Source organism: Microcoleus sp. Pol11C2 (assembly GCF_036701505.1).
Taxonomy (GTDB): domain Bacteria; phylum Cyanobacteriota; class Cyanobacteriia; order Cyanobacteriales; family Microcoleaceae; genus Microcoleus.
This window is the reverse complement of the sequence record NZ_JAUBQX010000018.1, coordinates 1-57,671: the sequence shown is the minus strand read 5'-3', so window position 1 is coordinate 57,671 and position 57,671 is coordinate 1. Positions and strand designations below refer to the sequence as shown.

Sequence of the window (57,671 nt, the reverse complement as noted above, 5' to 3'; positions counted from 1 at the left end):
CAAATCAAATTTTCCATGTCTCCAGACGAGAGCACATTTTCAGTTGTGAAAATTCTGGGCTTCTCGTCGCTCCCCACTTCAAAACCAGCAACGCGCTGGTTTTGGCTCTTGGGGGCGTAGCTTAACAAAGGTAGCGCCACGTTAAAATCTCCGTTATCTCAAATTTCAGAAATAGTTGACACCGTGAGCTGCCAGCAAAACGGATACAACTAACCAACATACAGATTAGGGGATTCCCGCAATCTAAATCTGATTTTCCTGAATTTTTGCAACAATCTGTAACATTTGTTGACTTTGGGGAAGGAAGAGGGGAGAGGGAACTTATGCAGAAAGAAGGCTCGTTCCCCGGAAGCGGGCAGGAACGCCGCTCGGCGAGGCTCTGCCTCGTCAAACAGGAGGCAAACGGCTCCCGCCAAGCATTCCCAGGCAAAGCTGGGAGAACGAGCTTAAGAGCCGGGGAACGAGCTTACAAATTACCAACCCAGGGCCGAATAAAACTCGCTGCCGGCCACTTGAGCTCCTGCTGCTTCTGATGTTGCATCCGAGTCTGGTTGCACCCGAATTTCGGTACAAAAAGTCGATGTGCTGAAACCGCCAAAGCGCTTTACCGTACTCGTCCGCATCCGCACGTTCGGATTAGCGAACCAAAAACGCTCGATCGAACTCATCGTCTCGTATTCCGTAATCAGCAGCAGCCCATCCTCATCATCCATCTCAAAACGGCCAGCCACCGGCACAATTTCCGCATAGCCCCGTTCGCGCAACATCAAGCCCTGCCGGGGATTTTCAGGATCGGGGACGATCGCGAACACCGTAGACCCTTTATGATTCTCATCATCCTTATCCCACGCCATCGAGCCGTGCCAAGTCACAAAAGCGCCCCCAGCAGCCCGGCTCGGATCGACTTCGTGCATCTTGCAAATCTCCGCCACTCGCGCGTCATCTGCACCCAGCGCCGTTACCTGAATATTTGAATCCCCAATCTCCGCTTGGCGGAAAGCGAGGTGGTGAGTGCTGCGCTGCGATCGCCACTCCCCAGCACTGCTTTGAAAAAACTCCATTGCATCCATACAAACTATCTCCTTTGGCTTATGCTTCCCGGTCTTGACGCCTTTTTATGATAGAGCTCCCCCCACTTAGATGTACTTTTGCTACACAAATTAGTCTCAAAATGTGTACTTTGGACATATTGTCAAGTGAATGTTATGATAGTTTACAATGTAGGAGACACAACAAATCCTGCGAAACGTCATTCCGATCAATTTCGCATCAATCTCAGCAAACTGGAGGAGCGATTTATGGATATGCCTACAACCAGCCTCAGCATGGAACAGCAGTTCAAACTTCAAGTGCTGCGCGAAGAAGTCAAAAGGTTAAGCCAAGACCAAGCTCAGGAATACTTGCTCGAAGTTATGCGGCAAAACATGGTAAAAGAAAACCTGTTCAAGCATTGGATGAAGAATATGTGAAATCTTCGAGCATTTCTTCACAAAAATCAGCGGCTTGTATCTGCAAAAAGTACGATCGAGCTTTTAATCATAAAATCCAGAATCCCGCTTTCTCCAAGAAAGCGGGATTCTCAATTCAGAAAAGTTTTACGCGGTTTTTTTTGTTGCTACCAAACTCAGCAAATTAAATGTTTTTACTCTCTTAAAGAGGGACGATAGTTTGTGTAGCGACAGGTTTCAACCTGTCGGGGACTCAACCAAAACGGCCACTCACATAATCTAAAGTAGACTCTTCCTTCGGACTTTGGAAAATTACCTCAGTCTTATCACACTCCACAAGATAGCCAAACCGCTTCCCATCGTCAGAAAGTTTAGCATTGAAAAAAGCAGTCAGGTCAGAAACCCGAGAAGCTTGCTGCATATTGTGAGTAACGATCACAATCGTATACTTCTCCTTGAGTTCCCGCATCAACTCCTCAATCTTAATCGTAGAAATCGGGTCAAGAGAAGCGCAAGGTTCATCCATTAACACTACATCAGGATTAATCGCGATTGCCCTAGCAATACACAAACGCTGCTGCTGGCCACCCGAAAGAGAAAAACCGCTTTGCTTCAACTTATCCTTCACCTCATCCCACAAATAAGCTTGGCTGAGCGATTTTTCCACCAGCTCATCCATATCTCCCTTATAATTGTTTACCCTCGCACCGTAAGCAATATTGTCATAAATCGATTTCGGAAAAGGATTCGGCTTTTGAAACACCATCCCAATCTTGCGGCGCACCGCCACAGCATCAATATCAGAATCGTAAAGATTTTGACCGTGGTAATCAATCCTACCTTCTAAACGAAAACCGCTAACTAAATCGTTGAGGCGGTTAAAACATCGCAGAATTGTACTTTTACCGCAGCCAGACGGCCCAATCAAGGCAGTAATGCGATTTTTAGGAATCTCCATTGAAACATTTTTAACCGCGTGAAAAGCGCCGTAAAAAATATTGATATTTTCTGTCCGTAAAACTGTTTCCGTTTGCTTGTCTAAATCCATCATCATACAGGTAAGTATCCAATCGAATTTTACAAATGACCCATTACAACTCACCAATTACAACTGACAAATGACCAATAAAAACTGTCAACTGTCAACTGTCAACTGTCAACTGATTAATAAACTTTTTGGCGAGTAGCCCAGCGAGAAAGAATACTCGTCAGCAAAACCATAATCACCAAAATCAAAGATGCCGCCCAAGCCAATTCTTTCTGTGCCTTAAAAGGAACCGTTGCAAAGTTGTACACCAAAACCGAAAGACTCGGAGTTGGCTTATCAAATCCTGCCGGCCAAAAAGGCGAATTCAGCGCCGTAAAAATCAAAGGAGCAGTTTCTCCAGCAGCGCGAGCAATTGCCAGCGTCACGCCCGTTAAAATAGCTGGAATGGCGGCAGGCAAAACCACCTGCAACACCGTCTGATAATTAGAAGCACCCACACCAACCGACGCCCATCTAATATCTTGCGGGACGATTTGTAGAGCTTCGTCAGTAGTCCGCACAATCGTGGGCAACATCAGCACAGCCAACGCCGCACCCCCTGCAATTGCCGAAAAACCTCCCATATTTACCACGAACAAACCGTAGGCAAATACCCCGGCAATAATCGAAGGAACGCCGCTGAGGACATTAGTAGCAAAGCGTACCCAGCGAGCTACTTGGCCGCTGCTGAACTCCGACAAATAAACTGCTGCCAATACACCAAAAGGAACAGCAATTAAAGAAGCAATTCCCACCGTCATCAATGTACCGAGAATTGCATTAGCAATACCGCCTCCCGATAGTCCGGGCGGCGGTGGCAGCTTGGTAAACAAGTCTAAATTCAGGCGATTGAAACCTTGTACGGTGACATAGGAAAGAACTGCAAACAAAGGCAGGAGAGTGATGGCCAGACTAGCTCCAGCCAGTACAGTCATCCCCAGACCAAACAGCGCTTGCGGGCTGTTTTTAACCTTCTTTAAACTGCCTGTTTTCGATACCAAAGGATTCTCATCGGAGACGCTATTTGACATAAACTAAAAATATGTAGGAAATGGCGGCAAACTTCTAGTTGTACTTCGCTCTTACTTGAGAGACAATCCACTCTGCCAAAATATTAACAATCAGTGTCATAATAAACAGAATTAGCCCAGTGTACATCAGAGCTGCTACTTGCAACCCGGAGGCTTCCGCAAACTGATTTGCCATCAGAGAAGCAATAGTATTTGCCGGAGCTAGCACAGAAAGACTTAACTGATTGGAATTACCAATTAACAGAGTTGCAGCCATTGTTTCTCCCATGGCGCGACCGAGCCCAAGCATAATTCCGCCGACAATGCCGGAAAAAGCTGCCGGTACGAGCACTCTAAAAATTGTAGTCCAGCGAGTAGCTCCTAAACCTAGAGATGCTTGCCGCAATTCGGGCGGGAGACTTGCCAAAGAGTCGCGGGAGATAGCAGTAATAATGGGCAAAGTCATGATTCCCAAAATTACTCCGGCTGGTAACATTCCCGGCCCAACTGGCGAGGTGCTAAAAATCGGCAGCCATCCGAAAGTGCCGTTGAGAAACTTGCCGAGAGTGGTAATCATGGGAATCAATACAGCAATTCCCCACAAACCGTAGACTACGCTGGGAATGGCGGCTAAAAGTTCTACTAAAAAAACTAAAGCTGTACGCACTGGTAGCGGCAGAAAGTCCTCGCTCAAGAAAATGGCAGTCCCTACTCCTAATGGTACTGCAATTAGGAGCGCGATCGCCGAACTGACGATCGTCCCGTAAATCATCGGCAGCGCACCGTACTCTTCTTTAACCGGATTCCAGCTACTGCCAAACAGAAAGCCCAAACCGTACTGTTGAATCGCCGGTAAAGCCCGATAAGCAACGGTGAGCGCGATTACCAGCAAAATTACACCAACTCCTATGCCCAAAATCCGCGTGAGCCAGATAAAGCCTTGATCTAAGGACTTTTCTGCCCCAGAGCGCGATCGGCTCTGTGATTGAGCGCTGTTATTATCTGAAATCATAGAAAAAAAAACCAAATATATAGTAGCCGAAAATAGCCTGTTTCGGAAAAAGCTAGAACGAAGCAGAAAGAAAGACCATAAATAAAATCAAAGAGGGGCGGGTTTATTAATTCCGTGACTTTTCAACAAGTATTTCTGGTCAAACCCACCCCTACACAGATGCACCGATTGTTACATAGAAGAGGGGCGGATTTATTAATCCCCTGACTTTTTAACAAATATTTCTGGTAAAACCCGCCCCACAGAAATATCTCTCTTCGTTCTTCCTGATTTTTACCCGCACGCGCAATGCCGAAGGGCTTTTTTCCCTCTGACAACGGACCACAGTCAACAGTCAACAATTACTATTTGGCAACCTCAATCTTGTAATCTGGGCTGATGCCGTCCGCGGCCGCTGCTACTTTTTCTTTAACGCTTTGGGGCAGAGGAACGTAGCCCAATTCGGAACTAACTTTTTGACCTTCAGTTAAGCCGTATTCAACCATTGCCTCGATGGTTTTGGCTTTGTTGGGGTCAGTAACTGTTTTGGGGACGAGCATCCAAGTGTAGGTGACTATTGGATAGGATTGAGCGCCTTCGGGGTCTTCGATAAATGCTCGCAGGTTTTCCGGCATCGGCACAGTTGCTAAAGCTTGAGAAGCTGATTCGTCGGTAGGTGCGACAAAGCTGCCTGCTTTGTTTTCCAAAGATGCAAATTTGACATTGTTGTTTTTGGCATAGCCGTATTCTATGTAGCCGAGGCTGCCTACGGTTTGCAGAATTTGGGCTGTGACGCCTTCGTTGCCTTTTGCGCCTACGCCTACGGGCCACTGTACTGTTTTGCCGTCGCCTACTGCACTTTTCCAGTCTGGGTTGATGGCACTCAGGTGTTTGGTGAAGACGGCGGTGGTACCGCTACCGTCGGAACGGTGGACGATGGTGATGGCTTGGTCTGGCAATTTAGCGGTCGGGTTGGCGGCTGCAATTTTGGGATCGTTCCAGTTGGTAATTTTACCGGCGAAGATATCTGCGTAAACATCCCGTGGCAGTTTCAGTGGTTCGGTTAAGTCTGGCAGGTTGTAGCCGATGACGATGCTGCCGGCTGTCATGGGCAGCAAAATCACGCCTTTGTCTGCTGGAACTTTGGCGATTTCGTCGTCTTTCATGCCGGTGTCGCTGGCCCCAAAGTCTACTGTGCCTTTGGTAAATTGTTCGACTCCGGCGCCGCTGCCTACTGATTGATAGTTAATTTGTACTTTGGGGTTGATTTTGTTGAAGTCTTGAAACCAACGCTGGTACAGAGGGGCGGGGAATGAGGCGCCGGCTGCGGTGATGGCTACGTCTGAGGCTAGGGCGAGTTTGGTGTTTTCCGCTGTGCCGGTGGCTGCAACGGGGGATGCGCCGGGAGATGCTGCGGTGTCGCCGGGGCTGGGGCTGCTGCTTGTGTTTGTGCTGGGACTGGTGCAAGCTGCTAAACTGAGGGCGATCGCCATTGCGGAAATTGCAGTAGGCAGACGGTTTGGATTAATCAAGTTGAGACGAAAAAGCATAGGTATAAAAAATCTGCGATCGTTATATGGGTGTCCCGCATCAGCATAGCGCGCAAAAGTAAAGGTTAGGTTAAGAATCTTTACACTTAATCCCAATTTAATATTAATTAATATTATTAATGTTATTAATGATCTTGACAAGTGTGACTTTATAAGATATATGGCATAGAAATAGCTACGGAAACAAGCAGTCGATCGCCTGATCGCGAAAAATTCCCCATTAAATTATCACAAGATCGAGGCTTGAGAACCAGAAAACCATACAATGGTGGTTATTTTGACAGTAGTGCTAGTATTAAGAATTTAAAAGCTGCGGGCATTGAAGCTTGCATCTGACAAATACATCCTGACGAATGCTGTTTGATGATATGGCAACCGCCCTGACGGTTAGGACATTCTTAAGTGCACAAACATAAACGGTCGATTGCAACTTCGGTCTTCCTTCTTTCTTCTGCTATAATGCCTGCTCCTATTGAACTAATCTGGGCTGTTATTGGTTTGCTTCTGACGATAGGAGGCACTTTTTTGCCTGCATCTGTCACAATTCCTATTGGGTTGTGGGACGATCGAGGACTTCAGGCCTACTCTTTAGGTGTTACCTATCAAATTGGAGCCGTTTTGCTAGTAGGCTGCATGGGGGGGAAAAATGCTGCGGCTCTCTCGCAAATTGCTTATTTGGCATTAGGATTAACTTTGTGGCCAGTTTTTTCTCAAGGCGGCGGCATCGGCTATCTCAAAGAAGCGAGTTTTGGGTATTTGCTGGGTTTTGTGCCTGGTGCTTGGGTATGCGGCTGGGTGGCTTTTAAGGTGGCTTCGCGGCTGGAATCTATGGCTTTTAGCTGTTTGTGCGGTTTGTTCACTGTTCACGCGATCGGCTTAACTTATCTAATTTTTACTTACTGGCTGCCTCCGGCAAAAAAAACACCTTTATTCGATGAGATTCTTAAATATTCGGTTTATCCCCTGCCGGGACAATTGGCGGTAGTTTGTGCGATCGCAGTGCTGTCATTTACTTTGCGCCGATTGATGTTTTATTAATTGCGAAGGAAGAAGGAAGAAGGAACAGGTAACTGGTAATGGTGCAAAATAAGGTTATACTATACATTGCCAAACGGGAGATTAATCTCGCTGCGGCTGGGATTGCTTTCCTGCACTGCATTCTGCTCGCAATGACAAGTGAGATTGGAGTAAATTCTCTCATGCCCGATGCCCCATTTTCTATTGCTTAATTCATGCGTTTTAAAAGAAATCCCTGGTTTTGGATTGCTGCTGTTATCAGTTTAGTTTTAGACCACCTGACTAAGTTTTGGGTGGTACAAAATTTTGACTTGACGGTTCCTCCGCAGACGCAGCCGCTGTTACCCGGGGTGTTTCACTTCACTTATGTTGTTAATACAGGTGCCGCTTTTAGTCTGTTCAGCAATGGCGGGGCGATTTGGTTGCGCTGGCTGTCTTTGGGCGTTAGTGTGGGATTGATTGTGCTGGCTTGGTTCGGGCCGCGAATTAACCGCTGGGAACAAGCTGGCTACGGTTTGATTTTGGGGGGAGCACTGGGGAATGGGATCGATCGATTTGTTTCGGGCCATGTTGTAGATTTTATCGATTTTCGGCTCATTCGGTTCCCGGTATTTAATCTGGCGGATGTGTTTATTAATGCTGGGATTATCTGTTTGCTGATTGCAACTTTTCACAGTACACCGCCTACTCCGACTACTCCGAGAACTCAGGACGATCGCAATTCTATTTCAGAGTAACTTTGAAGAAGCAAGAAGGAAGTTCGCCAACAGATTCGCTTTCTTCGGATGTAACGGATGTAACAGCTAACTAACGATAGGGTGCGTCAGGGGGGAGATTCTTAGTCTGTGGTCGCCACATTCAACCCTGACGCACCCTACAATGACTTTGGTAATGGCTTAAAATGAGATAAGAACAGACCTATTGTTAAAACTAAATTTGCCCGTGACTCCTAATCCCTTTGCTCAAGAACGCTTACTATTTGCCCCCGCAACGCCCGATACTGATGCTATCCCCACTATTTTTGCTTTTCCCAACGAATACACCGTGGGTATTACCAGTCTCGGCTATCAGATAGTGTGGGCAACTTTGGCGGTGCGATCGGATATTGAAGTGGGCCGTTTATTTACTGATATCCGGGAACAACTTCCCCGAAATCCAGAATTACTGGGATTTTCGCTTTCTTGGGAACTAGACTATGTAAATATTCTCAATTTATTGGAATCTCTAGAAATTCCGATTTGGGCGTCAAAACGGAGTGAGAATCATCCGATAGTATTCGGCGGGGGCCCGGTTTTTACTGCTAATCCCGAACCTTTTGCCGATTTTTTTGATGTGATTTTGCTGGGAGATGGCGAACATCTCATAGACAATTTTATTGATGCTTGTAAAGAAGTCCGTAAAGCAGACAGATTAACTAAATTGCGGCATTTAGCCCAAGTTCCGGGAGTTTACGTCCCCAGTTTGTACGAAGTAACTTATCTGGAGGCGACTGAGGGGATTAAATCGATTCAGCCTGTCGATTCGGGAATTCCCAGTATGGTTGAAAAACAGACGTATCGCGGCAATACTTTATCTGCTTCCACTGTGGTGACAGAAAAAGCGGCTTGGGAAAATATTTACATGGTGGAAGTGGTTCGGAGTTGTCCAGAAATGTGCCGTTTTTGTTTGGCAAGTTATCTGACTTTGCCGTTTAGAACGGCGAGTTTGGAGGATTCGTTAATTCCGGCGATCGATCGCGGTTTAGCTGTGACTAATCGTTTAGGTTTGTTGGGTGCTTCGGTTACTCAGCACCCGGAATTTGAAGCGTTGCTGGATCATTTGAATCATCCGAAATACGACGGTGTGCGCCTGAGTCTTTCTTCGGTACGGACGAACACGGTGACAGTTAAATTGGCAGAAATATTGACAAACAGAGACAGCAAATCTGTGACAATTGCGGTGGAAAGCGGGAGCGATCGCCTCCGCAAAATCGTTAACAAAAAACTCACAAATGACGAAATTATTCAAGCTGCTATCAATGCTAAAGCTGGTGGATTAAAGGGAATTAAACTTTACGGGATGGCGGGAATTCCCGGCGAAGAGATGGAGGATTTAGAGGAAACGGTGGCGATGATGCGGGCGATTAGAAAAGCTGTTCCCGGTTTGCGGTTGACTCTGGGATGCAGCACTTTTGTCCCGAAATCTCACACTCCTTTTCAGTGGTTTGGAGTGAATAAAGATGCGGAGAAGAGGCTGAAGTTTTTAGATAAAGAATTGCGTAAGTTAGGTTTAGAATTTCGACCGGAAAGCTATAACTGGTCGGTGATTCAGGGTTTGTTGTCAAAGGGCGATCGGCGGTTGTCTCGGCTGTTGGAATTAGTGCGGCATTACGGCGATACTTTGGGCAGTTATCGGCGGGCATTTAAGGAGTTGCGGGGACAGTTGCCTGAGATGGATTTTTATGTTTTTCAAGAGTGGGAATTGGATCAGGTTTTGCCTTGGAGTCATTTAAAAGGGCCGCTACCGGAGGCGACTTTGAAGAAGCATTTGGCTGACGCGACGAGTCATTTTAGGACGAAGGATTTGCAGTTGACGACTTAGGAAATAGGGGGATGCAAAAGATTGAAACTAACGGTTGCTGTTTGTACTGATACAGAGGATAATACTGCAAATGCTGAAACGCGATCGCACTTAACTGTCTAGCCCAACGATACAATGCCTAATTTTAAATACTCGTCGCTGATTAATGCCACCGTTGAAGCCGTCTGGAACTTTCACGAAAGGCCGGACATTCTGCAACTTTTGACTCCGCCTTGGCAACCGGTGAAAATCATTCGCCGCGAAGGGGGACTCGATGTGGGTGCTGTATCGGAATTTCGCCTGTTATTGGGGCCGATTCCTGTAAAATGGGTGGCGACTCACACTGAGTGCGAACAATATCGCTTGTTTGTTGATGAACAAACTGAGGGGCCGATGGCACGTTGGACTCATCGACACGAGTTTACCTCAGAAAATGGCAAGACTAGATTGACAGATGCGATCACCTTTTCGATACCGGGCGGCCCGATTGTCGATTTGCTGTTAGGTTGGTGGGTGGAAATGCGGTTAACAGATATGTTTCGCTACCGCCACGAAGTCACAAAAAGAGAGTGCGAGAAAGATGCAAACAACGGCTGAATATTACTGTGCTTTCTGCGGCGAACCGAGTACAACTTTTGTTGATATCAGCGGTGGTATGGAACAATCTTATATCGAAGATTGTCAGGTTTGCTGTCGCCCGAATGTTCTCTATGTCAGAATAGATGAAGATACCCTGGATATTGAAATAGATACTGACTATCAAGAATAAGTGACTATCAAAATGTATGAATTGCCTGTGATACAGACTTGGTAGAATTCATAAATCTTGAAGCTGCTGCTTCTACGAAAGCCTGAAAAATTCGAGAGTTAAACGAACAGTTGGGCGACATTTCCGGGTGCCATTGAATTGCTATCATCCAAGGGTGAGAGCAGTGTTCCATTGCTTCTACCAAAGTGTCAGGTGCATTGGCTACTATTTGCCAATCGGATGTTACCTTCCGCACTGCTTGATGATGCCAGGAAACAACTGTTGTTGAAGTTTTTCCCATAATTTTTGCTAGCCGACTGGTTGGCTCAATTTCAATGGTATGCTCGATCGCGCGCGGGGGAATTCCCGATCCGTGATTAACCTCGTCTCCGTAAGCATCCGGTACGTGAATCACCAAACTGCCGCCGCTGGCTACGTTCAACATTTGCATTCCCCGGCAAATCCCCAACACAGGTATGTCAGCCTTCAAAGCTAGCTTTGCTAAGTTTAATTCAAAATTGTCGCGTTCTGCATTAACTGAGTAAACTGTGCGATCGACATAACCGCCATAAAGTTCTGGGTTGATATCTCCGCCCCCGGAAAAAATCAAACCATCTACTGCATCCAAAATACTAGCCGGATCTAATTGATTGGGTGGCAGTAAAATCGGAATGCCACCAGCCGCCTGAACTGCATCAATATAAGTTCCATTTAAGCGATATTCGCCGGCTGGACAGCGGTTGTATGTTGTGATGCCAACAATAGGAAATTTTTTCATTTGCTAGAGACTGGGAGATAATTTTTTACATTAATACTCAGATTTGGCACTATTTGTAATCAGTGTTTCATGGGCGGGCTAGGAGCAACGGCCCACAATAAAACTTACTTACTTATTGTGAAACAGGCAAGATGCCTGTTTCTTGTCTGATTAGTTGTGATTGATTCCTACATTAAACTGAAAATTCCCTGCACTGCTGTCTAATTTGTAACAGTTTTAGTATTAGTTTCGGGCAGCGGTTTGCGCGTGCACAGATAAGCCAACGGCCCAAACAGCGGCACTAATGTTACTGCCCAAAATGCTGTAGAGTTCTGCATTCCTCGGCGCGCCATATCGTCTCCTAATAAGGCAGGAAATAACAGGCAAAGCATACAAAAATCTAAACTCATTACATGGATAAAGCGGCTATTATGCCACTGTTCAATAAAATCAGACCAATCGCCTTTTGTCAAGCCAAAGGCAACTAAACCAACCGCAGCTAATGTTAAGAAAATTCCAGTAAAACGGGAGTCTAATATCTTTAAAAAGATATTTTTATGATCGGGAAATCCGGGATTCGCTTCGCGCAGGGCTAAATAAGGCAGCAAGGCAAAGGCGCCGACGCCAAAGGATAAAGTGGCAAATAACCATGCAGGTATTTTCTGCCCCCTGCCGTCAGCAAATAAGACGCAACTGTAGATGAGTGGCCAGACTCCCATGATGTTGAATAAAGCTACAATTAAAGGGTTGATATCTGCTATTTTCCCTGTGGAAAGATCAGTAATTAGTGTGATAGTGTCTGGGCTATTGGGTGGTGCAAATACAAAGGCGTAGGTGCTAAATGCAATCCAAAGCAGCCCAAATCCAATTTTTCTGAACATAGTTAGTTTTTCTTACTTCTGATATTACTATAGCAACGATCAATAATTTTTTAAAGATACTTTTTTTCTTAACCACAGAGGGCGCAGAGGACACAGAGTAAGAGAAGATTAGAGCGGAAGGTATGGTTATTTGGTATCGGCTGTTTTTGGCAGATTGCTAAATTTTTGCATAAACTTGCGATCGATCCAATCTTTCCAGTACCACAGCAGCGCCGATTCCCACATGAAAGATCCGCGAGAGGCGAGCGCCCTTTTATTCCCAGTACCAATTAACCCTAAGTAGTGTTTCTGCGGTGCAAAGGGTTTCAGCGGTTTTTCCAATAAAAACTGCTGCAAATTTTCAAACAGCGGTTTGCCCTGACGCACGGCAAACACGCCTGCTTTGGGACGGGGATAATTAACCATCGCAGCGATATCTCCAGCCGCAAATACGTTGGGGTGAGAGACTGATTGCAGGCAATCGTTGACTTGGATAAAGCCGTTTGAATCGGCTGCTAAACCGGATTCTCTGATCCAATGGGCTGCCGATGCTTGTGTAACCCAAAAAATCCGATCGCACTCTAATTCTAAACCTGATTTACAGGAAATTTGGTAATCGGTAGGGAATTGAAGAGTGGTTTCCCTCTCAATCTTTTTTACAGCACAGACTTTTTCCTTTAAATGCAATTGAATGCCGCGACTGATGAGAATTTCTTGAAGGCGGCGACGCACCCGCTGATTGTGTCCCTGCATCAATTCAGCACCGCTGTGAAACAAATGTATTTCTGATGATAAGTTTTCTAAATTTTCTTCCCTCTTCCTTCTTCCCTCTTCCTTCTTCCCTCTTCCTTCTTCCTTCTTCCCTCTTCCTTCTTCCTTCTCCAATCGAGATTGCATATTTAATGCTAATTCTACGCCGCCTGCACCGCCACCTACAATCGCTATCCGCAGCGGTTTTTGGGGATAGTTTTGCCTTTCGGAAATTAACTGATTCCAGCTAGCTAAAAACTCCGGTACGGGTTTAGCTGCAATTGCATATTCTGCGGCACCCGGTACAGATAAACTCGCAGGAGTGCTGCCGATATCCACAGAAAGCACATCAAAATTAACCGGAGGGCGAGTTTGACAAATAACTAAATTTTTGTTAAGGTCGATCGCGATCGCCCGATCGATTAATATTTGACACCCGGCAAATTCAGCGAGCGATCGCAAATCGATGTGACATTCATCATAATTGTAAAACCCGGCAACGTGCCCCGGCAGCATCCCCGAATAAGGCGCGTGCAGCACGTCGCTAATCAGAGTTAAACGCACTCCCGGCAGCGGTTTGATGCCGAACATTTTTAATACAATAGCATGACTGTGACCGCCACCAATTAAGACTAAATCTTTCACAATTACAGATGTTCGATCGAAATGTTCCAGCACCGATATTGTACAGCACTCGCACTCCGGCAGGCCGCACTATCCGGTAAGGATAGCTGGCAGTGCGTAATCAATGATTTCCCAGCAGTTAGACAGAATGCTGTCACTTACCCTCTGTCTCAGAGATTATACTTAGCTCAGTTGCGATCGCATAACATCAATCCACCCATTTCGCTTAACCTATTCCACATTCAGTGCAAATGGCTGTAGACTGTAGAGCGAGCAAATTTTATCACCAAATTATGCCGGGGTGTGTTTCAATAGCTAACTCACCATTCAAAACTATGACATTACGCATCATTCCGCGCAGTTGGCAGCGATCGATTAAAACTCTTTTCCCGCTTCTGTTTGCCCTCTCATTCATTATAGTATTGCTGGCGAACAACTTGATTCCGGCGATCGCCCAGCAACCCCGCCAGGAAATTCGCGGCGTTTGGATGACGACAAACGACAAAGACATCCTCAGAGATCGTCGCAAACTAGGAGATGCGGTCAGCCAATTAAAGCGGTTAAATTTCAACACTATTTATCCTGTAGCCTGGAATTCTGGCTATGCAATGTATCCCAGCTATGTAGCGCAGCAAAGAGACATTCAACCCTTTGTTTACAGAGGGTTAGACGGACAAGATATGCTCGCCGATTTAATCGAGCAAGCTCACCGCCAAGGCCTGTTAGTGATTCCTTGGTTTGAGTTTGGTTTCATGGCTCCTCCCACATCAGAATTAGCCACACTTCATCCCGAGTGGCTGACACAAAAACAGGACGGCAGCCAAACATCAAACGACGCCGGCGGCGAAGTAGTTTGGCTCAATCCCTTTCATCCAGAAGTCCAGCAATTCATTACCGAACTCGTACTAGAAATCACCACTCAATATAACGCAGACGGCATACAATTTGACGATCACATGAGTTTGCCTGCCGAATTTGGCTACGATGACTACACAGTTGCTTTGTATACCAAAGAAACAAAAAAAGCTCCGCCCAAAGATTTTCAAAATCCAGCATGGGTGCAGTGGCGAGCAAATAAAATTACCGCTTTTATGTCGCAGCTAAATCACGCCGTCAAAGCCGTCAAACCCAATGCAATTTTCTCAATTTCTCCCAATTACTACGATTTTGCTTACAAACATCACCTGCAAGATTGGCTGGCTTGGGTGCGTTTGGATATTGCCGACGAGCTAATCGTGCAAGTCTACCGTCCCAATCTAGAATCATTTGTGGACAAGATTAACCGTCCAGAAATGCAAGAAGCACAGCAAAAAATTCCCACCGGAGTTGGGATTATGACAGGTTTGAGAAATAACCCAGTACCGATTCAGCAAATTAAATCTCAGGTGCAAGCAGTCCAAGGATACGGCTTAGGCGTCGCTTTCTTCTACTACGAAAGCTTGTGGGAATATGCGCCAGAACCCATCGCCGCTCGACTTTCTCAATTTAGTGCTTTCTTCCCGTCTTCTGCATTCCGAACAGCACTACAAATACCCAGACGCGCGGCTATTTTCCCTCCCTCGCCACCACCAAAACCAGACCCGAAAGCTAAGCCAGAGCAACCTATTAAAAACACCGCACCTTCACCCTCGCCCACCACGTAAAAGAATTAAAGAGTCATCAGTCATTGGTAATTTTGTAGGGCGTGCAATTAGTCCGACAGTCCAACAGGGGTTTAAACCCCTGTCTCATAGCTGAAGTCGTCTTTAGACGACTTTAGCAATTCTATTAAAGCTGTTTTTGTATAGAGTTAGCGCAGAATATATGTGTAACTCTAATTTTAAAAATGGAGATTACTATTTGAGTCGGTTTTAACCGACTTATGCTATTAGACAGGGACTTGAGTCCCTGGCGGCCCGTGGCAGAATGAAACAGCTCTGCTGGGGACTAGGGGATACCGAGTTATGTTCCTATAAAATATCCGTATTACCAACAAATACCATCAAAAAAATGCCAACTAACCAAAAAATTTTACTTCCAAAAATGGGCTGTGGCACTTGGGCTTGGGGCAACAGATTTCTCTGGGGCTACAATGAAAGTATGGACGAGGAATTGCAAGCCGTTTTCAATCTTTGTGTTAGTAACGCCGTCACTTTATTCGATACCGGCGACTCTTACGGCACAGGGAAATTAAACGGACGCAGCGAACACCTTTTGGGGCAGTTTTCTCAACAATATCAAGGTGCAAACAAAGACAGTATTTGTATTGCGACCAAACTGGCTGCTTATCCTTGGAGACTGACGCGACAATCAATGATATCGGCTTGCAAAGCCTCTGCTGGGCGCCTCGGAAAAAATGTAGATTTGGTACAAATGCACTGGTCTACAGCCAATTACGCCCCTTGGCAAGAGGGGGCTCTTTTAGACGGTTTGGCTGACCTTTACGAGCAAGGATTGGTCAAAGGAGTGGGCTTGTCTAATTACGGACCGAAACGGCTGAAATGGGTGCATCGGAAATTTAGCGATCGCCAAATTCCTATTGTTACTTTACAAGTGCAATATTCGCTACTTTCTACCTATCCGGTGACAGAACTCGGATTGAAAGATGTTTGCGATGAATTGGGGATAAAATTGATTGCTTACAGTCCTCTAGCCTTGGGTTTGCTGACGGGTAAATACTCGGAAAATGGCTCTCTTCCTAAAGGTATCCGAGGTTTGGCGTGCAAGCAGCTACTTCCGGGAATGCGATCGCTTTTGGAATGTTTGCGAGAAATAGCGGCATTGAGAAACAAGACTGTTTCGCAGGTAGCAATCAACTGGTGTATCTGCAAAGAAACTATTCCGATTCCGGGGGCTAAATCTGTGGAACAGGCGAGGGATAATATTGGTGCTTTGGGCTGGGAGTTAGACTCCGGGGAGATTGCCGAATTGGATAAGGCAGCGGCGAGTGTAGATAAGAAAATGGTGCAGAATATCTTTCAAACTCGGTAATATCTGAGATGTTGTACCCTTCTCATGAACAGGCAAGATGCCTGTTTCACAAGACATGAATTTGCTTGTTCCACAAAAACTAAATTTTCTTGTGGGGTAGGCTTCTAGCCCGCCCCTTAAAGCCTGATTTACATCGCACAAAAATTTTCGACACACCGCACAAACATTTCTACACCCATCCCCAGCGCAGTTTCATCAAAATCAAAACGCGGGTGATGGTGCGGGTAAGCCAAGTTTTTCTCTGGATTTGCTGAACCTAAAAAGAAATAACAACCGGGGACTTCTTGCAAAAAGAACGACATATCCTCGCCGCCCATTGTTTGGCATTCGGGAACGATTCCTGCAGGAGTTTCGACAACTGATTCTGCCACGCCGCGCACCAATTCAGCTATTCTCGAATCATTAATAACTGGCGGATAAAGCGAACAATAATCTAATTGGTAATTTGCCCCGTGACTATGACAAATTCCGGCAATTACTTGCTCGATTCGCTTTACAAAATAACCTTGATATGCAGGATTAAAATAGCGCACCGTGCCACCGATTTGAGCGGTATCGGCAATGACGTTGTGGGTGTGGCCTGCGTGGAATTTGCCGACAGTTACTACCGCTGAGTCGATCGGGTCAATGTTCCGCGCGACGATTGCCTGCAAAGCGCTGACAATTTGGGCTGTAACTACGATCGAGTCCACAGTCTGATGTGGCATTGCGCCGTGTCCACCTTTGCCAAAAATCGTGCAGTCAAAAACTTCGACAGCCGCCATCAAAGCGCCGCTGCGGACGCCTACAGTGCCCAAAGGCAGATTGTTCCACAAATGCAAGCCGACGATCGCATCAACATCAGGATTCTTCAAAACTCCCGCTTCAATCATCGGTTTTGCGCCCCCTGGCCCTTCTTCAGCGGGCTGAAAGATAAATTTTACCTTACCCGAAAAGCTGTGTTTGTGCTTGGCAAGATAACAGACAGTACCAAGGGCGATCGCAGTGTGGCCGTCGTGGCCGCAAGCGTGCATAATTCCATCATGCTGTGATCGGTAATCCACCTCATTTTCTTCTTGAATGGGCAAAGCATCCATATCCGCCCGAATTGCCAAAACCCGCCCTGGTTTGCCGCTGTCTAGAGTTGCGACAATACCAGTTTTAGCAATATTAGTTTCATGCTCTATGCCCCATTCCTGCAACTTTTGCGAGACAAACTGCGCCGTTAAATTTTCATCAAAACTCAACTCCGGCTTTTGGTGCAAAAGGCGACGCCATTCGACTAGCTGAGGCTGCAAATTTCTAATCTCCAGCCGCAATTGAGATAAATCGACAGACGTTAAATTCGGTAAAGTAGAAACCATGTTTTATTCTCCTTTTTTTTGATTAGGTTTTAGATTTAATCACTTAATAAATGGTAATCACTAATTATAGCAGCCCAGAATAAGTTGTGAAACTCTCTCTTCTCTTTCTCTGCGCTCTCTGCGGTCTCTGCGGTTAAAATAAAATCTTCTTCAATCCTATCCCAGTTGTGCAGGAGATTTTTTTTAAATGAACCGCAGAGGGCGCAGAGTACGCAGAGGAAGAGAAGAATGAGAAAGAGAGGTGTTTAGAATAGGGTTATTTAGAAGTCTGAGCAACTAAATTAACCCCTGGCAGTAACCGCTCTAAATCTAAATCTGAAGCAATTTTAGCTAATTTAGCAAGGTCAGTCGGGTCATCTAAATGCGGCAAAATACCCAACACAGGTATTTGAGTCAGCGACTGGATCAAATCAACGGGCGCTAGATCGGCAATTTCTTCTTCCGAATAAGCTTTAACGCAATTGAGCACAATTCCTCTCAGCTTAAAACCAGTGTGTCTGGCGAGAGCAACATTCGCTACAGCTTGCCCGATCGCCCCCAACCTCACAGGTACTACCAAAACCCCCCTCAGCCGCCAATCCCTGGCAATATCGGCCACCGTCAGTTCCCACGTTACAGGCGATCCCAGCCCTCCCAAAGATTCCACCAACACAAAATCCTTGCGCTCGGAGAGGCTTTGCCAAGCCGTCCAGACCTTTTCGAGTTCGATACGTCTCCCCTCCCGTTGCGCAGCAATCGGCGGTGCTAGAGGCGCATCAAAGTGCAGCGGATTGAGTTCTTCGGGGGATTGGTCGAGGGAAAACAAACGGGTGTAGAGTTCGCGATCGCCCGTTCCTGTTTGCAACAGCTTCATAATTCCCAAACTGCGATCGGGAAAATACATTTGCCAATAAGCAGCCAGAGCGCTGGTCAAAACAGTTTTGCCCGCGTCGGTATCAGTTCCAGCAATTAGCAGCGAGTTCATTGGCAAAAAGCTAACAAATAATTGGCCTCAACCTCAGTCTAGGGGAATTTTGCCAGAAGTTTAGAGTTCCGGCGATGGTGCGGGTGTTGGTGCTGGTTCCGGTGACGGCGCGGGTTCCGGTTCCGGTTCCGGCGACGGTGCAGGAGTTGGGGCCGGTTCCGGTGACGGTGCGGGTGTTGGGGCCGGTTCCGGCGATGGTGCGGGTGTTGGGGCAGGTTCCGGCGACGGTGCAGGAGTTGGCGCGGGTGTTGGTGCTGGTGCTGGCGACGGCGCGGGCGTCGGTTTGGGTGCGGGAGTTGGTGCGGGCGTCGGTTTGGGCGTCGGTTTGGGCGCGGGAGTCGGCGCGGGTGTCGGTTTTGGTGTCGGAGTTGGCGCTGGGCTTGGTTCTGGGCTCGGTTCCGGCAAAGGTTCTGGGCTTGGTTCCGGCAAAGGTTCTGGGTCCGGTTCCGGCAAAGGTTCTGGGCTCGGTTCCGGCAAAGGTTCTGGGCTCGGTTCCGGCAAAGGTTCTGGGCTTGGTTCCGGCAAAGGTTGCGGGGTTGGGGTTGGCAAAGGTTGCGGGGTTGGGGTTGGCAAAGGTAGCGGGTTTGGTATCGGAGTTAGTGTCGGCGTCGGACTTGTAAGTGCTGGCGGTGTCGGAGTGGGTTTGGGGCGCGAATTGTTGAGAAATGAGCCTACTAAAGCCCAGGAACCGAAGCCCGTCAAGATTACTAAGCCCGCCAGCAGACCGATCGCAGCGATGGGATTGTCCCAAAAAGTGTCGCCAGCAGGTTCACTTAACGGGTCTGGCTGGTTTGGCGGGGGGGAACTCGGGGCGGCTGGCTCGGGCGGTCTGCCCACGGCCACCGTTGCTATTAGCGAAGGGTTTGTCGGCACCACTGCTGGCGGTGCGGGCGGTGCGGGCGGTACAGTTGGCTGGCTAGGCTTAGGATTAGTTTGGGCGTCGAGTGCTTGGGCAACTTCGCTGACAGATTGATATCGATCGCCTGGAGACCGGCTCAACATCCGATTCAGCACCAAAGCCAAACCCGTGCTCACCTGCGCTTGCTGCTGCCAATTCCACTGCAGCGTTGTTTGATCGAGCAATTCCTGCGGTTCTTTGCCTGTCAGCAGGACGATCGCCGTTACAGCTAAAGCGTAGAGGTCGCTGCTGGCAGTTGCCCGCCCGCTGTGCAACTGTTCCATCGGCGCGTAGCCGATTTTACCGACAGTTGTCGCGTGGGCTGTTCCTTCGGGAGACTGGACTTTGGTGGCGAGTTCCTTCACCACTCCAAAGTCAATCAGCACCGGCATTTGGTCGTTTTCCCTGCGGATGATATTTTCTGGGGAGATGTCGCGGTGGATGATGCCGCGGGCGTGGATGTGAGCCAGTACCGGTAGCATTTGCCGGATAAATACCAAGACTTCGGCTTCCGTGAAGGCGCGACCCTTTGAAGTTCGATCGAGCAGCAGTTCGCGGTAAGTCATCCCTTCCACGTAATCCTGCACTAAAAACAAACGCTGGTTCTCTTCAAATATTGCCCGAAACTGGGGAATTTGCGGGTGCCCAATTTGGTAAAGTATTGCCGCCTCTCTTTGAAACAATTCCTTCGATTTTTCCAAAACGTAAGGCCCGCTTTGCACTGGGATCAATTCCTTGAGGGCGCAGCGTTCTTGAAACCGTCCCAAATCTTCTACTAAATAAGTCCGGCCAAATCCTCCTTGACCTAAAATATTCACCAAGCGGTAGCGGTTTTGTAGGAGAGTTCCAATAGCAATAGGTGGCTGCATAAGTTTAAGTAAAAACTGTTAAAAAATAGACGATCGCTCACAGACTTAGTAATGCTATGTCTTTAATGCTCTTGAGCATACTTCACTATCTGTAGTCCCCAGTCCCGACCAAAGTTAGTATTTTACATTTTTTTGACATTCTTGGACGCCCGGATGCTCAGAAACCGGGTTTTTTCACGAAAATACACAGCTTGCAACCCGCCAATCCGCTCGAAAACCCGGTTTCTGCGTCAATATCTCAAGGGAGAAATGCACGATTTTTCGTAGAAACCGGGTTTTTTGGCCTTAGCCCTAATAAATTGTCGCCCCTCGGCCTAAGCCATACATCTCTATAAAGCTTGAGATTATTTATGGGAGATGTCTACTGACTACTGACTACTGTCAACTGCCAACTGTCAACTGTCAACTGTCAACTGTCAACTGTTAAGCTTTGCTTTCACCATGTCTTGAATTCTGTTACCGTCTGCTTTGCCTTTAAGCTGCTGCATTGCCTTGCCCATCACCTTGCCCATATCTTTTGCAGAAGTAGCGCCAACCGAAGCAATCACTTCGTCAACGACTTGACTCACCTCTTCGTCTGACATCTGCGGCGGCAAATACTCTTCAACAATTGCCAACTCCGCCTCCTCTTGTGCCACTAAATCTTCGCGGCCACCTTTGCGGTATTGTTCGATCGAATCCCGGCGCTGTTTGGCTATTTGCATCAAAATTTCCATTTCTTGAGCTTCTGTCAGCGTCTCTTGGCCGGAGGGACGAAGGCTGACTTCTTTTTCGAGAATAAATTTCTTGATGCCGCGAACTGTTTCCAAGCGAACTTTGTCCTTGGACTTCATGGCTGCTTTGATTTCTTCGTCAATGCGTTCTCTTAAGCTCATCGATTTCTACCTTGCTTTGCCCGATATCAAAAATCTGGAGTATGCTTCCGATTCTTAACTTTTTTTACAGTATTTTTCAAGTTTATTGCCTGTTGGTGGCATTTTTATCGCATTGAACCCGGATGCCTTCGGCCTTCGGCTGAATTTTGGGCGGCTAGACTTCCAGCCTCGGCCCCAAATTGACTCACGCCAAAACTTTTAGACGCAGGGACACAAGTGCGATCGTACTTCTGCCAGTACAGAGTTCGCTACAACCCACATTCCACACCCTGGGGTGTCATACAGCATAATTACGCAGAAAACTCTATCTTTACAGTAATATATTATGCCTTAAAAAAGTTTCTTATCCGTTAATGTACGGTATTCAAGTATAATTCATAGTTTTATTGCTGGATAAAAATAAGTAAAAACCGATTGTGACCGTTAAGGGTACCGAATGTGGGGTAGAAACCGGATTTGTTGGACATATTTCTGCAAGTCCTATTCAATTCGCCTAACTTCACACTTGTGGCCGCCCCGAATGTTAAATCTCTTAAAAAATTGGCTGAATATTTCTAGTTTCAGATGGTAAGATAGCGATGGAATAAACGTCCTGCAAGAGGCCTGCTGTGATCCGTTCTGCTACTTTACCGCTTCCGCTTCCCGAGCCGCCGGTTTCCGCTCATGACCGTCTGCGGCTGTTCTCCGGTTCTGCTAATGTTCCTCTCGCCCAAGAGGTGGCTCGCTATCTGGGGATCGATTTGGGGCCGATGGTTCGCAAGCGGTTTGCTGATGGGGAACTCTACGTTCAAATTCAAGAATCAATTCGGGGTTGCGATGTTTACTTGATTCAGCCAACTTGCTGTCCGGTAAACGATCGCCTCATGGAATTGTTAATTATGATCGATGCTTGTCGCCGCGCTTCGGCCAGACAAATTACCGCCGTCATCCCCTATTACGGATATGCTAGGGCTGACCGCAAAACGGCCGGAAGAGAGTCGATTACTGCAAAATTAGTGGCTAATTTGATTACGGAAGCTGGGGCCGGTCGCATTTTGGCGATGGATTTGCACTCAGCTCAGATTCAAGGTTATTTTGACATTCCTTTCGATCACGTTTACGGTTCGCCGGTGCTTTTAGATTATCTGGCGAGCAAGCAATTGACGGATATTGTTGTGGTTTCGCCGGATGTTGGCGGAGTCGCTAGGGCGAGAGCTTTTGCCAAAAAGCTTGGTGATGCTCCCCTGGCAATTATTGACAAGCGCCGCCAAGCTCACAACGTGGCAGAAGTGATGAATCTTATCGGTGATGTCAGGGGCAAAACTGCTGTGTTGGTGGACGACATGATCGATACTGCCGGCACGATTTCTGAAGGTGCGAGATTGTTGCGCCGCGAGGGTGCGAGGCAGGTTTATGCTTGTGCTACTCATGCGGTGTTTTCGCCTCCGGCGATCGAGCGTTTGTCTAGCGGGATTTTGGAAGAGGTAATTGTTACGAATACAATTCCTGTGCCGGAAGAGAACCGTTTTAAGCAGTTGACGGTGCTTTCGGTAGCCAATTTGCTCGGAGAAACTATTTGGCGGATTCACGAAGATAGTTCTGTGAGCAGTATGTTCCGCTAGAGGGCAAAGACACTTTTTGAATGTTTGTTTTAGGGTGCGTTAACCAAGTGTAACGCACCATTTTTTTGTGAATAGTGCGCTCGTTTCCCGCAAGTAATAAGCCCAGGCTCATGCAAATTTTACTGTCAACTTCCCTTAAATTCTTGTGGAGTGGGCGTCCCGCCCGCCCGGAAAATACAATTTAGAGGTCGAACAGCTTATCAAGTTCCTCGGTAAAATAACGGTTATAACTTTGTAGTGAGGACTCAAGTCCTGATAAAAATTCGCTCGGACTTTAGTTCTCACTACGAACCAAGGTGACGATCGCCGATCGATCGCACTTGGTACCACCGGAACAAGAGATGGTAAAATTCTATCTTGTTGTTGGAAGAGGGCGAATTTTTTATATTCTAGATAAGTCTCATCACAATAAGGAGCCAATAGGTAAAAATCATGAAACATTCATTGGCACGAACAGTGGCCGCACTGGCAGGTTCAGCAATTTTAACACTTGGCGCGATCGGTTCGGCTAAAGCATTTACTTTTGACGAAACCGACATTAACCAAGACCGAGTAATTGTCATCGCCCAACCCCGCCCTTCCGGCGGCTACCAATTGCTAATTCTAGAACAAGTATCTGACAAGCGAAAATGCTGGAGCGAAAGTGGCTCTAATCCCGTGAAAGTCGATCCCTTATTAGTTAGTTTTGATTTCACCGGTATTTGTGGCCGCGCAACAGACAGCAACGGCTTTTCAATTCGCATGGCAGGCACCGATTTAGCATTAAAATACACGCTGACTTTGGAAAGTGTTGATGGCAATGTTCTACTAATTGGAACTCCCGTAGATTACCAAGGTAAATCGGTGATTATCGGTCGCACAAACGGCGATGTTAACGACTTCATGAAAATCAGTCTCGATCCTGCTTGGCGCTTGAGTAAAAGAGCTTACCAAGGCCGCACATTAGGCCACTTTTATTTCACTACCAATCAATCCGCACCGGGAGAAATTGGCAATACCGGAGGCAATACCGGAGGCAATACCGAAGCAATACCAATACCCATACCGCAGCCAATACCAATACCCATACCGCAGCCATCACCGCAGCCATTACCGCAGCCATTACCGCAGCCATTACCGCAGCCATTACCGCAATCGCCGCAGCCAATACCGCAGGAAATACCAATACCGCAGCCAATACCGCAGGAAATACCAATACCGTAGGCAATACTGGCTTTTCTACAATTCGGAGATAGCTACCGATGATATCTACGCTTCCGAAATGTAAGAAGCTGTGGACTTTGGGTTTGTAGCCCGGTTTTCTCAAAATAATACCTTTCGACCGCAACTTGCTGTTACCAGAGAGCAATTGGTATCTTTAGTATTGGAATCCTGGAAAGGAATACAAGATGCTATATCACATTTCCTAGCAATGTTTCTATCCGTCCCTATAGCGATGTTGATATTGTCGGCTGGAGTGCCTGAAAAGTTTTATTTGCGCGGGAAAACCAGATAGTTAGCGGTTATCAAGATGGAACTTTTAAACCTACGCAGTCCGTTACTCGCGCTGAATTGATGGCGGTGCTCCGTCGAGCGGCGGAATTTGGTTTCTCGGCGCGGAGAATGCAGCCGAATTTAGTTGCTAAAGAACCGTCTAAAACTTTTTCAGACACTCAGAATTATGGGGCTGCTTCTATTTTTGCTCAAATGTCTTCTTATGGTTCTGTTGCTTGTGCTCTTAACGAAATTGGCGATCGGTTTGCTTTCGATGATTCTGCAAAGCGGAATTACGCGGTGGTGGCTACTTGGCGGATGCTGAAATGCGTTAAGGCTCAGTAGGGCGAATTAGATCCCCGACTTCTTCCAGAAGTTGGAAATCTGAGTATATTACACAATTACCTAATTTTTTGGTTAATAGTTATATGTTGTACTCTTGTCAAGAACGGGCAATATGCCCGTTCCACAAAACTTGATTTTCTTGTGGAACGGGCATCTTGCCCGTTCCTAAACAAGTAATTGAGAATGGTGCAAGATATCAGTTAATCAGGACTTTAGCCCTTACTACAAACCAGTTCGCAATCAGGACTTTAGTCCTCATCATATCGTTTCCTTCCGTTTCTTCTTAGAGGGCTTTTTAGGAGTTTTCTGGACGGGGATTGTCTCGGATTCTTGCTGTGCGAGGTCTGGGGTTACTTTACACAAGTCGTTCAAGGAAAGTTTTTGTTGCGATTCAAGTTCGTTTAACAAGTTTGAAGCTGTTTCTAATATTTGCTTTCCCTGTCTGGCTTGAATAGTAGTTTTATTTTCGATCGCATCTAGCAACACAAAAATCGAGACTGTTTGCCAAATATCTAAATCGTCGCCGACGACATCGCAAGCAGAGACAATTTTGCCGTTTTCTGGGACGTGAATTCCCAAGCCGGAAGCTTGAATTAATGGCTGGATTTCTGCTATACTTAAATCCGCAAGGTCTGTAATTTTATGTTCTAGCCAGACTAAATCTGCTAAATTTGGCAAGTTGACCGATTCTGTCGCTAAAGGATCGAATTTAAAGGTAAGAGTTTGATTCAGCGGATCGGAAATGGCATAAATTGATTGAATTTGCGATCGACTAACCGCACCTTTCTCGAAAAAATCCCTGCTTTGCGGGGCGATCGCAATTTTTCCATTTTCAGCCACCTCCAAGCTTTCCAAACTAACCAGAGTCGCCGCCGTAGTCTTCACAAAAATCTCGTCCAACCCAAGCAAATCCGCCAATTCCTTCAAAGTTGGCGCAGGTTCAAACTCAACACCCGCCCGCAAAATGAACTCTTCCAACACGTTAAACTCGCGCGGTTCGCTAATCGCCACCTCCAGCGGAGTTTGGCGGATTGCGAAGCGGAATTGACGCGCCGCCAACACTGACAAACCCGGATTTTGTTGCTCAATTTGTTCGGCTAGCGAACTTAAATTCGAGTCTATGGGTTTAGTTGAGGACGCTAGAAACATCTACAAAACCTCCGCAGTGACGCACCGTTTTTGAAACTTCCTGATACATTTTTCCCACTGTACCTGTTTGTTGGGTAAATAAATCGTGGCAGCCGACAACAATTAGCAATTCTTGAGCGCGGGAAAATGCCACATTCACCCGTTCCGGTTCCTTAGCAAATCCAATATCGCCCCTAACATTATTGCACACGGTGCTGACAATAATTACAGGTCTTTCCATGCCTTGAAATATGTCAACTGTACCAGTGCGGATGCTCAAAGCAGGGAATCTTTCGCCTTCGATTCTGTCTTTAATTGCATTTAATTGAGCAGCATAAAAAGTGATAATTCCAATTTCTTTCGGTGGTTTACCCTCGGCAACTTTGGGCTGCCAAGCTGTCTCCATTTGTTCGCACAAACGCTCGATCGCATCAATCTCCTTGACATTCAACCGCGAAGTACCCTGTTTTTCCTCTTCAAATCCTTGTCCGATGGGCGTTTTCACCCACAGAATGTGATTATTTTCTTGAATGATTCTACCTGCCAGGTTGTGGGCGCGCTTGGTGTCTGCTTCCTGAATGCCACAGTTGAGTTTTTGCTGGTAAAACTGATTGATTGCGCCCATGATTTGTGGGTGCATTCGATACTGAGTTGTCAGCATTTTTTTGATGCTGTCGCTGGCTTTTTCAAACAAAACTTTGAACAGCGATTCTTTGATAAAGCTAAGTTCGTCTCCGGTACAGCCGATGTCTTCGGCAATATCGTCGATCGTACTTTGATTAAACATGGGCGGCAATTGCCTGTGATCGCCCACTAATACTAACTTTCTGCCTTTCAAAGCGGGAATTAATAACTCTGGGGGAGTGCATTTGCTAACTTCGTCAATGATGACTGCATCAAAGCTGGGAAAGTTTTTAGTAAAATCGAAGCTAGCAGCTTGCACGCAAGTAATGCCGATAACGTTGGCATTGTCAATATAAATTTGCTTTAAATCGTTGCGGTCTTTTTCTGATGGATTGCGAAGTTTGTGAATCCAATCTGTCACAAACTTTTGAGAACGATTTAGGGCTGTTTCTTCTTGTTCTAATTTCCGCTCCCAAGTTTTGAATAAACGCTTAATTTTGTTTAAAAAAGCTACGGTGAATAATCCTGTATTCGGAACTTCTGGCTGATATTGAGTCGGGATAGTTTGCCATGCTGACTCCCACCAATTTCTTTCAACAAGTAATGCTGCTGTTGGTTGCTGCTGTTGCAGTTGAGCGGTAATTTCGCTCAATTCTGTTTGAAGTTCGGCGAGTTGCTGCTGCGAAGTTGCCGCCGCAGTTTGCAGGGGAGATAAATCCTCGTCAAGAGTGTTTTTGATTGTCTCCAAAACCCCAAAAGGGTCTAGATCGGCAATGGATTTTTCAAGCTGAATCGTGCTTGCTTTCCAAGCCTCAACTTGCTTGACAAATAGCTGCGGTTGCTCCCAAATATTCGATTTTTGGGCGAGATATTGTTCGGATAAAATCCGCAATTTTTCAGGTACATTTTGCTGTTGGACAATTGCTTGCAACAAATTAGTAACTTCGCTAATTTTTAAATTCGCATCTTGCTGTGCTGTTTCTACCTGAAGTTTAGCGGCGGATATTTGCTGCTGGCTCAAGGTTTGACCGATTTTATCTAATAATTGTTGCTGTTTTATAAGCTGCTGTTCGGTTTCGGTTTTCAGGGGAACCACGCACTGACGGGCATTTGCGAGGATACTGTGCAGCAATTCTTTGACTAGGCGATCGAAGGTAGCCTGGATATGATTTGGGTGCAATGATTCACTATAAAATTGTTGAATGCTACCTAAGAAAGTGCCAGCTTTTTCGATGATGAATTTGCGCTGACTTTGGCTGACTTGGGAATAGCTGGCGAAGTCTTTGGCGAGTTGTTGCCACTGTGTACGATCGCCCGCAGAGAGCACGATCGGCGTTTGACTCAAATTTAGGTGCAGAAACTCGCTAAACCGGAACTGTTGCCCTTGTATGTCCTTAAAACTTGCGCTTTCTTCGTGGGATATCGCCTTTTGCAACCTATCTAAATCGGGCAAATTGACTTTGCATTTGGGCGGCACGATCGGCAATTTGAGCGATCGGGCAATTTTCAGCAATCCTGGCGGCAATCCTACCATATCATCCGTGAGCATTGCGCCCGTTTCCCAGCAAGATTTCACGACTTCATAGAGTCCCGTATCCGCTGTCTCGATCCACTGTGCAACGGCAACGACAACGGCTGCAATTTCCGCTTTTCGCAGTTCCAAATTCTTGATTTTCTGTTCGAGATTTTGGCGGTGTGTCTGATTTTGCCGATCGCCCAATTCGAGTTGATTCACAGCCTCAGACATCTGCCGCGACACCCGCAACGACTCCGCAACCGCCGACATAGCGTGACAAACATCATCAGCGCGATCGAATGCCGTCTTAAATTCCGATATTTGCGCTGCTACAGTTTCCTGCAGCCAAACCGCAATCCCAAACGCGCCGCAAGCAGGGCGATCGAAGCCGATTTGAGTAGCATAGCTGGCGGCAATGCGAACATTTGCCATAAAGTTTTCTACTAAAACATTGCCTTCTGAATAAGGTTTTAGTCTGGGCATAAACTCGGCAACTTCTGGAGATTCCCAGTTGACATTCGGCGCATCCAGCAAATTTACTAGCCCGTTAACTAGAGATTCAATCTCGCTTTTTTCGGTTAAAATCTTTTCATAAGCTGCTGCTTGCTGGTTGCACTTTTCCTCAATATTTGCTTGACTGTCGTGCAGGTGTTTTAGTCCATTAAAAAAATCTTTCTCTGCGGCCCAGTAGGCGGTAAATCGCTCTGATTGCGTCACCAACTGCCGCAAAGCTTTGACATTAGTCAGGCGCTGCGAGAGCTTTTCTTCGCAGTCAGTTGCCGTATTTTGCAGCCAAGTGCCGATCGCATTTTCCTCTAAAAACGGCTGACCTTCTTCCTGCACCTTATGAGCTTTTCCCTTCCGCAAAGCCCGAATCGCCGGATTGTGTACTAACCGACTCAAAGCATTGTCTACAGCCAAATTTGCTTGGGAAGCAATGAGCGTTTTGCCGCCCTGACTGGCAATTTGATAGCAAATTTCTGCAATCACAGTCGTTTTGCCAGTTCCCGGCGGGCCTTGAATCAAAATTAAATCCCGTGCCGAAAGCACCGTTTCTACGGCCGCAAGTTGGTCGTCATTAGCATTGCGATTTAATAAGTTTTCCCGATCCAATTTAATCAGCTTTTCAGGCAGTCTCGCCTGAGAAGAGTCGAATAAAAACTCACTCAAATAGGGATTTTGAGCGCGCCCGTCTGTCAGCATTTTTAAAGCTTTTTTCTTGCGTTCGATCTGACTGATATCGCCCGCCGCCTCAAAATATAAGAATCCTTGTTTGGGCAGTTGATATCTGCCGCCTGCCATGCGATATCCTAAATCAACATCTAATTTAATGCGTAATTTACCATGTTCAAAGTCAATTTCAGCGATGCTACCCAATGTCTCTCCATCGCGGCTGCTTCTGCTTCCTGGTGGCGAATCAAACAGGATAATTTCTTCATTTCGCGCCTTTTTTAGCCTGTCGCGAAAGTCTGTCAATTCTAAGAAATTTTCCTCGTAACCGTCAAGAGTTGCGGAATTACGATCAATTTCAAAAGTGACGATTTTGAAGCCGGAACCGTAATTGTGTCCTCGGAAAGGCACGCAAAATTGACGCGCTTCCGCGATGCGTTTTTCCACATTTAAAAAAGTATGCCAAACTTTTAGTTGTTCGGTAGTCGGTATGTGTCTGTCGTCCCAAAAAGGCATTTGTTGGACGCGGGCGATCGACTTTACAGGAATTGGCGATCGACTGTTAGCCAAAAGTCGCAACTGCACCGGCAAAGCATACCCATCTTTCCTCCCTCTGGGAACCGCCACCAAACCAGCATCCAGCAGTTTTAAACCGCCAATTCCGTCTTCACAGCGTACAGTTGCTAACAACCGCAAAGTGCGATCGGCTTTTTGCAACAATTGGGGTAATTCAAAATCATCTCCATCCGTAGCAAGGAGTAATTCCCAGATTTCTTCTTCAGAAAATCTCTCATTTACCTTTTGGCGACGGACGTAGAAAAGATTGTGGGATTTGCCAGCTATCTCCGACATCAGAATTTCCGCACGCTCTTTGCATTCCCAATCGCAATATTTCCCTAAAGCCGCTTCTCCTTCTATATCCCGAATAAATTTATTAATTGTGCGATCGCCACTAAATTTATATCCCCAATCTTCTGTGACTAAAGATGGCATATTTTGATGATTTTAGATTTTAGATTTTAGATTAAATTTAAGATTAGCACATCGGAACTTGTGCCGACAGAACCGCGACATCCCAAAAAAAATTAAGGTGTGCATTGCACACCCTACGACCATCGCAAATTACCGTACAGGCGACGGGCGATGGAATTAAACAGTTGAGAATCAAAAGGGCGAACGATGGGACTTGAACCCACGAATGGTGGTACCACAAACCACTGCCTTAACCACTTGGCTACGCTCGCCGTATCAGTTTTAACTATAGCATCAGATCTCAGCACAAGTCTAGGGGTAAGGCAAAAATATTTTGAAATATTTCTGAGCGTCCCTGCACCCGACCGATCGATGTGCCTCAAATTCCAAGCACAGTAAGAGTTTAGCACAATTTTCGCTCTGTGCGATCAGGGTGTGCGATCGGCAATTATCTCGCCCCCAGCAGTGATGTGGCCTGGGTTCGGCGGCTTTGGCAGCCTCCCGATTCGGCCCAGCGCATTAAAATAGCCTTATCAGCCCAGGGGCATCTAAATTTTACAGTCAACTTTGATAAAACTCACATCTGGCACCATTCTCAAGAACAGGCAAGATGCCTGTTCCACAAAGAATGAATTTCTTGTGGGGAGTAGGGGTTGGGCATCCTGCCCCTAAAAGCCTTATTGAGAATGGTGCAAAATCTCCGATGAAATGCTTGTGGGGTGTCCCGCCCGCCCGAAAAATCCAACGCAAGAAGCGGGACAGCTTATCCCACACCGCATGAGTTATCAACCATCCCTCTTCCTTCGCGCCGCTTCGCATCTTCGCGGTTCGTTTAAAAAAAAGTCTTCTTTGCAATCTAAAATCTAAAATCTAAAATCTAAAACCGATATGAGCTACTGTGTCAACCCCGACTGTCAAAATCCTCAAAACTCCAACACCGCTAAATTTTGCTTAAACTGCGGCTTTAACCTGTTGTTGAGACAGCGATATCGCCCGATTGAACTTTTAGGTAGAGGCGGATTCGGTAAAACTTTCCTAGCCATTGATGAGGATATCCCATCTCTACCCCGCTGTGCAGTCAAGCAATTTTATTTTTACGACCGCGACCCCGAAATTTTCAACAAAGCTGTTGAATTATTTCGGCAAGAAGCCGTCCGTTTAGACGAACTCCGAAAACACCCCCAAATCCCCACATTATTAGCGTGCTTTGAACAAGAAGGTCATATTTATTTAGTTCAAGAGTTTATAGACGGGCCGACTCTTAAACAAGAATTAGACAAGAGTGCCTACGATGAAAATCAAATTTGGCAACTGCTGCAAGACTTATTGCCGGTGCTGCAATTTATCCATGACAAGCGCATCATTCACCGCGATATCAAACCAGAAAATATTATCCGCCGGCAATCGGACAACAAACTCGTTTTAATCGATTTCGGCATTGCCAAACTGCTGACTGATTCAGCCATGCTTCTTCCAGCAACGCTCATTGGCAGTCAAGATTATGTAGCTCCCGAACAAATGCGCGGCAAAGTATTTCCTGCTAGCGACCTTTACAGTTTAGGTGTTACTTGCATTCGCCTAATGACGCAAGTTCCTCCCTTGGATATGTACGACTGCGACAACGAGCGCTGGTGGTGGCGCGAGTTTCTCCCCAAAGCCACGAGTCTTAGCGATGAGTTAGGCGAAATTTTAGATAAACTGCTGCAAACTCGTCTCACTCAGCGGTACAGTTTTGCTACGGAAGTTTTGCAAGATATCAAAGCAGCTTTAGATATTCGTCATCAAAATTTGCTTTCACCCAAAACGCCGCTCGCTCCTGCTCTCAGTAATAGCGACAACTCAAGCGATATCAGCACGCTACAAACTTCTGATTCTCCCATTTTACCGACAAAATACGTCGCCAATTCCGCAGAAACTTTTTCCTTATCTGTTACTTCCAATCTCGATCAAGCCCTAATTTCTGGACGGGGAGTAGATTATACCAAACTGCGCGATTTTTTGTGTAACAAAAAATGGAAAGAAGCCGATCGCGAAACTTGGGGCTTGATGTGTCAATCTCTTTCCCAGCCACCCGGAACTCAGCTAGAAATTAGCCAAATTTACCAGATCCCCTGCGAAGATTTGCAAACACTCGATCGCCTTTGGTTGCGCTACAGTCAAGGTCGGTTTGGCTTCAGCGTCCAAAAGCAGATTTATGAAAGCGTTAAGGGAGACTATATCAGATTTTGCGATCTGGTCAACTGGCAAACCTACAATTCTGCTACTACTTTAGGACAGATTAAATTTAGTCAGCAACCACCAATCGGACACCTCCCCTCTCGCAATTGGGTTGGTGGCATTCAGTGGCTGCGGCATCTCGATGCCCTGTCAGCAAAATTAACCGAGTGCGACAATAATCTTGCTCCTAAATTGTAATTTGGTCTACCGACTCACTAAGTAAAATTTCATATTTAAACTCTACCTGAAAGTAGAGAAATTTGTCGCGTTAGATGTAACCAGCGACCGAGGTTCGGTGCGATCGCTTGTCGCACAATGGATGCTGAAGGTGAACACAGCTACAAGTCTGCAATCCAGAGACTGTAACAACAGAATTAAAAGAGGTATCGATCCATGTTTTTTCACAAAAAACAATTAATGGCTGCGGTGACAGTAGACGAAGCCAACCCCCGTTTTGCCCAATTGCTCCTAGAACAGTTTGGCGGAGCAACCGGAGAACTCACAGCAGCTCTGCAATACTGGGTCCAGTCCTTTCACTGTGAAGATGCAGGGATTAAGGATATGCTCCAAGATATTGCAATAGAAGAATTCAGCCACTTAGAAATGGTGGGCAAACTCATCGAAATGCACACAAAAAACGTTGACCAAACAGAAGCTTATAAAAGCACTTTGTTTGCGGTGCGCGGTGTAGGTCCGCACTTGCTGGATAGCCAAGGTCAAGCTTGGACGGGTGCTTATGTCAACGAAGGTGGCGATGTAGTGCGCGATTTACGCGCTAATATCGGTGCGGAAGCAGGAGCTCGCCAAACCTACGAAGAGTTGATTAAACTAGCACCGGATATGGGAACGAAAAAGACGCTGCACTTTCTGCTGACTCGCGAAATTTCTCACACTGAAATGTTCATGAAAGCTCTCGAAGCGTTGGGTAAACTCACCGATCCGCTGTTCGGTAATATTCCGCCAGATTCCACTGTGGATCTCTACTTTAACTTGTCAACAAATGGCAAGGATGAACGAGGTCCTTGGAACTCAGAACCTACTTTCCAATACATTGCCGATCCCGCTCCAAAAGGTTAATTTGAGAGTTGTTTAGGGTTTGTGGCTTAGAATATTTAAGCCCTGTATTAAGTAATTTTTAAGCCGCGCACCTTCTTTTGTAAGGTGCGCGGCTTAGAAGATTTAAGCCCTGTGTTGAGTAATTTTCAAGCTGGGTACTTTGCTTTAGTTGTTAGAGGTGCGCGACTCGGAAGCTTCCTGTTGAGGGTTGAGTATTTTTCAAGTCACGCGCCCTACGGTGTTACAATTATTTGAAATCCCGATCGAACATTAACATCAAATCCATATTGAAATTGCGCTCATCCACCTATTTATTAGTCTCTCACGGCAGCCGCGACCCCAGACCCCAACTAGCTTTGGAAAACCTAGGTCAACTGCTGTCTCAAAATTTGGCTGACTCGTTCCCCGCAGTAGCAACCGCCACCTTAGAACTTGGGCCCGCACCACTGCACGAACAAATTTGCAGTTTTGGCGAACGTACCCTGTCGCTGGGACTGACAGAATTGCAAATACTGCCTGTATTTTTATTGCCGGGAGTTCACGTCGCCGAAGACATACCGGCAGAGGTGGAAATTGCCCAACAAACTTTTGGTGACAAGCTAAAAATTGCATTGCGCCCGCATTTAGGTTCCCAGGAAGCAGGCTTAACAAAATTGGTAAAAAGTCAGATGGAAGAGGTGACTTTTCTCCCCAATCTGCTATTGCCAAAATGGATTTTATTATCTCACGGCAGCCGTCGCCCCGGAGGTAACTCGACAGTTGAGGAAATCGCTAGCAAACTCGGTGCGCTGACAGCTTATTGGTCGGTAAAGCCGAGTTTGGAAGAGCAAATTGACAGTTTGGTTCGTGGTGGACAGCAGCAAATAGGGATTGTGCCATACTTCTTATTTAATGGAGGAATTACAGATGCGATAGCCAAAAATGTCGCACAGCTAAAGCAGCAATTTCCTGCGGCGGAACTTCATCTCGCAAATCCTCTAGGCCCAAGTGTACAATTAGCAGACTTAATTGGGAATTTAATTCAAAAATGAACCGCAGAGGCAAAGAAGAGGTCAAGGAAGAAAGAAAAATGTCTTTAGGAAAAGTGTATTTAGTAGGTGCGGGACCCGGAGATCCGGGTTTGATGACCTTGAAGGGAAAAGCTCTGTTAGAATGCGCGGATGTGGTGATTTACGACGCTTTAGTCAGCCCTCAAATTTTGGCAGCAATCAACCCCCAAGCAGAACGAATTGATGCCGGAAAACGCAAAGGCCGCCACTCGTTAATGCAGGACGAAACAACTCAGTTAATGATAGAAAAAGCTGGAGATAATGCGATCGTAGTTCGTCTCAAAGGCGGCGATCCATTTATTTTCGGCCGCGGCGGCGAAGAAATGGAAGAGTTGGTAAAAGCTGGAGTTTCAGTAGAAGTCGTCCCCGGTGTAACTTCTGGGATTGCGGCCCCTGCGTATGCGGGAATTCCTTTAACACACCGATCGTACAGTTCCTCTGTCACCTTTGTCACCGGTCACGAATCAGCGGGAAAATATCGACCGGAAGTAAATTGGCAGGCGATCGCCCGTGGCTCGGAAACCATTGTAGTATACATGGGAATCCATAATTTGCCTTACATTATCGGCCAGTTAATAGATGCAGGATTGAGTGCAGAAACGCCCATAGCGTTAGTGCGCTGGGGAACGCGGCCGGAACAAGAAGAATTGATCGGGACTTTGGGTACAATTGTAGAGCAAGTTGAGGCGGTCGGATTTGCAGCACCTGCGATCGCGGTCATCGGAAATGTTGTCAATTTACACTCGATATTGTCTGGCTGTCGGCCAGTTTCTCAGACTGTAGAATAAGCGGGAAAATTGGGTCAGAACCGATCTAATTTCGATCGCTTTGATTTCCCTTCCTCTAAGGTGGCTCGCCACCGGGGACAATTGCACCCTCGATGTCATTCCGATGTCATTCCTGGGGGACAATCGCACCCTCGATGTCATTCCGATGTCATTCCTGGACGCATCAATGACATATTTATGTCATTGCTCACTCTTAAGCGTTTGCTTTCGCGCTCTATTATGGGTGTTGCACAAAGGTGACTTTAGTCTAGGAGGTGTCTATTCCAGCCTCACTTGGGCCCCCCACAAATCTTGCGGGAGAAATACTCTGTCGGTGGGTAGGGGAGCAACTGGGGCCGTGAGGGTAAATTGACCCGCTTCAATTTGCTGCTTCAATTCCAATGCTACTTCGCGGGAGAGAAACATACTCGCAAGGGGGGCGGCCCGAACAGGTTTGCCCTCTATCAGGATGCGACCAGTCTTTAATTGAGCATAGCTGACTAAACCAAATGTGGGACGAACGCGCCGGGGGATAGAGAAATCTACCACCGGCGCTACTATTTTTTTGTCTGATACTGCACAGTGGGCGACGACTGTTTCGTTTAAGACGGGAAACGGGATGCCGACTCCCAGCATCAGGGATGGGCCGTAGTTTTTGAAGTAGCAGCCGCGCACCCATTTCGAGTTCATCTGTTTCGCGTCGCCGATGAGTGCGAGGGTGGCGGCCGGGCCGATGGGGGTGCGGTTGGGCTGGCGTTTTTGCAGCGGGAAGTGCTGGGTTCCTTCCCAGGTGATGTAGCCCTGAGCGCCTCCTAGAAAGATGCGGGTGCCGATGCCGATGATTTCGAGGTCGGGGTCGTTTAGGAGGGGAGACATGGCTCCAAGGTTCGAGTAGACGGCGTTGCCGAGGTTTGGTTGCAGGGGACCGAGGTAGGTGAACAGCGGGCGATCGCCCCCGTTGACGCCAACAATAAAGTTTTGATATGCGTTGCGGGGATTGAATAAATAAAACTGGTTGATTGTATCGCGGGTAATCGTGGTTTCAAAGGAGGCGCGGGGGTAGCAGTCTGTTACTTGCCCCAAGGCGCGCAACTGCACGGGTTTCCCGGCAATCAGGTCTTCGATGACGTGTCCGCCGCCCCGTTCGCGGGATTCTTCGCCGTCTTCGGCTACTTGGGTGGCTCCCAGGTACAGGTCTACTGCCCCGAAGCCCGAGTAGGCTAAAACGCCGTCTAGCCAGCACTGGCGGATTTTTATGGGCGGGTCGGTATGGCCGAGGTTGATGATTGCACCCGAGGATTCCATCGGCTCGAAGGTGCCGGTGGTAATCACATCGACTTCTTTGGCTGCTTGGGTAATGCTGGTTTCTTGAACTCTAGTTTTGAGTTCTTCGATTGTCCAGACTGTGGCTTTGCCCTGGCTGATTTTCTCGTTGATTTGGTCGATCGATCGCATAAGACTATTTTAGATTTTAGATTTTAGTGTGATGGAATGTTGAGTGAGCGAATGCTGTTTTGGCGATCGACCTCGGTTTGATAACACAGCAAAATGCTATAACTGATATCAGGATTATATTATAAATAAAATAAAGAGTGAGCGCCATGACTCAAGCGATATTAAAACCAGTCACCTTCGATGAATTTATTGACTGGTATCCTGAAAATTCTGAAAACCGTTACGAACTGCACAATGGAGCTATTGTTCAGATTCCTAAAGCAACCGGAGAACATTCAGAAGTAGCCGACTTCCTCTCCCTGAAGCTAGGGATTGAAATCGAGAGGCTAGGGTTGCCCTACTTCGTTCCCAAGGAATGCGTTGTCAAAGCTGATAATGAGTTATCTGGTTATGAACCGGATGCCATCGTTTTGGACAGGCAAGGGACGGACAGCGAACCGAGATGGAAAAAGGAATCTATCATTACAATGGGGAGTTCTGTCCGGCTAATTGTCGAAGTTGTCAGTACCAATTGGCGGGATGATTACGGCTACAAATTGGTTGACTACGAAGCTTTGGGCATTTCTGAATACTGGATTGCGGACTATTTGGGACTTGGCGGGCGACGCTATATTGGCAATCCTAAACAACCTACTTTTTCTGTTTACCAGTTGATTGACTGTGAGTATCAAGTCAGTCAGTTTCGGGGTAGTGATCGGGTTGTGTCACCAACATTTGGGCAGTTGAATTTGAGTGTGCAACAAATTTTTAGCGTCGGCAGAGATACGGTAGAAAATGCGATGCTTGAAGATAGTTAGTTGAGGGTGTTCGTACCACATTTTTCCTACATTTGTAGTGAATAGTACTGTCCTACAACGGGGAATTAATCAGGAGTGAAGTCATTATGAACCTTAACTATTGATTGTCATGAGCCTCATTTTCAGCATGATCCGGGATGTTGGGTTTCTGTTCTGGTAAATATTTTTCTTGCAGGGTTTCGGTGACTCCTAGAGATTCATGTTTTTCATTGATAGCAGAATCGATTGCTGCTAAGGTTTTAGGACTGGCACTCCACTGGTTTAGAATATCTTTAATGAGGGCTTCCCTAATCCAAACTTGAGCTACAACGGTGAGGGGGAGAGCTAGCAATAAGCCTAAAAATCCAAAGAAGGTGGCGAAGAATACTTGAGCTATTAATGTTACTGCTGGCAGCAGTGATACTTGCTGTGCCATGACGTAAGGGGTGAGGAGGTTGCTTTCAAATTGTTGAATTAGAAAGTAGAGGATGAGCACAAAACCGGATTTTAACGGCGAGTCTAAAAGTGCGATCGTCACTGGAGGAATCACGCTCAAACCGGGCCCGATATTGGGTATTAAGTTCAGCAAGCCGGCTAAAACAGCGTGAGCTAGAGCTAGGGGAACCTGCAATACTGACAAACCAATTAAACTCAGGAAAGTGATGACGCTCATGCTAATTAAAGCACCGATTACCCATCGACCGAGCGCTATTTCGCATTCATCTAAGATGCCATCGATTCGCCGCCGATAAAAAGAGGGAAAAAGTTGTATAAATGCTTTGCGGTAAGAGAGAGGTTCTGCTAATGTCATCAATGTCAAAACTATGACTAGCAAAAAGCTGAGAATAACACCTAATGTGTTGCCTACAAAAGCTCCTGCACCGCCGACGAGTTGGTTGAATAGGGGTTGTAGCTGTTGGATAATATCGTTAATATCAAGATTCGGCAGTCGCTGACCCATTTGTCCAGAAAAGCGAGCTTCAATCTGATCGATCCACTCATTTAATTTTGCTATTCCTTGAGGGGCTCTTTGGGTAAGTTGTTGAAACTGTTGGGCAAAGGGTGGTACAATGATTAGGAATAATCCTACGAAGATGAGGACTAGGAAACTAACTGATAACAGTACGGCGATCGATCTTTTGAGTCCGAATTTTTGCAAGTAGCGTGCTAGTCTGTTTAAGGCTGTGGCTAAGACGACGGCGGCAAATAGCAGCAGTAGGGCCTGCCTGATTTGCCACAGGATGTAACAAGATGCGATGAGGGCTAATAAGCCCATCCACTGTCCTAGCTTCATTAGATTTTAGATTTTAGATTAAGGAATAGGGTATTGGGAATGGCTGGTTGTTAATTGCTCTGCTCCCCAGACGCGATGAATCGCCTCTATACAAGATACAGCAGATGCGCGCGATCACCTCTTTAATCAGATACCTACTCGAACCTCAGCATAAGCAGTCTCCTCAGTTCCCTTTTGCGAGCCCCTGCTGTGCTGGCAGCTTCAATTCTGGGAAAGTTGGGGACTCAATACACTCGCCCCCTCGGAACAGTTTGACTTGGTATTCCCCGTCAATTAGTTGGTAAACCGAAAAGGTTGGTTGCTTGGGGTTGCCAATAAACCGTCTGCCGCCCAATCCTAGATAGTCTATAATCCAATATTCTTGAATACCCATTGACTCATATGCCTCAAGCTTTAGGGCATAATCATCCCCCCAATTAGTGCTAGTTACCTCGACGATTAGAGGGACTGATGTACCCATTGTGATAATTGATGATTTCTCCCATCGCGGCTCGTTTCCAATGATTTGTTCCTTAAGTACAATAATATCTGGCTCATAGCCGGATTCTTCGCACACTGGTTTGATGACGCATTCTTTGGGGATAAAATATGGCAGTTGTAGCCTTCGGATTTCAAAGTATAGATCTGCTACAAGAAAACCCGTCAATTTAGAATGTTTGCCTGTTGCTTTTGGCATCTCAACAATTTCTCCATTGTGTAGTTCGTAGTGGTGTTCTGAATTTTCAGGATACCAGTCAATGAATTTATCGAATGTTACTAATTCTGTTATGCTTTGAATCATTGTGAGTGCCTCAACTTTGGTTGTTATAAGCTGTACGGGGAATTAAGATTTGGGCAAAAACACAGTCTTTAGACCAAGTAGCGATCGCACTTTTTGATGGCGTCTCTACTGCTGCTGTTGGCGCGATCGCCCTAACCTATAGAATTCTTGTTACCTTCAAGTCTTTCTCGAACAACTTCTTGATAAAAAGTCTCTAAAGCTGTCACGCAAACTTTATCGTCAAACAGATCACCTTGTCGCTGACTCATGCGTTGTGCAATGTCTCGGCGCCACTTTGAATCTATACCCAACTTGACAGCTATTTGAATATATTCTTCTTCATTTTTGGCGATTGTGTCTGTTACTCCCAGCCTTTTGAGAAAGCTATAAGCATGAAGTCCCCGCATAAATTCTCCCGGACAAGTTACTATGGGTAAATTGCAAGCGATCGCCTCTAAAGATGTATTCCCCCCCGACCAAGTGAAAGTATCTAAGAAAATATCGGAAAGAAAGTTAATTGCTATGTAATCTTGTCGAGTTGGAATAGTTCGGAATAGACAGTAATCTTCGCTATCGAGATTAACAGCAGCAAAAGCATTCTTTAGCCGTTCCCGCAGCAGTTCGCCGCGAGGAAAGATAAACTGAGCTTGCGGAACGCGGCGGGCAATTTCTGTTAAAATGAAATCATATTGCGGTAAGTATTTGAAAGGGGCTTGGCAGCATAAATAAATTACTGCATCTTCTCTGAGGTCAAAATCTAAGCGACTGTTGTTTAATTTACCGACGGTTGGTTTTGGGTAGGCAACGCCAATATTCGGCAACTTAATTAAGGTTTCTGAGTAGTGCACTTGTGCATTTTCCGGTTCCATCAATTCACTAGAAATAAAATAATCAATCGTCGGTAAACCCGACGTGACAGGATGTCCCCACGCCGAACATTGCACGGGGGCAAGGCGCAAAGCTGCTATTTGTATAGTTGGTGCGTCCATGCCAATTTCCGGGAAGACAAGAATATGCAATTTATCATCAATAATTTGTTGGCATACGCCTTCTAGGTTGTGAGGAATGTGGCGAAATCGATCGCTGTATTGGCGAAATTGTTCTGTAATTGGATCTGGATCGTTCCCCGTATAGTAACAGTAAATTTCAAATTGTTGGTGGTTGCAATAACGCAACCAGCCAGTCAACCATAAAGTGCCACTGTAAGAATGCAAATAACTAGAAATATAACCGACTCTAATTTTGCCATTTTCCAGCAGTGGAGGCATTGATTGCGGTTGCACCCACTGCGAATAGTTAGCGGCCATAACTTGATGGAGTAAATTAGCATACTTTGATTGCGATTCCACAACATTGTGAGCCTGATATGCTAGGTAAAAATTAGTGAAACTACTAAAACCCCGCAAAGCATTAATTTTGTCTTCGGGAGTTTTTAGGGAGGTTTGCTGAATTAAATTTTCTAATCCTTGGACAAATCTTTCGCTGTAAAATAGGATTTCATGTGATGTGTTATAAACAATCGGCAATGTTAAGTGTTTGAATAGTTGAAAAACATATTCATGGGGCAGTATTTTCGTTGCTCTTTCTGCACTTGATATAGCTTCTTGAGTGCGTCCGTTTTGCTGGAAAATTTTGATGATTAGAAAGTGCAGTTGTCCTGCTGTTGGGTAATAGTGGATGCCTGATTCAAGAATCCCGATCGCTTCTTCGATTCTGTTGAGGTTTCTTAAACACTCGCTTAAGTTACCATACAGTTCTATATCTCCTATTTGGGATACTAAAAACCTTTGATAGTGTTTAATGGCAGCTTCGTATCTTCCTTGACGATAGAGTTGGTTGCCGAATTCTCTCAACGCTAATGCTTGGGAATCAACAGTTATATCGTTAAGTTGTTCCTGTTCCACTACTGGAATTTCTGCGGTTCCAGACTCTGCTATTGCTTGGTGATTTTCCGCATTCAACTTAATTCGATATTGAATCTGTGGCAAAATATTCTGCCACTGGCTTCGATTGAGGTTTTCTAATAAAATAATTTCTGGTTCGCAGCTAGTATCTAAATCTTCTTCCATGAAAAGATTCATCACAATCGCTGATAAAATTAGATTGGCATCTAACTCTGACTTTTCTAAAGGTTCGCTCATATCTATTAAAAGAGTTAGGAAATCGCGATCGGGATGACTTACCAGACTCCTAATCATTAGTTCTAACTCTAAATAAAGAGATTCTTCTGGTTGGTTCCAATCAGGAAAAATCAGCAAATTTAAGGGTTTGAGATTTAAGGTTGCTAGATCCATGTGATTGTCTGTCTCATCTATATTGCTAGGCATGGAGGGGTTTTGGTGTGAATGTTCGATCGCCCCTGATTTAATTTAACTCGTCTTTGGGCGCGATCGCCCTCCATCCCCTATCTTGGCTGTTGGCGTGATCGCCAGCCGAGGATAGCAGCTAAGATGATACTGGGGGTAAAGACGGCAATGAGGGCGTTGAGGTCGGTAGAGGGGATGGATAAGCTAGGCCCTGCGTACTTGATGGCGAGGGAAAGGGCCGCAGATAGGGTGAATACTTTGAGGATGGGGCTGATGTTGGTGTTCATGGACGTGGTAGTTGGTTGTATAATCTGTTTTTCCGCGGGCTGGAAATATTGACCCTCACTATTATGCCAAGTCGCTGCAGTTGTGCCCTGTGGGGTTTGGGGAAAAGTGCGCTCAGTCGTGGGGAGGGTGTTGATAATATTTATGAAAATTTTGGGTAAGCTTCTGTTTAAACGTAGGTTCCCATAACAGAGATTTCCTTCCTTAACCTAACTCAGCAAGAGCATACCTTGTTGCTGGCGATCATCGTTTAAGCAAGCCAAGCATCTTGCCGGCAAAATTGATAAATTATAAGTCGTCAACTCAGGGACTCACAGCCAAAACCGATGATTAGTGTCAAAACTTTTTTAGAGCAAGCTCAAAATCCAGACTATTGGAAAAGCCTAAATCCCCAGCTAAGTGTAGGTGAAGATTTTACTTCACTATCTGGAAGTATTCTTTCAGTTGAGCAAGAACAGATGGAAAAACTGTTGTTCAATCTCAAGAATGAGGGCTACTTTCAAATCGATTCATTTTTGTCTGAAGCAGAGATTTCGCGCATGGCCGCTGGCATTGAAAAACTGCGAGAGTCAGCCTGGCCTGTCCCATTCGGGTTCATTTACGATGAGTTTTGGCATACCTTTAATCGATTGTCTCAGATATTATCAGTTATCCTCGGCCAGGAGTATCGACAGTTGCCCGCTTTTTGGGGTTGGTACATCGACACGACGAATGCTGAAAAAGGATGGCAGCCACATCGCGACAACACTGGCAACACTCTTTTGCCAGACGGGATGCCTAAGTGTGTAACAATATGGATTCCCCTCAGCGATGCCATCCCGCTGAATGGATGTATGTACATCCTCCCAGCTCCTTTCGATCCTAATTATGGCGGTAAGGTCCAAAAAGGTGAAAAAAAGGAAAGTATCAACTTTCAAGATATTCGTGCATTGCCCGCAACTGCGGGTTCTGTTTTGTGTTGGAATCACGCGGTATTGCACTGGGGAGGCCGCAGCAGCGAAAGAGCGCCTCATCCACGCATAAGCTTGGCTTTTGAATTTCAGCGAAGTGACGTTGAGCCATACAAAACTCCACTGCTTGACCCATCTAATCCCCCAAATTTTAATCAGCGTTTGGGCTTGATCGGGAAGCAAATCCTTCAGTACAATCATATGTATCCCTTGTCCGAGGAGATGGCAGAAGTTGCTACAGAACTGGAAAATAAATATCTACTACCCTCAATTAAGAAGCGAGACAACTCTATAATGGAAAATCAAGAATTAGATACAAGAGAGAAAATTTGTCAGCAATTCGATAAGGTTCGCTATCCTAGAACTCCCCTAGAAAAATCTCCAAAGAACGACTATCAGGCTTTATTTTTTCATAATATCGCAACAGCTTACTATTTAAGGAATCAAATAGTTTTAAATACTGAAGGTAAAGTTATTTTGGATGCCGGCTGCGGGAGTGGATACAAGTCATTAGTTTTAGCAGAAGCTAATCCAGGAGCTAAAATAGTTGGCATCGATCTTTCAGAAGAATCGGTTAAAGTAGCTCAGCAGCGTTTACAATACTATGGCTTTGAAAATGTAGAGTTTTACGCACTGCCAATAGAACAAGTATCGAGTTTAAACATCGAATTTGACTATATAAATAATGATGAAGTTCTTTATCTCATGCCTGACCCTGTGGGGGGTTTGCAAGCGATGAAGTCTGTTTTGAAGCCTCGTGGAATTATCCGTACTAACCTCCACAGTTCACGACAGAGAGCGTTGATGTATCAAGCTCAGACTCTTTTCAAAACGATGGGATTAATGGATCAAAATCCCGAAGAATTGGAAATTGAATTAGTCCGAGAAATAATAAAAGCTTTGGACGATACAGTCATGTTGAAAGCAAAAACCTGGCATACTGAATTGTCCCAAAAGGACGATTGGGTGCTGATGAATTATTTATTACAAGGTGATAAAGGCTACACCATTCCCGAAGCTTTTGCCACCTTGAGAGCCGCTAATTTGGAATTAATTAGCATGGTGAATTGGCGGCATTGGGAAGTGACGGATTTATTCAAAGATGCAAATAACTTACCCGCGTTTCTGGAAATGAGCTTGCCAGAAATTTCTGTGGAAGATAGACTGCACTTGTTTGAATTATTACATCCCATTCATCGTTTGATTGACTTTTGGTGCGGTCATGCCAACCAAGAGCAGCAATTTTTGCCAGTTCCTGCATGGACTCTCTCTGACTGGCAGGATGCTAAGGTACATCTTCACCCTCAGTTGAAAAATTCCCAGTCTAAAGAAGACTTACTCAACTGCATCACCAGTCACAAACCCTTTGACATTAGTCGTTATGTGCCTTTGCCAACTCTAATGCCTATCGTGATAGAGAGTAACATGGCTGCTTGTCTGCTACCACTTTGGGAGGGAGCGCAGCCTATGCGGTCTCTAGTGGCTCGGTGGCTGAAAGTCACACCCCTGCATCCCGTCACCCTAGAGTCTGTAAGTGAGGCGACGGCCTTTGAGCAAGTCAAGGAACTCTTGACTAGGCTGGAATCCTTTATGTATGTGCTTTTGGAGCGATCGGCTTGATTTGTAAAAAAAAAAAAACCGATGTTGATATGAAAGCCAGCGAAAGTGGGTAAGTTAAGTGTACGAGTTAGAAATCAAGCATCACACGCCTCTAGGAGAAACAAACCATGAAGACTGAATTTAAAGCCAGATTCCTGCAACACCTCAACAAAAAAAGACAGGATAAGGGTTTCACGCTAATTGAACTGTTGGTTGTTATCATCATTATCGGTATTTTGTCTGCTATTGCTTTGCCTTCCTTCTTGAACCAAGCTAATAAAGCTAAGGAATCAGAAGCTAAGCAGTACACGGGTTCTATGAACCGAGCTCAGCAAGCTAAATTCGGGGAAGCAGGAGGCTTTGCAACTACTGTTGATGGTTTAGGAATTGGCATCAAAACTCAAACTACTAACTTCAAATACGAAATCAGCGGAACTCAGAGCAATGCTAACGAAATGGGTCATCAAGGAGTACCTATCGTCAAAGCACTGAGAGCTTATACGGGAACTGTAGGTTTGACTCAAAATGCTACTACGAGTGAAACAAGCACTGTGGCAGTATTGTGCGTAACTAAAGTTACTCAAACAACTGCTCTTGCTGCTGTGAGCGTGGCTGCTAATAACCTAGTGTGTAATGCTGCCGATAGCGACCCAGTAAGCAAGTAAACAAGGTATCAGAAAAGTGTCTTTTGCCTTTCTCGGTTGAAAATTTCACATTTGCCCACGAGTTCATCCCACAGATTTAAGCTGTGGGATGAATTATAGTAACTATGACGCCTAAATACCCATTGACTGAGCCTATCGATTGGCAACAACAAGCTGAGAAATTCCTGCTAGGAGGCAATTACCCTCAAGCAGAGCATTTGTATGAGCAGGCAATTGAAGCGGAGCCGGACATCAAGTCTCATTACTGGCATTTGGGATTGATGTTGCTGTTGCAGGGGCAAGAGGCAGAAGCTCAGACGACTTGGCTACTAGGTATGGCGGAGGGGGAGCCAGAACAGGTTGAAATTTGGACAGGCGAATTGTTACTGGTGCTGCAACAGGAAGCCCATCGGCAAGTAACTCTCGAAAACTATGCAATGGCTTGGACAATCCGCCAACATATTAGGGAAATTACGCCAGAAGACATTAATAACCTGTTGCATTTAATTGGTTTGTCTATCCTGCTGGAGAATTATAGGGGAGATGAATTAAGTGCTTTAGGCGTGATAGAACTGTTAGATCGGGAGCTATTAATACCATTAGATTTGGACCTATTGATGCAAGTGTTGAAGAGTGTTTTAGATTATGCTCCTTTTCACCCATCATCCCTAGCATTTGCATCGGTCTCTGTAGCTCATATCCGCGAGTTGGAAGTCTTTGTTCATTTGATAGTGATAACGTCTATAAATATTGCTAACTCGTCCCCACATTTAGCAGCTCGTTTTCTTGAAATCTGTCGTCGTTTAGATCCTGAAAGTCTGGAACATAGTCATCGGTTGAGTTTTTTGCATCATTTGGCTAGTTTTTACCAAAACGCTCGACAATATGATGAGGGTATAGAAGTAGCAAAGTTGTGCTACTCTTTGGCAGAGGAACTATACGATAAAGTTTGTGCTAATCATAAAGTTTTGCGCGGATTAATGGGGGCTGTTGGCTATTGGGAAGAGGTATGTTTGCTGATTGAGCAGCATAAATCCCAGCTAGAAATGCTGATAGCTCAACAGCCCAGGTCCTTGAGTTCCTACACCGTTGTCAGTCTGTTTACTAGCACCTTCTTTTTTCCCTACTTGCAGGATAACGCCAGAAATAATAGACAAATTCAAAATCAAGTGGCAGCGCTATGCCAAGCTAATATTGAAGTTTATGGTCAGGAACAGGTAGAGCGCTACCAAAAGCGCCATTTAGTTAATAAAAGCAGTGGTATTGCCTCTAAAAAATTGAAAATAGGCTATCTATCTCATTGCTTCGGAATGCACTCGGTGGGCTGGTTAGCACGATGGTTGTTTCAGTATCACGATCGCGATCGTTTTCAAATTAATTCATATTTTATGGCTTATAGAAAAAAACCGATATATGACTCGTTAGAAGACTGGTATAGTCAGCAGGCTGATCGGGCTTTTCAAGGCAGTTTCTATCCATTTGAAATGGCCGATCAAATATCTCAAGATGAGGTTGATATTTTAATTGATTTAGATAGTACAACCTTAGATTTGAATTGCGAGGTGTTGGGACTTAAACCTGCACCTATTCAAGTTACTTGGCTAGGTTGGGATGCTTCCGGATTACCTGCTATTGATTACTTCATTGCCGATCCTTATGTTTTACCGGAGTCTGCTGAGGATTATTACAGCGAAAAAATTTGGCGCTTACCTCATACTTATATAGGTGTAGATGGTTTTGAGATGGATGTACCCACTCTGCGACGCGAGGATTTGAGTATTCCCAGTGATGCTGTTGTATATATGAGTTCTCAAGTAGGCTACAAAAGGCATCCAGAGACGGCGCGACTACAGATGAAAATTGTTGCTGAAGTTCCTAATAGTTATTTTTTAATTAAGGGTGGGGCTGGCGAAGAATCGCTTAAAAGTTTCTTTAATCAGTTAGCGGAGGAAGAGGGTGTGAAGATGGATAGATTGCGATTTTTGCCGCAAGACCCTACAGAAGCGATTCACCGAGCTAATTTAGGTATTGCTGATGTTGTGCTGGATACTTATCCTTATAACGGTGCTACAACTACTCTCGAAACTCTCTGGATGTGTATCCCTCTTGTGACGCGGGTAGGTGAACAATTTTCTGCACGAAATAGTTACACAATGATGATGAATGTGGGAGTAACGGAGGGGATTGCTTGGACTGATGATCAATATGTGGAGTGGGGGGTTAGGCTGGGTAAAGATGCGGTTTTGCGACAACAAATTAGCTGGAAATTGCGACAGTCAAGGCTAACTTCTCCTCTGTGGAATGGCAAGCAGTTTGCCCGTGAGATGGAGAATGCTTATGAGCAAATGTGGCAGATATATATGGAGAAGAGGTAGTTGAGCAAGGTAAGTGAGTGTGAAAATATCTGATTCTATTAGCTTTTTCAAGAAGTATAATTACCTAAGTGTATTTCTGTTTATATTAATATTTTGGTTTTTCATTTTGAGCGCCAGTGGTTCGTTGTTTTCGGGATATCACTTTACTGATGACCATGAAATAACTCATATTAACTATAATTTAACTGTTCAAAAACTGGGTATTTTTCAAGTAACTAGTCAATGGATTCACAATGATTTGCTAACTGGAAGGTTCCGACCTTTTTATTATGTTCATAGAATCCTGGCCACAAGATTACTAGGAGTTAACTTCGGGTGGTGGTCATTTTATACGGGAATGTTAGGGGTTTTGACTACTTTTTTCCTATTTATATTTTGCCAACTGATAAGATTTTCAATAAGTGAGGCACTACTATTTTCATTTTTAACAACGTTAGGCGCACAATCAGCGATATGGTGGCAACTTGGGCCTGCGGAAACAATAGGTACATTCTTGCTAGCGGCGGCTTTAGTATTTGCTGCACTGAGTGAACTATCTAGTAAATATAAAAGTTTATATGAAATTTTATTTGTTTTTTTAGTTTTAATAATGTCTTTGTCCAAAGAAAGTTTTATCCTTGTGATTCCAGCTATAGCTTTGATAAAAGTATGGCTGTCTTATCATCTCAAAACTTTGGTATGGCATGAATCTCTTAAGAAAAATAGTTTATTTATATTTATTTTAGGCTTATTTTTTACGGTTGAGCTTTTATTAGTAAAATTTTATATTGGGCTAACTCCTGAGATTGGATATGCTGGTGTTGAGGGATTTAGTATTTCCAGAACCATCAGTGCTACTCAAAATTTAAGCCAGGCTGGTTATTGGTGGATAATATTAGCCTGCTTCATAGGAATTAGGTTAACGATTAAACCCCCTTATTCTTACTCCTTACCTCAGATTGTAAACGTTTTATATTTTCCTATTATTTTACTTTTCTTAGTTGCAGTACCTCAAGTATTGCTTTATGCTAAGTCGGGAATTGTTCAACGATACACATTTCCCGGAATTTTAGGTTATTCTTTTTTAATAATAAGTCTCTACAATTATCTGAATAAAACTTATCAAGTTGCAGCTAAGTTAATTTTATTATTAATAATGATTTCTTTAAGTTTTAACTTAACTGTAGCTTGGGATGCTGCTCATACCTTTGCTAAGGAAGGGAAATCTACCACTGCTTTACTGCGAACAATAGAAGCCAAGATTAAGGTAAACGATCGAATTTTAATTGTTTCAAACCCTCATCTTTCCTATGAATGGAGTTTTTCACTCAAGAAATATCTTAATTATGTATCAAATAGAAATAATTTATATTTCCACAGCTATGTGAACAAAAATAATTTCTTCTTTCAAAAAGTAGAAAGCTTTTATGAGCATCAAAATCTGGAGCGGGTTCAAAATAAAAATGATGTCCAATGCGTTGTGCTTTTCCCCTACCAAAAGGATATATTTTTACGTAACTCATCTTGGTTTCTAAGGAATAAGTTTGAGGAGTATGAATTTGGGAATTTTAATCGAAACTTAAATAAAAATACTAAAATTTTCCTTTACTGTAAGAAGTAGATAGAATTTTAAATTTAGGAATTGCCTATGTGTTATTGGATACTGATCCTGAGAATGGTGCTACAACTTATATCCTATGGCGATAATATTAAAGTTTTCTCGTCGCACCTCTAAATTGCGGAAACCAGCTTGCTGCATTTTTCCCTCAAGGCTCTGGGCTGTGAATGCTGTATGGTGAGCCATGTAGTAATTGCCAGTAGCAATTGCTTTCCTAAGACCATAAAAAATATCAATCGCAGCAATCGGGCCAGCAGGAGAAATATACAAAGGAGATTCTTCTAAGTTGCCCTTAGCTACTGCCTCAGCTACTATCTCGATATCTGGCACAAGAATCATGGCAAAGCCTTCTGGCTTTAAAACGCGGTGAAATTCTGCTAGAACAAGCGGTACTTGATGATAATAAACGTGCTCCACATTGTGGGATGAATAGACGGCATCAACTGACTCGCTAGGTACAGCACTCATATCTATGATTGAGCCAATGATATCCGGCCTCACAGCCGGGTCAATATCCAGTCGCACCTCTTCCCATTCATTGGTAGGAAAGGTTTCAGGTAAACTATTTGGATAATAAGGCCCACAGCCAACATGAAGTATCTTCTTAAGTGAGGTATTTTGGAATAGAGCTTTTGGCAATGCCGAGGTTACTGTTTCTTGTTGCTTTAACCTTTCTTGCACAACTTGTTCATAGAATTGCTCAAGAGCCTTAACACAGGTTTTGTCTTCATAAAGATTAGTGTGACGCTCACTCATCTGCTGCGAAATATTCCGTCGCCATTGCGGGTCTAATCCCAACTTAACCGCAATTTCAATATAGTCAACTTCGTTTTCGGCAATAGTATCTGTCACCCTTAACATTTTCAGGATTCCATAGGACTGACGACCTCGCATGAATTCACCCGGAGAAGTCACAATAGGTAAATTACAGGCAACAGCATCAAAAGTGGTATGACCCCCTGAAAAACTTAAGGTATCCAGAAAAACATCTGAATTTAACAGGAGACTGATATAACTTTCCCAATTTTGACTAGGCAAAAATACACAATAATCCTCGCTATTCAAATTAACTTCAGCAAAGACTTTCTGTAACCGCTGGCGGAATTTTGTTTCTTGAGCTTTAGAGGCGTTATTTAAAAATTTCGCTCGAAACAAAAATACAAGCTGAGCTTGGGGAACTCGCCGAACTATTTCGACAAAAATATAATCATGCTGAGGTAAATATTTAAAATTCAATTGACAAGATAGATAGATAACAGCATTATTGCGAAGCTGAAAATCAGAACGAGTTTTAGTTGGTTTGGGAATAAAGGGTTTTTGATAGGAAATCCCCAGATTGGGTAGCCGAACTAACTGTTCAGTATAGTGTTCTTGAGCATTGTGGGGTTCGAGCAAGTCACCAGATAAAAAGTAATCAATAGTTGGTAGTCCAGAAGTCACTGGATGTCCCCAGGTACTACATTGAATAGGAGCCAAACGTAGGGAGGCCAATTGGGTTGTAGGTGCCCACATTCCAATGGCTAAAAATACTAGGATATGCAACTGATCTTTAAATATTTGCTGACAAGTCGCTTCTAAGTTGTCAGGTATGTAATAAAAAAAATCACTTGATAACCTAATTTGTTGAGTGGTAGAATCTTTACCTACGTAGGAAGCTGTATGGTAACAGAAAATTTCAAACTTGTCTCTGTCGCAATCTTTTAGCCACCCTAACATCCATTTAGCTGCACTGGTATTACCAATTGCATCAGAAATATAGCCAATCCGAATTTTACCATTGTTTGCAATCGGCGGCATCTGTACAGGATTTACCCATGCAGGATAGTTAGATGCCATAATTTTATGAATAAACTTGCCGTACTTTTCTTGTAATTCTCGGTCGTTTTTACCTTGATAAGATAGGTAAAAATTTACATGGCTGCTCGTAGCGACTAAGGCACTTTTTCTATCTTCTGCACAGTCTAGCTTAATTCTATTGATGACATTTTGCAGTCCTTGAATGAATTGCTGACGTGAAAATACTATTTGCTCATAATTTTCATAAAATGATGGCAAGATCAATTGGTTTATCATGTAAATATAGAAGTCATCGGGGTTACAAATTAATGCTTCTTTTGCACTTGCAATTGCTTCTTGAATACAACCATTTTCATTCAAAATATTAATCATTAGGTGGTAAAATGCTGTCTCATTAGGATAATGCCTAATGCCTTGTTGAATAATATTCAGACTTTCTTCTACCCGGTTTATTTCATTTAAAGCACTTGCCAGAAAAAGATAATTGTTGGGTTCTATATATTGATTAGTCTCTAATAAAGCTTGAAAATATTGTACAGTTTCTTCATAATTACCTTGGCGATAGCAAGAATAACCAAAATAACTCAAGGATAAGGCTTTTTCTCCTTGAGCTTCATACGCTAATCCTAAATTATTAAGAATGTCAGGATCGCGAGGCTTGAGAGTCAAAGCTTTTAGATAAAACTCAATCGCTTCATCCCAATTGCTATTAATCATAAGCAAGTTGCCTAAATTTTGATAGCTGCCAAAATCATCGGGAGTTTCTTGAATTGCTTGACGATAGATATTTTCTGATTCTTGAATTTGTCCTATTTTAAGCAAAATATTTCCAAGATTATTATAAGCGTCAATATGTTTGGGATTAAGCTCAATCGTCTGTCGATAAGCCTCAATTGCTTGCTGATAATGAGAGGCTTTTTCTAAAGCTAAGCCCAAGCTATAATAAACCATAGATTTTGATGGATCAAGTTCCAAAGATTTGGCTAGGGTATCAATTGCTGCTTGATATCTTTCAGTCTGATAATAAATAATTCCCAAATTCATCCAAGCAGCAGCATTATTGCTTTCATAAAGCAATATTAATTTATACTTTTTTTCTGCCTCCGCATATCTATGACCATGAGTTAATAATGCGGCTTCTGTGAATAGACCACTCACTGATTCTTTATGCTGATATAACTGAGTTTTTCTCAGAGTTTCAATGACAGATTGAGTATTGGAACTATATTTAAAATCGGGATCATTATGAATCCTATTTTTGTCCCAACTGAAAATAGAGATGCCATTCCAAAACGTCTCCTCAAAAAATTTTGCTGTTGGCAAATTAAGGACAAGTTGATATTGAGGATTAGTTAATGTAAAATCTAAGATAGCCTGCTGAACTTGGTCTGAGTTAGCATTACCTAAAACAATTAGGGCTTTGTCGGCCAGAAAAGGCTTTACTAAAAGTAAGCCTAATATTTGAGAACGGTAGTCATAACTAGCATCATAAAAATAAACACCAATTTTTTCATCCAGTCCTATCTTTTGCAGTTCCCCAAAAAACTCCTCAAAGTCTTGATTACAAAAAAATACTTGCTCCTCTAGATTAAATTCATATAAACTATTGGTCAATCTTTCTAAGTTTTGACCTGAAGCGTCAAATTCAGAGAAATTATCTATGGCATAAGCCATACAATCTGGATGATTAAGGAGAGCACCGATTAAACTAGCTCCCCGCAAGCAACCAATCTCACAATAGACTTCCTCTGGTTCCATGCAGTCTACTGCCAAGTTGAGCAATTGCATAATATTGGGCGTTGTCATTCCCTCAACTTGTTCAAGGATCTCCCTAAAGCGCAGAGATTTCGGCTGTACAGATGGGAGATTCCAGTTATTATAATAACTAGGAAGATGGTTGATAAATTTTTGAACGTCCATACAAATTTCATCCTTAATTTTAGATTATTTACTTGGCGACGGTTCGCCTCTCTTTGCTATGGAAGAAAAGTTACACTATTTTAGCTCCCATCCTCCTGATTCTAATGGAACAAGATTTTTGTTGCAAAAAATGTTGAGTTTAAATGATGGAATATTTGGGACGGCAATTTGAGCGATCGCCTGTCTATTTTCATTTTCCAATACAATTCTCCCATTCAGGCGCGGCATCAGAACTGACCACTGAATTTCGCTCAACTGTCCAATCAGTGAAATTTCCGGCCCATCAGAAACATCTAAATCTTCTTCCATTAAAAGATTCATCGCTACGCTTGATAAAACAAGATTAGCATCTTCGTCAGAAATATCGCTGCTGTCTACTAATAGAGTCATCTTGCTTTTGTCGGGGTGAGTTGCGATCGCTCTCACCACTCGTTCCAATTCTAAACCAAGAGACTCTTCTGGCTGCGTCCAATCTGGAAAAACAATTAGATTAATCTCTTTCAAGTTTAAACGCACTAGAGTTTGGTCAATCAGCGCTGAACTAACCGTTTTCGCCATTTTTGACCAAGAGAACTTTTTGGCTTGTTCCAACCCAGCCGCAATTAATGAGTTGCGAATCTTGGGTTTTTGTACCTCGCAAAGGGCATTAGCCAATCCCTCAACATCATCATCATTCACATATAATGCCGCTACGCCTGCAACTTCTGGAAGAGAAGAATTAGGACAAGTAATGACTGGACAACCGCAGGCTATCGACTCCAGTACGGGCAACCCAAATCCTTCATATTTCGATGGATAAACCAGTGCCACAGCACCGGCATAAGCTAATCTCAATTCCTCATCATCAAGTTGAAGTTTGTGAACTACAGTACCTGAAGTATAATTTCTCAACTCTCCTTCTAATAAAACTCCACTCCCTGTACATACTATTTCAAAGCCTTGTTTGCTGGCAAGTTGAGCAAAAGCTTTAAAAAACAAGATACTATTTTTATAATTAGCGCCTCCACCTACTGAAATAAAGTAGGGTTTGGAGATACCATATTTATTTTTAAAACCCTTAATATTTTCTTGACTAGCCAGTGAAAAAAGACTTTGAACTCCACATTGAGCTACCGTTACAGACTTAGGAGCAACTTCTGGGAAAAACTTTGCTAAGTCTCTGGCTGTATTTTCAGAAATTGCTATATAAGCAGAAGCATGGCGGATAGCATGATGTTTTTCCTTCCACATGGGTTCATGAAAATTTGCTCCCACCACTTCGGGAATCATGTCATAAGCCATGAATACAGAGGCCGTTGACAGGGGTGTTGTGTAGTAAGTGGATATAAATAAGTCCGCACCAGTTTCATCACATACTTGCTGTAACATTTCCCGGTCGGCCTCAGTTTTACTATAATCATAAGCAGGGACGGTACAATACCTAATTCCCGGAACTTTTGGCGAGGTACCCACCCTATCCAATACAATTATGTGCTTGGCAAAACCATTTTCTGTCCATTCTTCTAATAGCGACCTCCAAACACGGGCAATTCCTGTGTGGTACATTTGAAAGAATACACCGTCAATCAGGATGGTTAACCCGCTTCGCGAGTCGCCGCTCTCTTCTATTTCAGCAATTTGTATCTTTGTTTGCTGTTGAATATGAGTAATTTTGCTAACAGCTTTAAAGAAGTCATTTTGTAAAAGCGACGCCTTATTAACCGCCGCTAATTCTCCTTTTGCTAATTCTTGAAATAAATCTTCCGGCAATTGTTTTTCTGTTAGTAAATGCAGAGACGAACCATTTGAGTAGAAATTGAGATTAAATTTAGTAGCAATTATAGAAAGAGCTTTAGCTGTGTAAAGAGAAACGTGCTGACCTTCGTGAAGCACGTAGTACCACCACTCATCAGGTTTAGGATTGCTTTCTGGCAGCAATTCTGTGCTCAATAAAATATTTCGGGATTTTTTTAACAAAATTTCCAGCTCATCTATGGGGTGAACCAGATGCTCAAATACTTCAAACGCCGTCACTAATTCAAATTGGTTATTTGCGGCTGCATCAATCTCAAATCCTTGAGAAAATATATTTTGACAAAATTTGTCTAGCCAGTAAAAGTCAAATCCCGCATCTCTCATCAGCCTGACAAATAGACCGTAACCGCCACCGTAGTCGAGAAATCTTGACTGATGATTAAAGAAGTTAAATAATAAGTTTTGTGTTATTTGTGAAAATGACAAATTTCTAAACGCTAAGCCCACATCACTGCTCGCTATTGGCTGAGAATAAGCTTCGTCTAACCAGTATGGTTCCTCAGTCTGAACAAATCCGCAGTTGGAACATTGAAAATAATCTACATCATATTTTCCTATAACTTTACCCTGGGCAAAATGATAGGCATCGGATTCGCAAACTTTGCATTTAAGTGCCATATAATATAGTAAATTTATAACTTCTTGTAACTATTAGCTCTATTTTTTTCCTTCTATTGTCTGTCGCGCCTGCCCTAAAAGCTCCTTATAATCAGCTCTGTTAGGATTTAGCTTGACCAACTTCTCCAAAGGCTCGATCGCCCCCACCTTATTATTCATCTGCAACCGCACATTTGCCAACCCCTCAAGAGCCGTCTGATTCTGAGGTTCCCGCTGCAAAACCGTCTGATATCCCCGTTCCTGCGCCGCCAGCAAAGATTCCTGGGAAACAGCAGCAGTCGCCGGTTTTTGTTGGTGCTGGCTGCTCAAACCGCTGCTGAACAGACTCACCATACCAAAAATCGCAGAACCAGCAAACCCAGCCATCGATACGAACGCAAAAATCTGCTTAATTCGATCGCCCTTATTAACTGGACGAGGGCTAGATTGTTTCTGTGTGCTTTCCATTGCTAACTCTTGGCGTCTCTGTTTTCCAGGCTCTCAAGGAGCGCCTATATGTAGATTGCCCAAGTTCGAGCGCAAAACGATCGCGCCTCCCAATTTAAAATTTTCGCTAACACTTCATACACATCAACCGATATTTGTCAAGCAAATTCAACCAGTTGTCAGGTTCACAAGCTGGCCGAGCTTGTAACAATTATCCTATAATTTTGCCAAGACGCGCCCGAAAGCAGTACGGCAAATACTGCGTCCAGACGACTTACTTCTCCAATCTTGTCAACTCAACGCAGGGAGCAATACAATTATGCCAATGCTTGCTGTCTCAGAGCATATAGAGACAGTCGGCTGTTTTCCCAAAACCAGACTTCAGGGATTTGCAGCCGTTTGTAAGGCTTTAGCTTATCAATTCCGCCGCTAGTGACGACTACTTCGATCGCTAAATCTGGACGTTCTCTGTCAGTACCCAATTCGTAAGACTTGTCTGCTTCACACTTCACCTGTCGCGATTCATTTTCTAATGTCAATGAACCAGTTGGAGTGTAACCGAAGCCTGCATTTAGCAAATATGTTTCTACCAACGCACCGATACGTCCCTTGGCTATTTCGTCTTTTCTTCCAGCCTTTTTCTGAATCTCCAGTATCCCATCTAAAAATGACAGCCGAACCCCTGGTATATCCAGCATCGGTTCTAAGGTTTTGAATTGTTCCCAGCTTAATCCTGGAAATAGCAACGGCGGATCTAATTTTTATTCTAATGTTGTTGCACTCATGGCGCTCCTTAATTCCCAATCGAAAATCTAAACTCTAAACTCTAAACTCGATCGCTCTGGCTCCTTGATTCCCAATTATTCAATCTAAAATCTAAAATCGATCGACCTTCAAATGCCATCAGGATCGATACTCTGACTTCTCAAGTATGCCATTAGTCGATCTGCCCTCTGGCGTTCCTCTTCGGCGCGCTGGCGTTCCGGTTCCACCCGTTCGGCACCCCACAGCAGCAAATTGCCATTCCCATCCCACCAGCGCAACCAATAACCGGTTCTCTGAGATTTTTCACCTTCCCAAAACCCCAGAAATAAACTCATTGATTCTCCAGGGTAAGCGCATCTAATTTGGTAGTTAAAAATACAGATTATTGGGTACATTTATATCATGACAGATATCGTTTGAGGCTCGGAGATGTTATCTAGTAGACTGGTGAGTACAAAGTTTCTATCTTACTTAGCAGGTCGGTCTTATGGCATCAGGTTTCACATCGGAAAAACACAGGATTAAAAGGTCAAAAAAATTGAGTATAGCTCAGGCAACTGAACTGACAGAAAAAATGGTCTTAGTATTTGCCCAAATCAAAGACCCCGGTGTAGCAAGAACCCGTGTTCATGTATTAACAGATATTTTAATTATCGGAATATTGTCAGTGATTGCAGGGGGTAACGGATGGGAAGACATGGAAAATTATGGAGTAAGTAAATGTGAATGGTTGGAGCAGTTTTTAGCTTTACCAGGAGGTATCCCGAGTGCGGATACATTTCGACTCGTCGAGTGAACGCATTAATCCCAAAGTATTTGAGCAATGCTTTCGACGTTGGATAGAATCAATAGTTGAGGTAGCAGGAGCGCAGGTAATTCCCATTGACGGTAAGACCCTTAAAGGCTCATACGATTCTTGGCAAGGCAAATCCGCTTTACATCTAGTTAGTGCCTGGTCGAGCGAATATCGTTTGGTTTTAGGACAAGTAAAGGTGGCAGATAAATCAAATGAAATTACCGCAATTCCTGCATTATTAGAGTTATTAGACATAGCCGGATGTATTATTACGATTGATGCCATGGGTACACAAACAGCAATCGCCTCTCAAATTTCTCACGCCCAAGCTGATTA

The 57,671-nt window shown here is 44.5% G+C and carries 48 protein-coding genes, 1 tRNA gene and 1 pseudogene (1 of these 50 running past the window's edge); 25 read left to right on the top strand and 25 right to left on the bottom strand.

The window, feature by feature from the left end:
* Together QUA42_RS13010 and QUA42_RS13005 are read right to left on the bottom strand one after the other, a co-directional pair.
* Positions 1–140 carry the beginning of a phycobilisome rod-core linker polypeptide gene (locus QUA42_RS13010; protein WP_333137630.1) on the bottom strand. It extends 619 nt beyond the left edge of the window, so the window shows 140 of its 759 coding nt (coding positions 1–140); it begins with the start codon at positions 138–140; its stop codon lies off the left edge, out of view.
* 333 nt (positions 141–473) lie between these two features.
* Positions 474–1,070 (bottom strand): phycobiliprotein lyase, encoded by a 597-nt coding sequence (locus QUA42_RS13005; RefSeq protein ID WP_333137629.1) that lies wholly within the window; start codon positions 1,068–1,070, stop codon positions 474–476.
* 135 nt (positions 1,071–1,205) lie between these two features.
* Here QUA42_RS13005 and QUA42_RS27755 point away from each other — a divergent pair, with 135 nt between their 5' ends.
* Positions 1,206–1,469, top strand: coding sequence for an NblA/ycf18 family protein (locus QUA42_RS27755; RefSeq protein WP_445242210.1), 264 nt, complete (start codon positions 1,206–1,208; stop codon positions 1,467–1,469).
* 232 nt (positions 1,470–1,701) lie between these two features.
* Here QUA42_RS27755 and pstB read toward each other — a convergent pair whose 3' ends face one another.
* The 4 genes from pstB to pstS form a co-directional block, all read right to left on the bottom strand.
* Positions 1,702–2,502 (bottom strand): phosphate ABC transporter ATP-binding protein PstB, encoded by an 801-nt coding sequence (pstB, locus tag QUA42_RS12995; protein WP_333126303.1) that lies wholly within the window; start codon positions 2,500–2,502, stop codon positions 1,702–1,704.
* A gap of 110 nt (positions 2,503–2,612) precedes the next feature.
* Positions 2,613–3,506 (bottom strand): phosphate ABC transporter permease PstA, encoded by an 894-nt coding sequence (gene pstA / locus QUA42_RS12990; protein ID WP_333137628.1) that lies wholly within the window; start codon positions 3,504–3,506, stop codon positions 2,613–2,615.
* Between the two features lie 34 nt (positions 3,507–3,540).
* On the bottom strand, positions 3,541–4,497 hold the full coding sequence (gene pstC, locus QUA42_RS12985; RefSeq protein ID WP_333137627.1) for a phosphate ABC transporter permease subunit PstC: 957 nt from the start codon (positions 4,495–4,497) through the stop codon (positions 3,541–3,543).
* A 344-nt stretch (positions 4,498–4,841) separates the two neighbouring features.
* Entirely contained in the window at positions 4,842–6,026 is a 1,185-nt protein-coding gene (gene pstS, locus QUA42_RS12980) for a phosphate ABC transporter substrate-binding protein PstS (protein WP_333137626.1), read from the bottom strand.
* A 459-nt stretch (positions 6,027–6,485) separates the two neighbouring features.
* Between pstS and QUA42_RS12975 the strand changes: the two genes are divergently transcribed.
* From QUA42_RS12975 to QUA42_RS12950, 6 genes are all read left to right on the top strand, one after another.
* Entirely contained in the window at positions 6,486–7,064 is a 579-nt protein-coding gene (locus tag QUA42_RS12975; RefSeq protein ID WP_333036862.1) for a biotin transporter BioY, read from the top strand.
* Between the two features lie 38 nt (positions 7,065–7,102).
* A complete protein-coding gene (locus tag QUA42_RS12970) occupies positions 7,103–7,255 on the top strand; it encodes a hypothetical protein (RefSeq protein ID WP_333137625.1) in 153 nt (50 codons plus the stop codon).
* A gap of 3 nt (positions 7,256–7,258) precedes the next feature.
* The gene (gene lspA / locus QUA42_RS12965) at positions 7,259–7,780 is read left to right on the top strand and encodes a signal peptidase II (RefSeq protein ID WP_333137624.1); all 522 of its coding nucleotides are present in this window, start codon (positions 7,259–7,261) and stop codon (positions 7,778–7,780) included.
* Between the two features lie 205 nt (positions 7,781–7,985).
* Positions 7,986–9,623: a radical SAM protein gene (locus QUA42_RS12960; RefSeq protein WP_333137623.1), complete on the top strand. Its 1,638-nt coding sequence runs from the start codon at positions 7,986–7,988 to the stop codon at positions 9,621–9,623.
* A 114-nt stretch (positions 9,624–9,737) separates the two neighbouring features.
* Entirely contained in the window at positions 9,738–10,199 is a 462-nt protein-coding gene (locus tag QUA42_RS12955) for an SRPBCC family protein (RefSeq protein ID WP_333137622.1), read from the top strand.
* Positions 10,183–10,371, top strand: a complete 189-nt coding sequence (locus tag QUA42_RS12950; RefSeq protein WP_006635525.1) for a CPXCG motif-containing cysteine-rich protein — start codon at positions 10,183–10,185, stop codon at positions 10,369–10,371. Before QUA42_RS12955 ends, QUA42_RS12950 begins: the two co-directional genes overlap by 17 nt.
* A gap of 7 nt (positions 10,372–10,378) precedes the next feature.
* On the opposite strand, the gene QUA42_RS12945 is transcribed toward QUA42_RS12950, so the two are convergent.
* From QUA42_RS12945 to QUA42_RS12935, 3 genes are all read right to left on the bottom strand, one after another.
* Positions 10,379–11,128, bottom strand: coding sequence for a gamma-glutamyl-gamma-aminobutyrate hydrolase family protein (locus tag QUA42_RS12945; protein ID WP_333137621.1), 750 nt, complete (start codon positions 11,126–11,128; stop codon positions 10,379–10,381).
* A gap of 200 nt (positions 11,129–11,328) precedes the next feature.
* Positions 11,329–11,988: a DUF2834 domain-containing protein gene (locus QUA42_RS12940; RefSeq protein WP_333137620.1), complete on the bottom strand. Its 660-nt coding sequence runs from the start codon at positions 11,986–11,988 to the stop codon at positions 11,329–11,331.
* 126 nt (positions 11,989–12,114) lie between these two features.
* Positions 12,115–13,362 carry an FAD-dependent oxidoreductase gene (locus QUA42_RS12935; protein ID WP_333137619.1) on the bottom strand — a complete coding sequence of 416 codons (1,248 nt, stop codon included), beginning with the start codon at positions 13,360–13,362 and terminating at the stop codon, positions 12,115–12,117.
* A 230-nt stretch (positions 13,363–13,592) separates the two neighbouring features.
* Here QUA42_RS12935 and QUA42_RS12930 point away from each other — a divergent pair, with 230 nt between their 5' ends.
* Together QUA42_RS12930 and QUA42_RS12925 are read left to right on the top strand one after the other, a co-directional pair.
* Entirely contained in the window at positions 13,593–14,984 is a 1,392-nt protein-coding gene (locus QUA42_RS12930) for a glycoside hydrolase family 10 protein (protein WP_333137618.1), read from the top strand.
* Between the two features lie 346 nt (positions 14,985–15,330).
* The gene (locus tag QUA42_RS12925) at positions 15,331–16,311 is read left to right on the top strand and encodes an aldo/keto reductase (protein ID WP_333137617.1); all 981 of its coding nucleotides are present in this window, start codon (positions 15,331–15,333) and stop codon (positions 16,309–16,311) included.
* Positions 16,312–16,439: 128 nt separating this feature from the next.
* Here QUA42_RS12925 and QUA42_RS12920 read toward each other — a convergent pair whose 3' ends face one another.
* The 4 genes from QUA42_RS12920 to QUA42_RS12905 form a co-directional block, all read right to left on the bottom strand.
* On the bottom strand, positions 16,440–17,654 hold the full coding sequence (locus tag QUA42_RS12920; RefSeq protein ID WP_333137616.1) for a M20 family metallopeptidase: 1,215 nt from the start codon (positions 17,652–17,654) through the stop codon (positions 16,440–16,442).
* Positions 17,655–17,910: 256 nt separating this feature from the next.
* Positions 17,911–18,618, bottom strand: coding sequence for a dethiobiotin synthase (gene bioD / locus QUA42_RS12915; RefSeq protein ID WP_333137615.1), 708 nt, complete (start codon positions 18,616–18,618; stop codon positions 17,911–17,913).
* Positions 18,619–18,678: 60 nt separating this feature from the next.
* Positions 18,679–20,385 (bottom strand): serine/threonine-protein kinase, encoded by a 1,707-nt coding sequence (locus tag QUA42_RS12910; protein WP_333137614.1) that lies wholly within the window; start codon positions 20,383–20,385, stop codon positions 18,679–18,681.
* Between the two features lie 416 nt (positions 20,386–20,801).
* A complete protein-coding gene (locus tag QUA42_RS12905; RefSeq protein ID WP_006635515.1) occupies positions 20,802–21,260 on the bottom strand; it encodes a GatB/YqeY domain-containing protein in 459 nt (152 codons plus the stop codon).
* Positions 21,261–21,868: 608 nt separating this feature from the next.
* On the opposite strand from QUA42_RS12905, the gene QUA42_RS12900 reads away from it, so the two are divergent.
* From QUA42_RS12900 to QUA42_RS12890, 3 genes are all read left to right on the top strand, one after another.
* Positions 21,869–22,861 carry a ribose-phosphate pyrophosphokinase gene (locus QUA42_RS12900; RefSeq protein WP_190734335.1) on the top strand — a complete coding sequence of 331 codons (993 nt, stop codon included), beginning with the start codon at positions 21,869–21,871 and terminating at the stop codon, positions 22,859–22,861.
* Positions 22,862–23,293: 432 nt separating this feature from the next.
* Positions 23,294–24,064 (top strand): DUF3747 domain-containing protein, encoded by a 771-nt coding sequence (locus QUA42_RS12895; protein ID WP_333137613.1) that lies wholly within the window; start codon positions 23,294–23,296, stop codon positions 24,062–24,064.
* A 351-nt stretch (positions 24,065–24,415) separates the two neighbouring features.
* Positions 24,416–24,679 (top strand): hypothetical protein, encoded by a 264-nt coding sequence (locus tag QUA42_RS12890; protein ID WP_333137612.1) that lies wholly within the window; start codon positions 24,416–24,418, stop codon positions 24,677–24,679.
* A 258-nt stretch (positions 24,680–24,937) separates the two neighbouring features.
* On the opposite strand, the gene QUA42_RS12885 is transcribed toward QUA42_RS12890, so the two are convergent.
* From QUA42_RS12885 to QUA42_RS12875, 3 genes are all read right to left on the bottom strand, one after another.
* On the bottom strand, positions 24,938–25,828 hold the full coding sequence (locus QUA42_RS12885; RefSeq protein WP_333137611.1) for a hypothetical protein: 891 nt from the start codon (positions 25,826–25,828) through the stop codon (positions 24,938–24,940).
* A complete protein-coding gene (locus QUA42_RS12880) occupies positions 25,806–30,110 on the bottom strand; it encodes an AAA domain-containing protein (RefSeq protein ID WP_333137610.1) in 4,305 nt (1,434 codons plus the stop codon). The genes QUA42_RS12885 and QUA42_RS12880 overlap by 23 nt, the downstream gene beginning before the upstream one ends.
* A gap of 178 nt (positions 30,111–30,288) precedes the next feature.
* Positions 30,289–30,361 (bottom strand) — tRNA-His (locus QUA42_RS12875).
* A 150-nt stretch (positions 30,362–30,511) separates the two neighbouring features.
* On the opposite strand from QUA42_RS12875, the gene QUA42_RS12870 reads away from it, so the two are divergent.
* From QUA42_RS12870 to cobA, 5 genes are all read left to right on the top strand, one after another.
* A complete protein-coding gene (locus tag QUA42_RS12870) occupies positions 30,512–30,721 on the top strand; it encodes a hypothetical protein (protein ID WP_333137609.1) in 210 nt (69 codons plus the stop codon).
* 256 nt (positions 30,722–30,977) lie between these two features.
* Positions 30,978–32,504 (top strand): serine/threonine-protein kinase, encoded by a 1,527-nt coding sequence (locus QUA42_RS12865; RefSeq protein ID WP_333137608.1) that lies wholly within the window; start codon positions 30,978–30,980, stop codon positions 32,502–32,504.
* A gap of 195 nt (positions 32,505–32,699) precedes the next feature.
* Positions 32,700–33,383: a manganese catalase family protein gene (locus QUA42_RS12860; protein ID WP_333036883.1), complete on the top strand. Its 684-nt coding sequence runs from the start codon at positions 32,700–32,702 to the stop codon at positions 33,381–33,383.
* Between the two features lie 266 nt (positions 33,384–33,649).
* The gene (locus QUA42_RS12855) at positions 33,650–34,393 is read left to right on the top strand and encodes a sirohydrochlorin chelatase (protein WP_333137607.1); all 744 of its coding nucleotides are present in this window, start codon (positions 33,650–33,652) and stop codon (positions 34,391–34,393) included.
* A complete protein-coding gene (gene cobA, locus QUA42_RS12850) occupies positions 34,390–35,199 on the top strand; it encodes a uroporphyrinogen-III C-methyltransferase (protein ID WP_333137606.1) in 810 nt (269 codons plus the stop codon). Before QUA42_RS12855 ends, cobA begins: the two co-directional genes overlap by 4 nt.
* Before the next feature lie 258 nt (positions 35,200–35,457).
* Here the strand turns inward: cobA and QUA42_RS12845 are convergent, their stop codons facing one another.
* A complete protein-coding gene (locus QUA42_RS12845) occupies positions 35,458–36,633 on the bottom strand; it encodes a homocysteine biosynthesis protein (RefSeq protein ID WP_333137605.1) in 1,176 nt (391 codons plus the stop codon).
* Positions 36,634–36,779: 146 nt separating this feature from the next.
* On the opposite strand from QUA42_RS12845, the gene QUA42_RS12840 reads away from it, so the two are divergent.
* A complete protein-coding gene (locus QUA42_RS12840; RefSeq protein ID WP_333137604.1) occupies positions 36,780–37,430 on the top strand; it encodes a Uma2 family endonuclease in 651 nt (216 codons plus the stop codon).
* 97 nt (positions 37,431–37,527) lie between these two features.
* Here the strand turns inward: QUA42_RS12840 and QUA42_RS12835 are convergent, their stop codons facing one another.
* The 3 genes from QUA42_RS12835 to QUA42_RS12825 all read right to left on the bottom strand — a co-directional run bounded on the left by QUA42_RS12835 (position 37,528) and on the right by QUA42_RS12825 (position 41,790).
* The gene (locus QUA42_RS12835) at positions 37,528–38,703 is read right to left on the bottom strand and encodes an AI-2E family transporter (protein ID WP_333137603.1); all 1,176 of its coding nucleotides are present in this window, start codon (positions 38,701–38,703) and stop codon (positions 37,528–37,530) included.
* A gap of 163 nt (positions 38,704–38,866) precedes the next feature.
* On the bottom strand, positions 38,867–39,484 hold the full coding sequence (locus QUA42_RS12830) for a Uma2 family endonuclease (RefSeq protein ID WP_333137602.1): 618 nt from the start codon (positions 39,482–39,484) through the stop codon (positions 38,867–38,869).
* 131 nt (positions 39,485–39,615) lie between these two features.
* Complete coding sequence (locus tag QUA42_RS12825) at positions 39,616–41,790, bottom strand: O-linked N-acetylglucosamine transferase family protein (RefSeq protein ID WP_333137601.1); 2,175 nt, start codon at positions 41,788–41,790, stop codon at positions 39,616–39,618.
* Positions 41,791–42,380: 590 nt separating this feature from the next.
* On the opposite strand from QUA42_RS12825, the pseudogene QUA42_RS12820 reads away from it, so the two are divergent.
* From QUA42_RS12820 to QUA42_RS12800, 5 genes and pseudogenes are all read left to right on the top strand, one after another.
* A pseudogene (locus QUA42_RS12820) lies at positions 42,381–43,034 on the top strand (phytanoyl-CoA dioxygenase family protein); the annotation flags it as partial.
* A 264-nt stretch (positions 43,035–43,298) separates the two neighbouring features.
* Positions 43,299–44,624 (top strand): class I SAM-dependent methyltransferase, encoded by a 1,326-nt coding sequence (locus QUA42_RS12815; protein ID WP_333137666.1) that lies wholly within the window; start codon positions 43,299–43,301, stop codon positions 44,622–44,624.
* A gap of 107 nt (positions 44,625–44,731) precedes the next feature.
* A complete protein-coding gene (locus tag QUA42_RS12810; protein WP_333137600.1) occupies positions 44,732–45,268 on the top strand; it encodes a type IV pilin-like G/H family protein in 537 nt (178 codons plus the stop codon).
* Positions 45,269–45,390: 122 nt separating this feature from the next.
* Positions 45,391–47,622, top strand: coding sequence for an O-linked N-acetylglucosamine transferase family protein (locus QUA42_RS12805; protein WP_333137599.1), 2,232 nt, complete (start codon positions 45,391–45,393; stop codon positions 47,620–47,622).
* A gap of 19 nt (positions 47,623–47,641) precedes the next feature.
* On the top strand, positions 47,642–49,222 hold the full coding sequence (locus QUA42_RS12800; protein WP_333137598.1) for a hypothetical protein: 1,581 nt from the start codon (positions 47,642–47,644) through the stop codon (positions 49,220–49,222).
* Positions 49,223–49,282: 60 nt separating this feature from the next.
* On the opposite strand, the gene QUA42_RS12795 is transcribed toward QUA42_RS12800, so the two are convergent.
* The 5 genes from QUA42_RS12795 to QUA42_RS12775 all read right to left on the bottom strand — a co-directional run bounded on the left by QUA42_RS12795 (position 49,283) and on the right by QUA42_RS12775 (position 56,874).
* Entirely contained in the window at positions 49,283–52,936 is a 3,654-nt protein-coding gene (locus QUA42_RS12795; RefSeq protein ID WP_333137597.1) for an O-linked N-acetylglucosamine transferase family protein, read from the bottom strand.
* A gap of 75 nt (positions 52,937–53,011) precedes the next feature.
* Positions 53,012–55,348: a methyltransferase domain-containing protein gene (locus QUA42_RS12790; RefSeq protein ID WP_333137596.1), complete on the bottom strand. Its 2,337-nt coding sequence runs from the start codon at positions 55,346–55,348 to the stop codon at positions 53,012–53,014.
* 39 nt (positions 55,349–55,387) lie between these two features.
* Entirely contained in the window at positions 55,388–55,795 is a 408-nt protein-coding gene (locus QUA42_RS12785; RefSeq protein ID WP_333137595.1) for a tetratricopeptide repeat protein, read from the bottom strand.
* Between the two features lie 296 nt (positions 55,796–56,091).
* Positions 56,092–56,520: a Uma2 family endonuclease gene (locus QUA42_RS12780; protein ID WP_333137594.1), complete on the bottom strand. Its 429-nt coding sequence runs from the start codon at positions 56,518–56,520 to the stop codon at positions 56,092–56,094.
* Positions 56,521–56,667: 147 nt separating this feature from the next.
* Positions 56,668–56,874 carry a hypothetical protein gene (locus QUA42_RS12775; protein WP_333137593.1) on the bottom strand — a complete coding sequence of 69 codons (207 nt, stop codon included), beginning with the start codon at positions 56,872–56,874 and terminating at the stop codon, positions 56,668–56,670.
* A 203-nt stretch (positions 56,875–57,077) separates the two neighbouring features.
* Between QUA42_RS12775 and QUA42_RS27750 the strand changes: the two genes are divergently transcribed.
* Both QUA42_RS27750 and QUA42_RS12770 read left to right on the top strand, forming a co-directional pair.
* Positions 57,078–57,335, top strand: coding sequence for a transposase family protein (locus QUA42_RS27750; RefSeq protein WP_445301313.1), 258 nt, complete (start codon positions 57,078–57,080; stop codon positions 57,333–57,335).
* Positions 57,307–57,671, top strand: a 365-nt coding sequence (locus tag QUA42_RS12770; RefSeq protein WP_445301312.1) for an ISAs1 family transposase, incomplete at its 3' end; no start/stop codon positions are given. The genes QUA42_RS27750 and QUA42_RS12770, both read left to right, overlap by 29 nt.

Coding starts and splice junctions, on each gene's coding strand:
- QUA42_RS12795 (WP_333137597.1), bottom strand. CDS start 52,936: ATGGACGTTCAAAAATTTATCAACCATCTTCCTAGTTATTATAATAAC.
- lspA (WP_333137624.1), top strand. CDS start 7,259: ATGCGTTTTAAAAGAAATCCCTGGTTTTGGATTGCTGCTGTTATCAGT.
- QUA42_RS12790 (WP_333137596.1), bottom strand. CDS start 55,348: ATGGCACTTAAATGCAAAGTTTGCGAATCCGATGCCTATCATTTTGCC.
- QUA42_RS12890 (WP_333137612.1), top strand. CDS start 24,416: ATGGCGGTGCTCCGTCGAGCGGCGGAATTTGGTTTCTCGGCGCGGAGA.
- cobA (WP_333137606.1), top strand. CDS start 34,390: ATGAACCGCAGAGGCAAAGAAGAGGTCAAGGAAGAAAGAAAAATGTCT.
- pstS (WP_333137626.1), bottom strand. CDS start 6,026: ATGCTTTTTCGTCTCAACTTGATTAATCCAAACCGTCTGCCTACTGCA.
- QUA42_RS12830 (WP_333137602.1), bottom strand. CDS start 39,484: ATGATTCAAAGCATAACAGAATTAGTAACATTCGATAAATTCATTGAC.
- QUA42_RS12860 (WP_333036883.1), top strand. CDS start 32,700: ATGTTTTTTCACAAAAAACAATTAATGGCTGCGGTGACAGTAGACGAA.
- QUA42_RS12825 (WP_333137601.1), bottom strand. CDS start 41,790: ATGCCTAGCAATATAGATGAGACAGACAATCACATGGATCTAGCAACC.
- QUA42_RS12950 (WP_006635525.1), top strand. CDS start 10,183: ATGCAAACAACGGCTGAATATTACTGTGCTTTCTGCGGCGAACCGAGT.
- QUA42_RS12955 (WP_333137622.1), top strand. CDS start 9,738: ATGCCTAATTTTAAATACTCGTCGCTGATTAATGCCACCGTTGAAGCC.
- QUA42_RS12865 (WP_333137608.1), top strand. CDS start 30,978: ATGAGCTACTGTGTCAACCCCGACTGTCAAAATCCTCAAAACTCCAAC.
- QUA42_RS12910 (WP_333137614.1), bottom strand. CDS start 20,385: ATGCAGCCACCTATTGCTATTGGAACTCTCCTACAAAACCGCTACCGC.
- QUA42_RS12975 (WP_333036862.1), top strand. CDS start 6,486: ATGCCTGCTCCTATTGAACTAATCTGGGCTGTTATTGGTTTGCTTCTG.
- QUA42_RS12925 (WP_333137617.1), top strand. CDS start 15,331: ATGCCAACTAACCAAAAAATTTTACTTCCAAAAATGGGCTGTGGCACT.
- QUA42_RS12815 (WP_333137666.1), top strand. CDS start 43,299: ATGGAAAATCAAGAATTAGATACAAGAGAGAAAATTTGTCAGCAATTC.
- QUA42_RS13005 (WP_333137629.1), bottom strand. CDS start 1,070: ATGGATGCAATGGAGTTTTTTCAAAGCAGTGCTGGGGAGTGGCGATCG.
- QUA42_RS12895 (WP_333137613.1), top strand. CDS start 23,294: ATGAAACATTCATTGGCACGAACAGTGGCCGCACTGGCAGGTTCAGCA.
- QUA42_RS12885 (WP_333137611.1), bottom strand. CDS start 25,828: ATGTTTCTAGCGTCCTCAACTAAACCCATAGACTCGAATTTAAGTTCG.
- bioD (WP_333137615.1), bottom strand. CDS start 18,618: ATGAACTCGCTGCTAATTGCTGGAACTGATACCGACGCGGGCAAAACT.
- QUA42_RS12775 (WP_333137593.1), bottom strand. CDS start 56,874: ATGAGTTTATTTCTGGGGTTTTGGGAAGGTGAAAAATCTCAGAGAACC.
- QUA42_RS12880 (WP_333137610.1), bottom strand. CDS start 30,110: ATGCCATCTTTAGTCACAGAAGATTGGGGATATAAATTTAGTGGCGAT.
- QUA42_RS12835 (WP_333137603.1), bottom strand. CDS start 38,703: ATGAAGCTAGGACAGTGGATGGGCTTATTAGCCCTCATCGCATCTTGT.
- pstC (WP_333137627.1), bottom strand. CDS start 4,497: ATGATTTCAGATAATAACAGCGCTCAATCACAGAGCCGATCGCGCTCT.
- pstB (WP_333126303.1), bottom strand. CDS start 2,502: ATGATGATGGATTTAGACAAGCAAACGGAAACAGTTTTACGGACAGAA.
- QUA42_RS12920 (WP_333137616.1), bottom strand. CDS start 17,654: ATGGTTTCTACTTTACCGAATTTAACGTCTGTCGATTTATCTCAATTG.
- QUA42_RS12970 (WP_333137625.1), top strand. CDS start 7,103: ATGGTGCAAAATAAGGTTATACTATACATTGCCAAACGGGAGATTAAT.
- QUA42_RS12940 (WP_333137620.1), bottom strand. CDS start 11,988: ATGTTCAGAAAAATTGGATTTGGGCTGCTTTGGATTGCATTTAGCACC.
- QUA42_RS12905 (WP_006635515.1), bottom strand. CDS start 21,260: ATGAGCTTAAGAGAACGCATTGACGAAGAAATCAAAGCAGCCATGAAG.
- QUA42_RS12840 (WP_333137604.1), top strand. CDS start 36,780: ATGACTCAAGCGATATTAAAACCAGTCACCTTCGATGAATTTATTGAC.
- QUA42_RS12810 (WP_333137600.1), top strand. CDS start 44,732: ATGAAGACTGAATTTAAAGCCAGATTCCTGCAACACCTCAACAAAAAA.
- QUA42_RS12845 (WP_333137605.1), bottom strand. CDS start 36,633: ATGCGATCGATCGACCAAATCAACGAGAAAATCAGCCAGGGCAAAGCC.
- QUA42_RS12785 (WP_333137595.1), bottom strand. CDS start 55,795: ATGGAAAGCACACAGAAACAATCTAGCCCTCGTCCAGTTAATAAGGGC.
- QUA42_RS12945 (WP_333137621.1), bottom strand. CDS start 11,128: ATGAAAAAATTTCCTATTGTTGGCATCACAACATACAACCGCTGTCCA.
- pstA (WP_333137628.1), bottom strand. CDS start 3,506: ATGTCAAATAGCGTCTCCGATGAGAATCCTTTGGTATCGAAAACAGGC.
- QUA42_RS12930 (WP_333137618.1), top strand. CDS start 13,593: ATGGCTGTAGACTGTAGAGCGAGCAAATTTTATCACCAAATTATGCCG.
- QUA42_RS27755 (WP_445242210.1), top strand. CDS start 1,206: ATGATAGTTTACAATGTAGGAGACACAACAAATCCTGCGAAACGTCAT.